Genomic DNA, 44,351 nt, shown 5'->3' with positions numbered 1-44,351 from the left:
ATGAGATTTCCCATCACGTATGTGAGTAAGATCCCTAGAAGATGACTAGGTAGATAGGTCAGAGATGGAAGCATGGCGACATGTGGAGTTGACTGATACTAATCGATCGAGGACTTAACCACAAAGAGTCATTTTTTAAATGAACAACGATTGGTCGATACTTGGCTTTCTTGACATCAATTCTTTATCTAGTTTTCAGGGAATGAATTTTATAAGAAAATATAAAAAAAAGCCTTGAAAAAATATATCTACACGATATAATAATACTTGTCCTTAAAAAAGAGACAAGAAAATGTCTGGTGACAATGGCGAAGAGGTCACACCCGTTCCCATGCCGAACACGGAAGTTAAGCTCTTCAGCGCCGATGGTAGTTGGGGGATCTCCCCCTGTGAGAGTAGGACGTCGCCAGGCTTTATATTTGGAGGATTAGCTCAGCTGGGAGAGCATCTGCCTTACAAGCAGAGGGTCGGCGGTTCGATCCCGTCATCCTCCACCATTTTTCATTAGTGGGTAATTAATATGCCGGTGTAGCTCAACTGGTAGAGCAACTGACTTGTAATCAGTAGGTTGGGGGTTCAAGTCCTCTTGCCGGCACCATGTTGGTTTTGAATTTCATCTTTTGAGATGAGCCATTAGCTCAGTTGGTAGAGCATCTGACTTTTAATCAGAGGGTCGAAGGTTCGAGTCCTTCATGGCTCACCATTGATTTTTGCATTAGCAAAATATCAATCATACATGCGGGTGTGGCGGAATTGGCAGACGCACCAGACTTAGGATCTGGCGCCGCAAGGCGTGGGGGTTCAAGTCCCTTCACCCGCACCATTATATTTCGCGGAAGTAGTTCAGTGGTAGAACACCACCTTGCCAAGGTGGGGGTCGCGGGTTCGAATCCCGTCTTCCGCTCCAGAAAATTTTGCCGGGGTGGCGGAACTGGCAGACGCACAGGACTTAAAATCCTGCGGTAGGTGACTACCGTACCGGTTCGATTCCGGTCCTCGGCACCATTGATTTTTCGGAAGGAAACGACATATTTTGCGCCCGTAGCTCAATTGGATAGAGCGTTTGACTACGGATCAAAAGGTTAGGGGTTCGACTCCTCTCGGGCGCGCCATATTATCGGGAAGTAGCTCAGCTTGGTAGAGCACTTGGTTTGGGACCAAGGGGTCGCAGGTTCGAATCCTGTCTTCCCGACCACTTCTTTGGGGCCTTAGCTCAGCTGGGAGAGCGCCTGCTTTGCACGCAGGAGGTCAGCGGTTCGATCCCGCTAGGCTCCACCATGTTTTTTTACGAAAGTAAGATAAACTTCATTGGTTTTATGAAAGTAAAAAAATATTTTTGATATTATGTTTCTTGGCGGTGTAGCTCAGCTGGCTAGAGCGTACGGTTCATACCCGTGAGGTCGGGGGTTCGATCCCCTCCGCCGCTACCAAAAGGGACCTTTAGCTCAGTTGGTTAGAGCAGACGGCTCATAACCGTCCGGTCGTAGGTTCGAGTCCTACAAGGTCCACCAAGTACCATTTTTATTACGGAGGAATACCCAAGTCCGGCTGAAGGGATCGGTCTTGAAAACCGACAGGGGTGTAACAGCCCGCGGGGGTTCGAATCCCCCTTCCTCCTCCATATTTACTTTTATGGTGAATTCCTTACTCATATCGTCGCGGGGTGGAGCAGTTCGGTAGCTCGTCGGGCTCATAACCCGAAGGTCGCAGGTTCAAATCCTGTCCCCGCAATACCATTTTTGACTTAGGATAGGGTAATCCTTGATGAGTCACGCATGGATAGTTATTTTCGCTATCGCGAGGTAATGAAACCTATTTTGCTTACGCAAAAAGCTTTGGTCCGGTAGTTCAGTTGGTTAGAATGCCTGCCTGTCACGCAGGAGGTCGCGGGTTCGAGTCCCGTCCGGACCGCCATTTTCTTTAAATAAGATTATGGTTCATAATTAAATATTTTACTCTAAGTAAGGCTCAGTAGCTCAGTTGGTAGAGCAATGGACTGAAAATCCATGTGTCGGCGGTTCGATTCCGTCCTGAGCCACCATTTTCTATTTGAAGACATTATGGCGATTGTGGCGAAGTGGTTAACGCACCTGATTGTGGTTCAGGCATTCGTGGGTTCGATTCCCATCAGTCGCCCCATACTTTCTTATTTAAATACCGCGGGTGTAGTTTAGTGGTAAAACCTCAGCCTTCCAAGCTGATGATGAGGGTTCGATTCCCTTCACCCGCTCCAATTATTTATGGGCCTATAGCTCAGCTGGTTAGAGCGCACGCCTGATAAGCGTGAGGTCGGTGGTTCGAGTCCACTTAGGCCCACCATTTCATTATTCCGCAGTAGCTCAGTGGTAGAGCTATCGGCTGTTAACCGATCGGTCGCAAGTTCGAATCTTGCCTGCGGAGCCAATATGGGGAAGTACTCAAGTGGCTGAAGAGGCGCCCCTGCTAAGGGTGTAGGTCGGGCAACCGGCGCGAGGGTTCAAATCCCTCCTTCTCCGCCATATTATGGCCCATTGGTCAAGCGGTTAAGACACCGCCCTTTCACGGCGGTAACACGGGTTCGAATCCCGTATGGGTCATCTGAAAAAAGACTATCATTTTTGATAGTCTTTTTTTTTGTACAAAGTAGTAGAATTAGTGGTTATTTTATTAATAATAGAAGAAAAAATGACTAAATGAAGAGAGTTAATTGAATATGGAGGCAGATCGGGACTAAAATAAGCGGTTTTACAAGAGAAACGCATGCTTCTATTTCTCTACGAAGGATATATTATCGACTTCTCCACATATATTATCGACTTTTCCCAATATATTATCAACTTCTGCACTTTTCTTTTCAGATCCAATTTTTCAATACAATAAACGGAGGATGGGAACATTCAGTCAGTGATCATCGAAAAGTAAATGGCATCAATCACCTCTTAATCTCTTCATTAAACTTCTCAAGCTCTTCAATAAACCCAACCTCCTTTAAAGACTAAACTATGAATGCTCCCTCCTTAATTACCCATCCGGGACCATTAGAACATGTTTCATTCACCCTACTAATCACCATAAGCATGCAGGCGCCTGATGCATTACGCCTTCTCAATCACTCCTTAATTCGACACCGCCATCCTTCTCACAATCAGCCAGAAACGATACAAAATACCGGAATCCTTCTGCATTTACTGCAAATTTCACATTTTTTAATTAAAAAACTTTCGACAAATTCCGCTATGAATTCAACATGATTCCCCTATGTTCTTCCAATGTAAACCTTATCATTTAGTAAGACTTTCCAATAGTGAACCATTTTATCAAATGTATGTAGGAAATTGTCGTAATTGAGCGACGATAATAAAGAGGATTTTGATGAACTTGAAAGAAAGTAGTAAGTAGATTGAAAAAATGTAGGTGAGATGATGAACGCAATGACCATATCAGATTATGATGTTTTTTTGTTTCATGAGGGAAATTTGCAGCAGGCCTATCAGTTTATGGGTTCACATGTGAGAAGAGACTCTACTGGAACCTATACAGAATTTTGCGTTTGGGCACCGAAAGCAAGACATGTTTCATTGGTTGGATCTTTTAATCATTGGAATGGAACAGGGTATGAACTTACGAGGCGGAATAACGAAGGTTTATGGACAATTCGCATTGATGAGAATCTATCGGGAGAAACGTATAAGTACGAGATTACGACTCCCTCAGGTTCAAAGAAGCTGAAGGCGGACCCCTATGGGTTTGCTTCTGAGAAGCGTCCAAATACTGCAAGCGTCGTGTATGAGCTGCAGGGGTTTTCATGGGAGGATGAGGAGTGGCTTGAGCATCGAGCCAGTTCGACGGTCTATGACAAGCCTATGGCAATTTACGAAGTGCATTTAGGCACATGGAAAAAGAAAGCAGGGAAATTTCTTTCCTATAAGGAATTAGCACAGCAATTAATTCCCCATGTGAAAGAACAAGGATTTACACATATTGAGTTGCTTCCTGTCACGGAGCATCCGTTTGATCGTTCTTGGGGGTATCAAGGTACTGGTTATTATTCTCCGACTAGTCGCTATGGCTCACCTCATGAATTGATGGCGTTCGTCAATGAATGTCATTTACATAATATTGGCGTGATATTGGATTGGGTCCCGGGTCATTTTTGTAAGGATGCTCACGGGTTATATGAATTCGATGGTTCGTTTGCTTATGAGTATGGAGAGGAAAGGGACCGTGAGAATTATACGTGGGGAACGGCGAATTTTGATTTAGGTAAGGGAGAAGTGAGAAGCTTCCTGATTTCGAATGCCCGTTTCTGGATGGACCTGTATCATATTGATGGATTCCGGATTGATGCAGTGGCCAATATTATTTACTGGGCTAACCAGGGAGAGCTTGCTCCCAATGAAGGAGCCATACAGTTTTTGAAAAACTTGAATATGGCAGTGTTCGAGTATGATTCTTCGATTTTGATGATTGCAGAGGATTCTACAGACTGGCCACAGGTGACGTCTCCTGTTCATTATGGAGGACTTGGCTTTAATTATAAGTGGAATATGGGATGGATGAATGACGTCCTTAAATATATGGAAACAGACACGTCTGAAAGAAGGCATGTGCATTCTCTTATAACATTTTCATTGTTATATGCGTACTCAGAGAATTATGTGCTTCCCTTTTCCCATGATGAGGTGGTACATGGGAAGAAGTCATTATTGAATAAAATGCCAGGTGATTACTGGCAGAAATTCGCTCAATATCGTCTGCTCCTGAGCTATATGATGGCTCATCCAGGGAAAAAGCTTCTGTTTATGGGAAGTGAACTTGCCCCGTTTTCAGAGTGGAAGGATTTAGAGGAAATAGATTGGCATTTATTGGATTACGAATTTCATCACAAATTCAACTCATATTTTAAAGAGCTTATGCATTTATATAAAGGTGCTGAACCATTATTTCAAATGGATCATCGTTCAGAGGGATTCGAATGGGTGGATGTGGATAATCGAGAGCAGCAGATTTTCTCTTTTATCAGAAATGGGAAAGAGAAGGGGGATCATCTTGTGGTGATCTGTAATTTCAGTCCTCGTGTGTATCATCAGTATAAGGTAGGAGTCAATAAGGTTTCTTCTTATGAAGAGATTTGGAATAGTGATGATGAACGATTTGGTGGTTCACATCAGGTGAATCCTATGCCTCTTACAGTGCACAACGAGTCCTACCATGGAAGAGAAGGATATGTGGAAATGACGATTCCACCATATGCAGCCGTTTATTTAAAACCAATAGATTGAAAGGGGAGAGAAAAAGATGGCAAAAGGTAGATGTGTGGCCATGTTATTAGCAGGTGGAAAAGGGAGCCGTTTAAGCTCATTGACGAAGAGTCTGGCGAAACCAGCCGTTCCGTTCGGAGGAAAATATCGTATTATTGATTTCACATTAAGCAATTGCACAAATTCAGGGATTGATACGGTGGGTGTCCTTACTCAGTACCAGCCGTTAGTATTAAATTCTTATATTGGAATCGGAAGTGCATGGGATCTTGACCGTAGAAATGGGGGAGTGACCGTACTGCCACCTTATGCTGAATCATCTGAAATGCGTTGGTATACAGGGACGGCGAGTGCCATTTATCAAAATATGAATTACCTTGAGCAATATGATCCCGAGTATGTGCTGATTCTATCAGGAGATCACATTTACAAAATGGATTATAGTAAAATGCTTGATTATCACATCGAGAAGAAAGCGGATGTCTCGATTTCCGTCATTGAAGTAGGCTGGGATGAGGCAAGCAGGTTCGGTCTTATGAACACCAATGAGGAAATGAGAATTACAGAGTTCGAAGAAAAGCCGGCTTTTCCTAAGAGTAATCTTGCTTCGATGGGAATCTATATTTTCAATTATTCCGTACTGAAGGATTATTTGGAGATGGATGAGCGTAATCCCGATTCAAGCCATGACTTTGGGAAGGATGTTATCCCTTTACTGCTTGATGAGAAGAAAAAGCTGATGGCCTATCCGTTTAAAGGGTACTGGAAGGATGTCGGAACAGTTAAGAGCCTGTGGGAAGCGAATATGGACTTGATTGATGAGGAAAATGAGCTGAATCTGTTCGATCATGACTGGAGAGTGTATTCAGTGAATCCGAATGAGCCGCCTCAATACATTTCTGAAGAAGCGCTTGTTGAGGGGTCTCTTGTGAATGAAGGATGTACGATTGAAGGGACGATTCGTAAGTCCGTCCTGTTCCAAGGAACAACGGTGAAAAAGGGAGCACATGTAAGCCGCTCAGTCGTTATGCCGGATGCGGTCATTGGGGAAAACGCCTATATTGAACAGGCGATCGTGCCGTCGAATGTCAAGGTTCCGAACGGCCTATGCATCATGCCGGAAGAAGGATCGGATGAAATTATCCTGGTTACGGAATCATTCATTGAAACACTACTGGAACAAGAAAAAGTGTAAAGGTTGAAGACCCACATTACAACTTAAGAGGAGGAAGTGTTTTGAAAAATACAATGCTTGGCGTTATTGATGCTACTAGTTATTATGATTCGTTGGAGGATTTACTGTTACATCGTTCATTAGCTGCTCTTCCAATTGCCGGGAGATACCGCTTGATCGACTTTGTACTCTCTAATATGGTGAACTCAGATATTGGTTCCGTTGCGATTTTTCCTAAGTTTCAATACCGTTCCCTTATGGACCATCTTGGATCTGGGAAGAACTGGGATCTGAATCGGAAGCGTGATGGGTTGTTTTTCTTCCCGGCACCAGGATTAGAGGCGAATGAAGAGGGTGTGGGTTCATTTAATCACTTCGCTCATCACTTAGACTACTTTTATCGCAGTACCCAGGAATACGCATTGATCAGCAATTGCTTTACATTATGCAATATTGCCTATCAACCGGTTCTTGAACGCCATATCCGTATCGGCTGTGATATAACGGAAATGCGTCATAACGGAAACTCTTTAGATATGTACCTGGTGAAAACTTCTACACTCATTGATTTGATTGAGAATCGAAGTGAAACAGGCTATACGTGTATGCAGGATGTTGTGGATGATATGGACAGCGGATTTAAGGTGTGCGGCTATGAGCATGAAGGATTTGTTCAAACGATTGATTGCATTGAAGAATACTATGATGCCAGCATGAAACTTTTGAATCTATCTTATTGGAAAGAATTGTTCAAAAAGGATTCACCTGTCTACACGAAGGTAAAAGATGAGCCGCCAACACGCTACACTTCAGCTGCAAGTGTGAAAAATAGTATCATCGCCAATGGATGCTTCATAGAAGGCCAAGTGAAGAATTCTACGATGTTCAGAGCGGTCAAGGTAGGGAAAAATACGATGATTTCGGGTAGCATCATTATGCAGAAGAGTCAAATTGGAGATAACTGTGTACTAGAGAATGTGATTTTAGATAAAGATGTGAGAATCGAAGATGGCGTCAAGCTTATCGGAGATCCAAACAATCCAATAGTCATTCGCAAAGGGATGATTCAAGGAGCGCTGATGAATTCGTGAAAGTGTTATTTGTAGTATCTGAGTGTGTCCCTTTTATTAAATCTGGGGGCTTGGCGGATGTTGCCGGCGCTTTGCCTAAGGAATTAAGAAGTTTAGGGACGGATGTCAGGGTGATCCTGCCTAAATACGGTGGGATCCCTCATGAGTTTCGTTCAAAAATGAAAAGGAAGAAAGAGTTCTTCGTGTCAGTCGGCTGGCGGAATCAGTATTGTGGAATTGAAGAGTACAGTGAAAATGGAGTAACGTATTATTTCGTCGATAATGAATACTATTTTAATCGGGATCGTTTATACGGATATTTTGATGACGGGGAGCGATTTGCGTATTTTACCAGAGCGGTGCTGGAAAGTATTGCTGTTCTTGATTTTTATCCAGATGTGATTCATTGTCATGACTGGCACACGGGAATGGTTCCATTTTTATTAAGAACCGAATACCAGGAGAGACCGGGTTATTCGTTTATCCGCAGTGTGTTCACCATTCACAATCTTCAATTTCAGGGGATTTATCCTAAACAGGTGATGACTGACTTATTAGGCATTCACGATAAGTATTTTCATCACGAATACCTTGAGTTCTATGGAAATATCAATTTTATGAAGGGTGCTCTGATTTCTGCGGATTTTGTTACCACGGTGAGTCCTACATACAAAGAGGAAATTCTGACGCCTTATTACGGGGAAAAGCTTCATACTATTTTAGGGCAGCGATACAACCAGTTATTAGGTATTTTAAACGGTATTGATGATGAAGTGTACAATCCTGATGATGGAGAGTTTCCTTACTTTAGCGGCAATCTCCATGGAAAGAAGAAAGCGAAACTTCACCTGCAAAAAAGCTTGGGGTTAGAAGAGAATGAAGGAATCCCTCTTGTTTCCATCATTTCAAGATTAACGAATCAAAAAGGGCTGGAACTAGTAAGGGGAGTATTTCATGAAATGCTCCAGGAAGAAGTTCAATTTGTCCTCCTGGGAACAGGCGATTGGGAGTTTGAGCAGTTCTTCAGGGAGATGGAATGGACCTATCCGGATAAGGTCAGAGTGCAAATCGGATTTAATGAGGAACTGGCAAAACAGATCTATTCTGCCAGTGATATATTCCTGATGCCTTCTAAGTTCGAGCCGTGCGGACTGGGTCAATTGATTGCCATGAGATATGGAGCCCTGCCGCTTGTCCGGGAGACCGGTGGATTGAACGATACGGTGGAATCCTATAATGAAGAAACGAAGACAGGGAACGGTTTTTCGTTTAAGAACTTTAATGCCCACGATATGCTCTACACTTATCGAAGAGCTCTATCGTATTTCTACGAAGATCCGGAAACATGGAATCATATTGTACGAACTGCAATGAATAAGGATTATAGCTGGGCGCAATCGGCCTTTAAGTATAATCAACTATATGCTGACCTGGTATCAAGGAGTGAAAGCCATGTTTTCTGATCCAATTGAATTTAAAGAAATGTTTCTGAAGAAGCTTGAAATGATGTATGGGAAGACGTTTCCTGAATCCACCAGTCAGGATCAGTTTTTCACATTAGGTCACCTTATACGGGAATACATCTCCATGAACTGGATTCATACGAATGAGCAGTACCGGTTCAGTAAACAAAAGCAGGTGTATTACTTATCGATTGAATTTCTTCTGGGGCGTTTGCTCCGCCAGAACCTGATGAATTTAGGAATCTACGATATTGTGGATAAGGGATTGAAGGACCTGGGAATAGACCTTGCTGAAATGGAAGAGGTGGAGCACGATGCAGGACTCGGAAACGGCGGTCTGGGTCGTTTGGCTGCATGTTTCCTCGACTCATTGGCTTCCCTTAATCTACCTGGACATGGCTATGGAATCCGTTACAAGCATGGTTTATTTGAACAAAAGATCGTCAACGGTTTTCAGATGGAGCTTCCGGAGCAGTGGCTGCGTCATGGACATGTATGGGAAGTTCGAAAGTCAGATCTTACCGTCGAAGTGCCTTTCTGGGGTAAGGTGGAATCTTATACGGATAATGATGTATTGAAGTTTCGTCATGTGGATGCAGAAGTAGTAGCGGCCGTTCCTTATGATATGCCTGTAGTAGGGTATGAAACGTCGACGGTTAATACCCTTCGATTATGGAGTGCTGAACCCGCTGCCTATAAAGCCGGGAAAGATATGATGAAATACAAGCGTGATACGGAAGCGATCACAGAATTCCTTTATCCTGACGATACCCATGAAGAAGGGAAAATCCTGCGATTGAAACAGCAGTATTTCCTTGTATCAGCAAGCATCCGTTCGATTCTTGATTCCTACCTTTATCGAAATGGGGACCTGAAGGAACTGCATGAGAATATATCGATCCATATCAATGATACTCATCCCGTTCTCGCGATTCCAGAACTGATGAGGGTCCTGCTTGACGAATATTCCTTCGAATGGGAGGAAGCGTGGGAAATCACGACGAATACATTTGCCTATACGAATCATACGACGCTTTCAGAAGCATTGGAGAGATGGCCGATCCGTATTTTCCAACCTCTGCTGCCCCGCATCCATATGATCGTGAATGAAATCAATGAGCGATTCTGTCAGGAATTGTGGAAGGAATATCCCGGTGAGTGGAAGCGGATAGAGGATATGGCGATCATCTCCCATGATGAAGTGAAAATGGCTCATCTGGCGATTGTAGGAAGCTTTAGTGTGAATGGCGTGGCAAAGATTCATACTGAAATCTTAAAGCTTAGAGAAATGAACTTATTCTATCAATATTATCCTGATAAATTTAATAGTAAGACAAATGGCATTACACATAGAAGATGGCTATTGAATAGCAACCCGTCTCTGTCGAATCTGATATCGTCTTCCATAGGAGATGGGTGGATTAAAGATCCAGGTAAGTTAGCGGACTTGAAAGAGTATCATCACGATACGGCGTTTCTTAAGGACCTGTATGATGTAAAACAGGAAAATAAACGGAAGCTTGCAGATCGAATTTTTGAAAGTAATGGAATCGTCGTGGATCCTACTTCGATTTTTGACATTCAAGTGAAGCGGCTCCATGCGTATAAACGCCAGCTGATGAATGTTTTACACATTCTTCATCTCTATAATCGCTGTGTGGAAGACCCAAGCTTTGATTTTCATCCGCGAACGTTCATTTTTGGTGCGAAAGCATCCCCGGGGTATTACTATGCGAAGAAAATCATAAAGTTGATTCATTCTGTAGCGGATCTGGTGAATGACCACCCGCTTGTAAAAGGGCGGATTAAAGTCGTATTCCTGGAAAATTACCGGGTTTCATTAGCTGAAGAAATCATTCCTGCAGCTGATCTGTCAGAACAGATTTCTACAGCCAGCAAGGAAGCATCCGGTACTGGAAATATGAAGTTCATGATGAACGGGGCTTTGACCCTTGGAACATTGGACGGGGCTAATATTGAGATTCTTGAGCAAGTAGGGAAAGAGAATATCTTTATATTTGGATTAACGGCGGATGAAGTAATGAAATATCAGCATCACGGTGGATACTATGCCATGGAGTATTTCCACTATGATACCCGCATTAAGAAGGTGTTGAATCAATTGATTGATGATACACTTCCAGACGCAGGTGACCATTTTGAAACCATCTATGACTCCTTACTGACCGAGAATGATCAATTCTTTGTTCTGAGGGATTTCGATTCCTATGTAAGGGCTCACGAGCAAGCAGGAAAAGCGTACGAAAATAAAGAGCATTGGTCACGAATGTGCTTGCAGAACATTGCAAACTCCGGCTATTTCTCAAGTGACCGGACGATTGAACAGTATGCGAAAGACATCTGGGGCATTTCACAGGGCAGTTTAATAAAGTAAAAGAAGGCTTGGGGAAAAGTTTCCCCAAGCCTTTTTAAATTATTTCTTCTTATCAGAAATATAACTGTCGCCATCTTTATACGGAATGTCACCCAATGTGGATTCCATATTATTTTCATCCAGCATATCCTCGTATTCTTCATGGGTTTTCGAAGGATATGCTTTACGATTGGAACCTTCCATATCGGTTCCGACAAAGGATTCGAAATCCTCGGTGAATCCTTCGGAAGTGTCCTCATCCTGATACAATTCCGAGTAGTCTTCATAATCACCTTCGAAGTCAGAAGGTGTTTCAGATGTCCCGAAGCGTCCTACTTCCTGAAAGCTGTCTTGATCATCACGGACATTACCATCTGTTTCATGTCTGAATTCGTTATCAACAGGCGGCTGCAGTACATCTTCCTCTACGGGTCTATCCTGAGGTGTCGATTGTTCCGGTGAATGATCTTTACAATAAAGTGTCGTTGGAATGACTTCCAAACGCTCAAAAGGAATATCCTGGCCACACTCTTTGCATTGACCGTATGTTCCTTGGCTTATCGCCTGCAAAGCGCGTTGAATTTTATTTAGTTCGAGCTTGGCGTGATCATCTATGGCGAAATCCTTCTCTCGTTCATATAACTCTGTTCCCATGTCGGCAGGATGGTTATCGTAAAGGGAGAGTTCACCTGAGTTATCCCGTTCATTTGTATGGTGAAGATTATCTAAATCCTGATGAAGATGTTCTTGCAACTGTTTTTCCTGCTGAACCAATTCTTGTTTTAATGTCTGTTTTTGGCTGTCTGTTAGCAATTTCTTCACATCCTTCATTATGTTCGCTTAAATAATGTACTAACCATACTTTATCCGAAAGTGGGGTTGTTAAAACATAAAAAAAAGAGTCGTCCCGAAATGAAGGGGCGACTCTTGATTTTTTTAAAGCATATATGCAAGTAATAGTCCAATGGATAATAGGAATCCAAAGATGGTGTTCGTTTGTGCGGTGGCTTTCATGGCGGGCATCATTTCGATCGGCTGTGATTTGCCGATGAATCCTGTCGTTGCCTTGAATGCTTTCGGAATACTTAGAAAGGCAACGAATAGCCAAGGTGATGAAACGCCGGCAAGGACCAGTCCGACAATCCAGCCATAGGATACGACAAACATGCCGCCCAAAAGGATGATCGCTCCTTTTCTTCCTAAAAGAATCGCGATGGTTTTACGGCCGTTTTCTTTATCACCGTCCAGGTCGCGGATGTTATTCGCTAATAGAATGGCGCCGACTAAAATGGATACGGGAACAGACAATAGGATGCTGTCACCATTGATATATCCAGTTTGAATGTAGAACGATATGAGTATGATCACAAGTCCCATAAAGAAACCGGCTACGATTTCTCCAAAAGGCGTGTAAGCAATTGGCATAGGTCCGCCAGTATAAAAGTACCCCGCTGCCATGCACACTATACCTATGAGTGCCAGCCACCATGTGCTATTAAGACAAATATAAATTCCTAATAAAAGGGCGATTCCGTACAGTGAAAAGGCGAGGTTTATGACCGTGGATGGTTTAACTCCGTTCCGGACGATTGCTCCACCGATACCGACCGAATGCTCTGTATCCAAACCTCTTTTATAGTCATAATACTCATTGAACATATTGGTAGCAGCCTGGATGAGCAAGCAGGCAATGAGCATGGCTGCAAACAGTGATAAACTGATCTTGGTAAATTGCAGAGCTAGTACAGTCCCCAGTAAGACAGGTACAAATGCTGCTGTAAGAGTGTGAGGCCTTGTAAGCTGCCACCAGATCTTCCACCCTTTATCTGATTCCAACACGTTGGATGCTTGTTGTTCCATCATATTCTCTCCCTTACGCAATAAGGAATTTTCAGAAAACATTACAATTCCTTTACAGATTAAAGTGTAGGTAAAGGGAAGAGGACTGTCAATCATTTTTTAAAAATCTGTGAAGGTGCTATTTTCCAGTAATTGAGGACTTTTACAACGCTTTTGGTTTCTCAAAAGGGGAAAAAGGGTTTATTATATATAATAAGGATAAATATTGTTAACATGTCTTAAACTCCGTTGACACACCTTAAAGACAGGTGTATCTTAAAATAAGTTTGAATATCGTACGTGATTTTGTTTGGGGGAATTCAATTGGTTACCATTCATAAAACCAATATTGAAAAAGCATATGATACAGCCAAAATGAAGGCTAAACAATTACATCACCCCGTCCTTCTCAGCATAGTGGAGGAAGTCGATGCAGTCGATCCTCTTTCTTTTTATTATGGAGGAAGCTCTTTTGTTGGTGAGCGTTTTCTATGGAAGGACCGTGATCATACCATCTCGCTAGTAGGGATTGGAGCGGCTCATATATTGTCTACAAATGAGATTGAAGAACGATTTTTTACGGTTGAGAATGAGTGGAAGCGCTTAATTGTAGAGTCTGTCGTTGTCACTGGGGAAGAAATTGCAGGCACAGGACCTTTGTTATTTGGCGGCTTTAGCTTTGATCCGCTTAAATCTATCGGAGAAGAGTGGAGGCAATTCTCGAACGGTACGTTTCAATTACCTATGTTTATGCTGACAAAGCCGGGAAAAACCAATTATTTAACGGTGAATTTCATTTGTCATCCGGATGAGGAAGAATCATTATTCTATGATTGCATAAGAATCAAGGATGAACTTCTTGCCAATGCAAGGATGCCTATTATTCCTGAACAGCCCCAATGGCTGCAAAATAGGGATATGAAGCCTGAAGAATGGAAGGATTCTGTTCAAAATGTGGTGAATCGTTTAAAGCAGGGTGAAATGGATAAGGTAGTGCTTGCCAGAAAATGTGAAGTGTCGTTTGATACCCAAGTGTCATCTGATTTTGTATTGGATAATTTGTGGAAGCAGCAGCCGGACAGCTTTGTCTTCAGCTTTGAGAGGGAAGATAGCTGCTTTATCGGAGCTACGCCCGAACGCCTCGTGAAGAAATCGGGAGAAGAAATTCTTTCCACCTGTTTAGCAGGATCGATTGCCCGCGGGGAATCGTTGGAAAGTGATGAGAAGCTGGGCGAAGAGCTCCTGCTGGATGAAAAGAACCGTTATGAGCACCAGCTCGTGGTGGAGAGCATTCAAGACGCTCTTACACCTTTTTGTGAAACATTGACGATTCCGTCTTCGCCTCAACTGATGAAGCTGAAAGACATTCAGCATTTATATACTCCTGTCATTGGACAGGCGTCTGAACATACATCTCTTATCAATCTGGTGGAAAAATTACATCCAACCCCTGCATTAGGCGGGGTACCAAGGGATAAGGCATTGCATGTGATCAGAGAAGAGGAAGCTATGGATCGTGGTTTGTATGCGGGTCCTGTCGGCTGGATCGATGCCTATGGAAATGGTGAGTATGCCGTTGCCCTTCGATCAGGTCTACTTCAGAAGGATAAGGCTTATTTATATGCAGGGTGCGGAATAGTGGCAGATTCTCAGCCGGAAAGTGAATTTAGAGAAACACAAATGAAATTTCGACCGATGCTAAGGGCATTAGGGGGAAACATAAATGATTGATGAACATCAGCAGCATTTAACACATTATTTAGCGGCATTTATTGAAGAATTAGTTGGAAATGGAGTAGACGAAGTAGTCATTAGCCCTGGCTCTCGATCTACTCCTTTGGCGTTATTATTCGCCCATCATCCAGAGGTAAAGACGTACATTAACGTAGATGAACGTTCTGCTGCGTTCTTTGCTTTAGGGGTTGCGAAGGCAAAGAAAAAGCCGGTAGCCATCCTCTGTACATCCGGAACGGCAGCAGCCAATTATTATCCAGCGATTATTGAAGCCCGCTACGCGAAAGTGCCGTTGATCGTGCTGACGGCTGATCGTCCCCATGAGCTGCGGGAGGTAGGTGCCCCGCAAGCGATTGATCAGCTGGATCTATATGGGAAACACGTAAAATGGACAGTGGATATGGCATTGCCGGAGAATAGTCCGTCCATGCTTGAATATGCAAGATCGTCAGCATCCAGAGGAATAGGACTTTCACTAGCAGAACCGAGAGGACCCGTTCACTTTAATTTTCCATTTAGAGAACCGTTAATTCCTGATTTAAAGGGCGTATCTTATTCAACAGGTTCACAGATGAAAAGGGTCCTCCACGGAGAAAGGAGCCTTTCCCACTCAATCTCTCAAGAGCTTCAAGGGATACTCAGAAATAAAGAGAGAGGTCTGATTGTATGCGGACCGGGCCTGAATAGTGATTCGATTGATTCCATCGTTGCCTTTAGTGAGAAACTCGGTTTTCCCATCGCAGCGGACCCCCTCTCCCAGATGAGAAGCGGTTCTCATTCGAAGGCACATATTATCGATACCTATGATACGTTCCTGAAGATTGATGAAGTGAAGAAGAGCCTGCACCCTGAAATCGTGATCCGTTTCGGTGCCATGCCTGTTTCAAAGCCTCTCATGTTGTTTTTGAAAGGTCTTTCTGAAATGCCATACTGGATCGTGAGTCCGGGGGAAGAATGGCAGGATCCCATTGCAAAAGGGACGGAATATATCTATTGTGATGAGAGCCAATTCTGTCAAAGCATGATCAATGAAGAAAGCCGTGTTTTTTCTAAAAAGTGGATCAATCACTGGAAGAATGTAAACCATTCTACAAAGGAACTCCTTCTAAAAGGTCATTTGTCATGGGATGAAGGAATGGCAGTAAGTGAACTTATTCAACACCTGCCTGAAAAATCAAATGTATTTGTAAGCAACAGCATGCCGATACGGGACATCGATACATTTTTCTTTAGTAATGATCGGTCAATCGGTATCTATGCCAATCGGGGAGCGAACGGAATTGACGGCGTGGTATCGACATCACTTGGGATGAGCACAAGCTCAGAATCCATGTATCTTTTGATAGGTGATCTTGCTTTCTTCCACGATTTAAACGGCCTCCTCGTCGGTAAGAAATACAAGCTTAATCTGACCGTTGTGGTCCTTAATAATAATGGTGGGGGAATCTTTTCTTATCTTCCGCAGGCGGGTGAAGGTGAATACTTTGAAGAGCTGTTCGGCACGCCAATGGATCTGGATTTTTCCCATGCGGCCAAGCTTTACGAAGCCGGTTATTTCCGAGTGGAATCAGAAGAAGAATTTGCTTTTGCTGTTGAGGAAGCAAAGCATAAAAACGGCTTGAAAATCATTGAAGTAATGACGAACCGTGAAGAAAATGTAGCAAATCATCGTAATTTGTGGAATTTTGTTTCCCGGGAAATGGTGAAGAAATGTAAGGGTGAAAATCATTGATCCTGCAAGTGAATGATATTCGCTATTTTGTAGAAGTTAAAGGAGAAGGAGAGCCTTTGGTTTTTCTTCATGGCTTTACCGGGGATACGACGACATGGTCAAAAATCACCGATCAATTATCTTCCACCTATAGGTGTGTAAGCATTGATTTGATTGGTCATGGCCGCACAGAAGCACCTGAGGATTTCTCAAGGTATACAATGGATCGTGTATCCAATGATCTTGATTCCATTTTGTCTGCACTTGAAATAGAGCAGGCGGTCTTGATCGGCTATTCAATGGGAGGCCGGACAGCCCTTCACTTCGCCATGAGCTACCCTCAAAAGGTGAAGTCCCTGATTCTTGAGAGTGCCTCTCCCGGATTGAAAACGGGTGAAGAAAGAGTGGAACGGCGGAAAAAAGACCACGCATTAGCCGAAAGGATCATGAGAGAAGGAATGGAAGACTTTGTCGACTTTTGGGAAGAGATCCCGTTGTTTGCTTCTCAAAAAAGACTTACTGATAATGAGCGTGCCGAGATTCGGCAGCAGCGCCTGGGTCAGTCCCCATTAGGCTTATCCAATAGCTTAAAAGGAATGGGGACAGGGGCTCAAGACTCATGGTGGGACAAGCTGGGCGAGCTTTCTATACCAGTCCATTTACTTGTCGGAGAGCTGGATCAGAAGTTTGTTCATATCGCAAAAGAAATGAAAAACCTCAATCCGGACTTTCAAATCATGACAATTTCTAACACAGGTCATGCAATTCATGTGGAAGAACCGCGAAAGTTTGGTACAATAATAGAGGATCTACTGTTAACTACATAAAGGAGGAACAAACCAATGGCTTTTGAATGGGTTTCAGAAAGAAACTACGAAGATATTTTGTACGAAACATATAATGGAATTGCAAAGATCACGATCAATCGACCAGAAGTTCGCAACGCTTTTCGTCCTAAAACTGTAATGGAATTAATCGATGCATTTGCTTATGCACGTGATGATTCTAAGGTTGGTGTCATCGTTTTAACAGGTGCCGGTGAGAAGGCATTCTGTTCGGGCGGAGACCAAAGAGTGCGCGGACATGGCGGTTACGTCGGGGAAGATGAAATTCCACGATTGAATGTATTGGATTTACAACGTCTGATCCGCGTGATCCCTAAGCCAGTCATTGCAATGGTAGCAGGTTATGCCATCGGAGGAGGACACGTCCTTCACGTAGTGTGTGATATTACAATTGCTGCTGACAACGCGATCTTCGGACAAACAGGTCCTAAAGTAGGAAGCTTTGATGCCGGATACGGTGCAGGATATCTTGCACGCATCGTCGGTCATAAGAAAGCGAAAGAAATCTGGTACCTATGCCGTCAGTACAACGCACAGGAAGCGCTTGAAATGGGACTTGTCAATACAGTTGTTCCATATGAGCAGCTTGAAGCGGAAACAGTTCAGTGGGCTTCAGAGATGCTTGAAAAAAGTCCGACTGCCCTTCGTTTCTTAAAGGCTTCATTCAACGCAGATACAGATGGATTGGCAGGTCTGCAGCAGCTTGCAGGTGACGCTACCCTTCTATACTACACAACGGAAGAAGCCAAAGAAGGTCGCGACGCATTCAAAGAAAAGCGTAAACCGGACTTTGGACAATTCCCTCGTTTCCCTTGATCTAAGGTGGCCTGATGAATCTTTGCTGATTCATCGGGCTTTTTTAAATGAAGATTTACTGAATACACATTATGTTCTTGGTTTTTCTTATTGTTCACAATTTGGCACAAGTTTTGTGGGAGTCGGCACAACAAAGGCCGGAAGCGGCACAACAAAAGCCAAAAGTGGCACAACAAAGTCCAGAAGTTACAGAACAAAGCTCAGAAGTGCCGTAACAATGAACAAAAGATCCAATAAAGCTCTGTAACGAAAGACGGTAAAGAGCACAAACAAGAAAGGAATGGAGAATGACAGGATGACTACACAGCAATTGCCTAACTGGCTAAAACAAAGAGCGTTCTTAACCCCTGATCGGATGGCACTAAGTAATGGTGATGTGGAATATACTTTCGGAGAGCTCTGGGATACAGCAATTCATATAGGCGAACAGCTTCATACAGTAGTGAAATCTTCCACCCATCCCTTTGTGGGACTCATGATTAAAAATAAAGTGGAATCTGTGTTGGTTATCCATGCCATTCAACAGCTGGGATTCACGACGGTTTTATTAAACAACAAACTGAGTTCGAATGAATTATCTTTTCAAATACAGGATATGGAGTTAACAACGGTCATTTATGAAGATGAGTTTGAGGATAAGTTGTCTTTTTTAGGGGATCACGTTGATGGGGTCCCATTCTCTCAGTTGTTTCAAACACCACCTACAAGCTTTAAAGTGAAGGATTATTTTCAGTTAGACCAAGCATGCTCGGTTATGTATACCTCTGGTACGACCGGAGCCCCAAAAGGAGTCCTTCAATCGTACGGAAACCATTGGTGGAGTGCCATTGGTTCTTCTTTGAACCTGGGAATAAGTGAAAATGATGCCTGGCTTTGCTCGGTTCCTCTCTTTCATATAAGCGGGTATTCGATCCTTATGAGAAGTGTCATTTATGGGATGAAGGTACGACTGTTTGAAACCTTCGACGTCGAGAGCATCAATCAGGAGCTTGAAAGTGGAAGGGTTACGATCATGTCGGTTGTAAGCAATATGCTTCAGCGTTTGATGAAAGATTCAGGGAGTCGAACGTATCACCCGAATTTCCGCTGCATGCTGTTAGGCGGCGGACCTGCACCACTTTCTTTACTTCAGGCTTGTAAGGATAAGGGAGTGCCCGTCTTTCAAACGTATGGAATGACTGAAACGGCTTCACAAATCGTGACATTATCACCTGAATATAGTATGAAGAAGCTGGGTTCCGCCGGGAAGCCCCTCTTTCCTTCAGAATTAAGAATCAAGAATAAAAAAGGTGCAGCTCGAGCAAATCAAGAGGGTGAAATCCTGGTAAAAGGCCCGAATGTAACGAACGGGTATTATCGAAGAGAGGAAGCCAATGCGAAAAGTTTTGAAGATGACTGGTTCCATACAGGGGATATCGGTTATGTAGATGAAGAGGGGTTCTTATTTGTACTGGACCGGCGATCAGACCTCATCATTTCCGGTGGGGAAAATGTGTATCCTGCGGAAATTGAAAGTGTGCTGTTGGGCTGTGACGGAGTAGAGGATGCCGGGGTGGCTGGAATTCCAAATGACACATGGGGACAAATTCCCTGTGCGTTTATCGTTAAAAAAGAGCATCTTACAAAAGAAGAGATCTTAAACTACTGCTCCGATCATTTGGCGTCATATAAACAGCCGAAAAAAATAATCTTTGTAGATGAGTTACCACGAAATGCCTCGAACAAACTGCTGAGAAGGGTGTTACGGGAGCAGTGGGAGAAGGGACTGTATGTCGATGAAGATTAAATCCATTACGCTTCACATCCTATCGATGCCATTGAAAAAGCCCTTTGTGACCCATCTGCAAACCGTTGAAAAACGGGAAGGGATCATCGTTGAGATTCAGGATGCCGACGGATTGATTGGACTGGGAGAGGGGGTTGCTTTTTCCACACCGTGGTATACAGAAGAAACTGTGAAAACATCCTATCATATGATCAAAGATGTATTAATTCCTTTAATGAACAGCGACCCGTTTGAACACCCTAAAGAAATCGGAAAGAGATTCGCAGCCGTTCGGGGAAATTCAATGGCGAAGGCTGCACTTGAAATGGCTTTATGGGATCTCTATGCAAGGCAGCAGAACGTTCCTCTCTGGGAGATGATCGGGGGGACACGTTCTGAAATTCTTGCCGGCGCCGTTGTGGGGTCCAACTCAGTGAAAGAAATGATCCATTCGGCTGAAGATCTTGTGCAGGAAGGGTATCAACGCATAAAGCTGAAAATCTCTCCTGGAGCGGATGTGGAGATTGTGAAAGAGTTGAGGGACCATTTTCCTTCCCTTTCTCTTCTGGCAGATGCGAACTCAGCTTATTCCCTTGAAGACAAAAGCCGGCTTCAAGCACTAGATGAGTTTGGTCTGGAGATGATCGAACAGCCTTTGGGAGTTAATGATTTAGTGGAGCACTCTCTTTTGCAAAAAGAGCTGTCGACTCCGATTTGTTTGGATGAAAGTATCGTAACCCCTCATGATATGAAAAGTGCCATCTATTTAAATAGTTGCGGAGTGGTCAATATCAAGCTTGGCAGAGTCGGAGGTTACACAAGTGCTTTGGAAATCTACCGGTTGTGCCAGGAGAATCACATCAATGTATGGTGCGGAGGCATGATCGAGTTTGGGGTTTCCCGGGCTCATAATCTGGCCCTTGCCACTCTCGAGGGATTCTCGATTCCGGGGGATATTTCTTCCTCCTCGAAATATTGGGAAGAAGATATCATTTCTTCTCCTATCGTCGTGAAAAATGGTAGGGCGGAACGTTTGGATGGTCCGGGGATAGGTGTGGAGTTGAATAAAAAACGGTTGAGTGAAGTGACCACGTATAGAGAAAAGTTTAACGCATAATTGTCTTTCCAATGGTAATTATTTATACTTGACCTATCACGAATATCTGAATTATCAATTTTCAGGAGGAGGAAATATGAAACTAGGTGCATTTTCTGTAAGCTTAAGTGTGAAAGACATTCATAAATCAAAAGCATTTTATGAAAAACTTGGATTTCAAACTTTGGGAGGGGAAATTGCCCAAAATTGGCTTATCATGAAGAATGGAAGTACTGTAATCGGTCTGTTCGAAGGTATGTTTGAGAAGAACCTCCTGACCTTTAATCCAGGATGGGATCAAAATGCTGAAAATCTCGAATCGTTTACGGACATTCGGGACCTTCAAAAACAGCTGAAAGAACAAGGTGTAAAAATGTTGACTGAAGCAGATGAATCAGGCGAAGGTCCTGCAAGTTTCACGATTGAAGATCCTGATGGCAATCCGATTCTTGTAGATCAACACAGATAAAAAGAAGGTTGAAAAGGAAAAGCTCAGAGCTGAATCTGAGCTTTTCTTGTTTCTTATGTTTATTAAAAAGGGTTCGTCGCCCACTGAAGAGACTGCTTGATAAAGATACGCGGGTGTAATTTCAGCTGAGAAACCATATGTTCCGCTAAATCCTCGGGCTGCATGTATTTCTCTTTGTCCGCTTCATCGAGCTTATCCCCAAAGGTAAGATCCGTTGCCACGAGGCTTGGGTTCAGAGTCATGACACGGATATTATGTGGACGGACTTCCTGCATCAACGCTTCTGTCATCCCTTGAACGGCAAATTTCGATCCACTGTAAGCCGTGCTTTTTGCCGTGCCTTTCAATCCGCTGCTGGAAGAAATATTGATGATGTCCCCGCGGTTTTTCTCGATAAGTTGAGGCAGGACGGCACGCGTCACATGATACGTTCCAAATACGTTGACTTCAAAGGTTTTCTTCCAATCTGCCGGATCGATTTCCAGAAAAGAGCCGTACGTTCCGATACCGGCATTGTTGATCAGGATATCGGTTGGACCGAGTTCATTTTTCAGTTTCGAAATGGCTTCATCCACTTGCTCCATATCTGAGATATCAGCTACTGCGACACTGGCTTTCACACCCAGTGATCTTGCTTCTTCCGCCACATTTTCCAGTGTACTTTCTGTCCGGGCGATCAAGCCGACATGAACACCTTCTCGGGCTAGCTCCAATGCTGTTGCCTTTCCGATTCCCCGGCCAGCACCCGTAATATAAGCGATTTTACCTTTAATTGATTGTGCCACTATGGATCATCCTTTCAAATCTAATTTCTACCGTTAGTGTAAGGCCAGGGGAATGGATAAGCAAATGATAAGAGAAATAGCTCCGAGAGTCTCGGAGCTATAGTGCAGTCATTCACTTTTTTGCCTCAAATATCGTTTATCATTCATAAACAAGCTCCAAAAGTAGACAAAACCAGGAAACAGGATGATGAATCCGACAATATAGGTGATGAACACAGCCTTAAACGAGTTGGGATCCGTGAATCCGGACTGGATCGTGACTTCCGGGTAGATGATATAGGGCAGGTGGGCTTTACCGTATACATAGCTTGCCAGAACATATTGAAATGTCACGGCGATGACTGCCACACGGGGCATTCCCTTCATGCCCTCTTTATTGGTGGGTAGAAATAATGCTCCCCCGGCAACCAGGAACCCGATTAAGGAGAGCCATAACAAATTCTGCTCTTCCATCATTCTATCATATATCCATGACGCTTCATTCTTCATGGTGAACATAATGAGGAACGCCATAATGACAGAGATTGGACCGATGATCATCGCATCCCGCCGATACACTTTAAAGGCTTCAAATTCCTTAGAAGCTTTTGAGTAGTCAGCAAGAAGCAAGGATGAAAGAAATAACGTACTGGCAACGGCAAATCCGAAGAAGGCATATTCATGTGGACTCGTAAACAGCTTCCCGAGAAGAAGCGTTTGTCCGTCTTCAAAATCGATGTAAGGTCCGTGAGAGATGGGAAGTACGCTGATGAGCAGACCTGGAATCAACAATCCTGTAATCCCTGTCACATAGGTCAATGGCTTTCTGTAATCATCTGCCACGTGAGAGAATACCAGAAATGCACTTCGAAGAGCCAGAAGCAGCAGGATTAAACTTCCAGGGACGAGCAGCACCGTTCCTAATGAATAGGCTGCACCTGGAAACATACTATACACTGCCACTACCAGGGCAACAATGAATGTATTCGTCACCTCCCAGGTTGGCGACAGATACCGGTTGGCGATATTGGTGGCTTTTGTCTTGTCATGATTAATGTAGATCATCGACCAAAAGCCGGCCCCGAAATCCATCGTTGCCATGACGGCATAAATAAAGACGAACCCCCATAGTATCGTGATGGCAATCAATGCTTGTGTCATAACTTCACCTCCCATTATTGCTGTTTATGTGGATAGAGGAATATCCTTATTTTTTCCTTCCGCTTTGTTGATGTCTTTTTCAGGCGGATTCCGTTTGAAGTAATACAAGAGAACAAGAACCACGGACACGGCTAAAATCGCATAAACCGAAACGAACAGAACGAACAGAACGGCTAAGTTTCCCGTCGTGGTAACCGAATCCTCTGTACTCAGGATGCGGTAAATCGTCCAAGGCTGACGGCCGGTACAAGCGAAAATCCATCCGAATTCGATAGCTAAGATCGATAGGGGGCCACCGGCTACAAACGACCACATCAACCACTTAGGGAACCGGTCTTTTTTCAATAATTTGTTCCATACGTAGGCAATGAGGGAAAGTAAAATGAGCAGGGAGCCGATTCCCACCATCGCGTTGAATAACGTATGAACGAAGAGAGGCGGCCAATATTCTTCAGGAAAGTCGTTTAAGCCGATGACCTCCGTATCGAAACTGTTTCCAGCAAGAAAACTAAGGGCCCAGGGGATCTCGATCCCCCATTTTACTTCCCTCTCTACAGGATCCGTGAAGCCTCCAATGGAAAGTGGTGCATGGGTTTGGGTTTCAAACAAGCCTTCAGCTGCAGCCAGTTTCTCAGGCTGATACTCATGAAGCATTTGAGCCGATTCATGTCCATTAATCGCTGTGAAGAAGGAGAAGACGCCCCCTACTAATAAACAAATCATGAGTGATTTTTGATGAAATTTATAAATCCTTGACCCAAATGAAGTTCGGAGCATCTTAAATGCAGAAACTGTAGCAATCGTGAACGATCCCACTACATAAGCAGATAAAGCAACATGCCCCGCCGTAACGAAAAAGCTTGGATTGAAGAAGGCTTTCCAAGGATCCACGTTGGTAATTTCTCCGTTCACCATTTCAAATCCGGCGGGTGTCCCTTCAAACGCATGCACATTCGTGATTAAAACAGCTGAAGCAAGTCCACCGATGGCGACCAGGACAAGACTCACGATTCTCATCCAGGGAGCGATCCGATTCGCCGCATATACATAAATAGACATAAATAACGCCTCAACAAAAAAGGCATAGATTTCGATTTGGAACGGCAGTGCCATCACCCGCCCGATAACCTCCATGAACCCGGGCCATAGGAGTGACAATTGAACACCTGCAATCGTCCCTGTCGGAATCCCTACCCCCAGCAGCACGGCGAAGGCCTTCGTCCAGCGTTTTGCCATCACGGAATAATCGAGATCGTTCGTCCGTTGATACATTATCTCTGCAACAAGAATCATTAACGGAATACCGACTCCAAGTGTGGCAAAAATGATATGAAAGGCCATTGTAGTACCAAACAAGGAACGAGCAATTACTAATTCATCCATTCTCATGTCTCCCTTACTAGTCTTTAACATTTCCTTATTGTCCACTTAATGGAAAATAATATTCATGATTTTTAGTAGGGGGAGAAAGTTTGATTGTTGATCTGGAATGCTGTTGGCGAATGTCGATTTTTTTAAGTTGATAATATAATAGGCCGAGTCGATAATATATGGGCCAGAGTAGATAATACAGCAGTAAATTTAATCGTATATTGGCATAGAGCTTTACGGGAATCGAAAATATATATGCAAAATGAAGCAGAGGGTTTGATTTGAAAATAAAATTGAAAATTTGAAAAGAAATGGCTCGATTTTGAAAATAAAACTGGAAAATTGAAAATAAGTCGACCGAATTTGAAAATAAAATTGATATCGGCCTACTCCCGGAGCTAAAAACCCGTCGATAATTGCTAATATACTTGCTAATTTAACGATTAATCTTGAAAAGTACCTTTTTATAAAGATTTTTAATCGCAAAAACTAAAAAAGAGCAGCTCGCCAGCTGCTCTTTCTCAAAATGTTCTATTGTAATGCCTGTTTTAAAGTCTCGATGTTCTTCTTCATGAGTGAAAAATAGTCTTCATCATTCTTTCTGTCTTCTTCCGTAAGTACAGAAAGGTTATGAAGGGTCAGGGCTTTTGCACCCAATTCGTTTTGTACGACTTCTGTGAGACGGGAAGAGACGTTTTGTTCAAAGAGGATGTATTGAACATTGTCTTCTTTTCCTTTTTCAATGATCTTCTTAAGTTCTTGCTGCGATGGCTCATCAGCCGTATTCAATCCGGCAATGGCTTCCTGGTGCAATCCGTATCGTTCTTCCCAATAGCTGTAAGCAGCATGAGAAACGTAGAAGGTTTTCTTTGGTGCATTTTCAGCCATGTCCTTAAATTCAGCGTCCAGCGCATCTAAATCTTTCGTTAAAGCATCGAGGTTTGCTTGAAAATCTTCCTTATGTTCCGGCATTTCTTCTGAAAGGGTATCTGCAATGGTTTTCGCCATTTCTTTAGAGTAGACCGGGTCTAACCATAGATGAGGATCAACGTCATGGTTGTGCTCATCCCCGTGATCGTCCCCGTGAGAGTCGCCATGTTCTTCGTGCTCTTCATGCTCTTCAGCACTTTCTTCACCATGATCTTCTTCATGTTTCAATTCAACATGTTCACTGGTCGGTACAACGACTACATCTTCGTTTTCCAGAATCGATTTCGATCCTTCAACGAATCCTTCAAGTCCCATTCCGATGTAGAAGAAAACATCTCCATCAGCCATTTTAATCATATCTTTTTGTGAAGGCTCAAACGTATGCTCATCGGCACCTGGAGGGTAAATGCTTTCCACATCCACATGTTCCCCACCGATTTTTTTCGTGAAATCCTCGAGTGGATACACAGTAGTGTAGACTTCCAATTTATCTTTCTTTCCAGCCTCTTCCTGCTCAGAAGTGGCTCCGCAAGCGGACAATACGAAAATCAATAATAAAAATAAACTCATACGAATATAGTTCAAGAGGAATCCTCCTTTAAATGAAATAATTTGATAACTGTAATGATTACGATTTAGCACAAAGGTTATTTTACTACCGTTATGGGGAATAAGCAAGATAAATGGATGAATTTTTATATTTTATCTTTTTAAAAAAAGAAAGACTACCTCCGGATAGGAGCTAGTCGGGATGATTCGTATTTTTAGATGGCCACTTTTCTGGCACGTAATCAATTCCACCAGGATGAAAGGGGTGGCATTTAAAAATCCGCTTTATTGTTAACCAGCCTCCGCGTATTGCACCGAACCGGCTCACTGCCTGCACGCCATAATGGGAACAGGTTGGATAGAACCGGCAAGTGGGAGGCTTGAGAGGAGAGATGACCCGCTGGTACACCTTGAATACAAGTAACAATAACCTTTTCATAACACGTCTCCTGATTGATTTTCTTTTACTATATCAGAACTGTGAAGAGGATAAAAATGTTTTTAACTGCTGTTCTTCCAATGTTCATCACAATCGGTTTTTCTTCCGTATATAAAAAATGTATCATTAAGAATTTCCAATTAGAAAATACAGGTATTTTTTTTAATTCGGATTAAGTTGATGAAATAACTATGAATTTACGTTATACTTATAACTAGAAACTAAATGGGAGTGATTTTAATGCCTTCAGTAGAAAGCTTTGAATTAGATCATAATGCAGTGAAAGCACCTTTTGTGAGACATTGCGGTGTCCATAAGGTAGGAAGCGACGGACTTATCAACAAGTTTGATATTCGTTTCTGCCAGCCGAACAAACAAGCGATGAAGCCTGATTCCATTCATACACTAGAGCATTTATTAGCCTTCACCATCCGTAAATACGCAGAGCCATATGCTCATTTCGATATTATTGATATTTCCCCGATGGGATGCCAGACTGGCTACTATCTGGTTGTTAGCGGAGAGCCGAAAGTGGAAGAAATCATCGGCCTTTTGAATGATACGATGAAAGAAGCGGTCGAGATAGAAGAAATTCCGGCAGCCAATGAAAAACAATGCGGCCAGGCGAAGCTCCATGATTTAGAAGGAGCAAAGAAATTGATGCGTTTCTGGCTTAGCCAAAGCAATGAAGAGCTAAAGCAGGTTTTTGCATAAGAACATTAAAAAAATCCACCGTTCAAATTAGAACGGTGGATTTTCTTTTATTTGTCTTGCTTTTCATCTTCTTGCTTCATCTTCTCCAAGTGAGGATTATCTTCAAGTGGATCTACTGTATGTTTAACCGCTGTATATGCTTTGGAAGTCGTAAGGGCACTTACGAATATCACTAAAATACATATAGCAACAGCAATGATCAGGACAAGAGTTACTGACATTACGCAACCCCCTTTTTTTCACTATTTTACCATAGAAGAATGGGATGGTCGTGGATAAATATCAACATTTTTATGACGGAAATACTCAAGGTTTCAATTTCCCTATAGAAAAATTTGGTATGCTGATTAGTGCGAATGACTTTTTATTAGTATGTACAAGCTTTGATAGTCGAAACGAGGGGGATGTTACCAAGGATGTTTCGTCAATGATGGGTAAGCAGGTCGCTGAGCTTCAACGAACACTCAGTATGAATTTATTGAAAAGTCAGATGGCGACTCAAACGGCTCAAGCGACCGTAATGATGAAAGAAATGCAGGTCAGTCAGCCTGCACCGCATCCCGATCAAGGACATGTCCTTGAAGTGAGGGGATGAAAAGGGAAGAAGCCTTGTTCCGGAAAAATTCGGATCAAGGCTTCTTCTTTCATTTGGAAAATGACTATACGATTGTCCAGCTCCGGCGGCTAGTCCCTCAAGGTCATTTCTGAAAAATCCCCAAAAGGCAAAGAACGCCTTCAGGGATTTCCCAGAAATGCTTGTCGGGCCTTAGCAAGCCGCCTCCGCTTTTCGATTAGTGAAGGCTCTTTTTCTCGAGTCTCACTCGTTCTTCGCTGTTGGACCATTTTTCTTTAAGTGTTTCGAATATGTATAAGCGGAAGAAGTATTGTAATTCTTCTGTTTCCATTTCTTGAATAAGTTCCAGGAGCTCGTTCCTGGAGGTATCTTCTAAGATTGTAAGGGCAATGAGGTCTAAGTCTTCGTCGGTACCTTTGATCCTTCCTCGGTACATTTCATAAATCTCTTCGATCAACTTCATGCGCTTCACCTCCCTTTCGTATCATTTTACCATGAACGTTTATGAATTTCTCTACATATTATGCTAGGACAACTCTTATTTGTCTTTACCCTTTATAAGACTAATTAACCACGAGATATAAATCGGTCTTTGCTCACTTTTGACATAAGCTGCTATAAAAGCCGGTGGAGTCCTGGCTTCACATTCACTTGTAACAAAGCCAACCATTAGGAAAAGGGGATGCTATATTTGGAAAAAAGTATGCTGTTCGTTGGATCGGGCCTGGGTGCAATGATTCTAAATTTATTTGGAGAATGGAATTCGCTGTTGACTATCTTGTTAATTGCCGTGATTCTGGATTATTTCACCGGGATGATTGCAAGTGGGATCGAAGGAGAGTTATCAAGCAAATCCGGTTTGAAAGGGATTGGCCGGAAAGTGCTGATTTTCGCTCTTGTCACGGTTGCCCACCTTATTGATACTATACTAACAAATCAACACTTTATTCGTAATGCGACGATTATTTTTTATTTATGTAATGAAATGATTTCAATCATTGAGAATGTAGGTAGAGCGGGAGTCCCCGTGCCGGAGTTTTTACGGAAAGCGGTAGAAGTGTTGAAGAAGAAATCGAAGTGAATAGAATTTCTTCAATTGAGGAAAATGAAGGATAAGTACAGTGAAGGAGTGGGAAGATGAACGAAGAACGACATGATTATTATATTGAAGTAGCCACTGGTGAAATTTCAAGAAGCTCGACAGATTCCGAATGGAACTTTAAGATATCTGCAACCGATGAAGAAATCACCCAGCTTCGGGAAGTGTTCGATTCCAATCACTCAGTCGATTGGCAGAATTTCTATCGGGCTCACGTACCCTATCTCCAGTATCATTTTGATCGCGAGAATGATGCGTATGATGAAAACTTGCATCTTGTGTATGAAATGATTCATAAATTGGGAGATGATGAAGCGAAGAAATTCATTGATAGTATAGGCATCCTGAATTCGCAACCTCATGAAAACCAGGAGTAATGACAAAAGTGTTGGTTCAGAAGTGAAATCTGTGGACCAATGCTTTTTATTTATGGTTAGATGAAAGAAAGTGTGTGCGGATGAGGTGAAGTCAGATGGAACAGTTTATCGATGAAAATGGGAAAAGAGTAGAAATATGCTTTGAAAAGGGAAGGTTTCAACAAGAATCATACCATGTGTTAGTTCTATGCCGTTACAAAGAGAAATGGTTGTTAACACGGCATAAAAAAAGAGGTCTGGAGTTTCCAGGGGGAAAGCAGGAAAAAGGAGAAACCCTTGAAGAAGCTGCGATCCGTGAAACGTATGAAGAGACAGGGGGAGTGATCAACCGGCCTTTATTTATAGGGGAATATAAGGTATATGATCACTCACCATTTATCAAAACCATTTTCTTTGCTCAAGCTGAGGAGCTCATAAACAAAGGTGATTATCTGGAAACAGAAGGAGCCGTCCTTTGGAACGGTGATTTCTCCAATATCCATGACGATCCTTCCTTTAGTTTTATCATGAAAGATCAAGTGGTGGACTTGGCTCTCAAGAGAATAAGGGACCTCGACCTTATGATTTGATCAACTTCTTTTCGAGCTGTTCAACCAGCTTATACATAATGGTAGCGAATATGGCAATGACAAGCAGGGATAGAAGGACAAGGGTAAAGTTAAAGACTTGGAAACCATAGATGATCATATATCCAAGCCCCTTGGCGGACACAAGGAATTCTCCTACGATGACCCCGACCCATGATAAGCCCACGTTTACTTTCAGTGTCGAAATGATGGTCGGGAATGAGGCAGGGAGAATGACCTCTTTAAACATTTGCCCTCTTCTTGCTCCGAAAGTCTGCATGACCTTTAAATAATTTGGATCTACTTCCCTGAAGGAAGTATACACAACAATCGTGGTGATAATGACGGAAATGACGGTACCCATGGCGATGATGGATGTGAAGCCGGGTCCCAACCCTACAATTAAAATCGGACCGAGGGCTACTTTTGGCATGGCATTAAGGATGACAAGATAAGGGTCCAATACTTTAGAAAGAAATGGTGACCACCATAATAAAGCAGCTAAAAGGGTTCCAAGTAAGGTGCCGAGAATGAATCCGATGATGGTTTCACCGAGTGTGACAGACAGGTTGGCTAATAGGCTTCCGTCTCCGAGTTTTATGAGAAACAGCTTCCAAATTTTCGAGGGTGAGCTGAAAATGAGGGGATCTACCCAGCTGTTCCGGCTCGCGAGCTCCCAAAGAGAGAAGAACACAAGGAAAATAAGAGCTTGATAAAACCAAACCCATCGCTGTTCTTTCTTCAATGATTGAATGTATTCCAAGTGTTTTTGTTTAATCGATTCGTGATTCAAGTTTTTCAAGCTCCTTCCAGATGGTTTGGAAAAATCCCGGGAATTCTTCGTGATTTCTGACTTCAAAGGGCATTAACCCTGTTAACGATGACGGGACCTCGAATGTGGTGTGAATCCGTCCTGGCTTTGCTCCGAATAGAATGATGCGGTCACTCATGGAGATGGCTTCCCCGATATCATGAGTGACAAGAATGGCTGTTTTTCCAAAAGACTTTAATGTGGAAAACACCAGGTCCTCAAGCTTCAATTTGGTTTGATAATCGAGGGCAGAGAAAGGCTCATCCAAAAGGAGCAATTGAGGTTCTGTGATCAATGTGCGAATCAGCGCTACCCTTTGTCGCATTCCTCCAGACAGTTCCCTCGGATACGACGTTTCTACACCCTCTAACCCCATCTCAGTCAATAAATCACGTGCTTCCTTCCTCTTTTCTTCTGTCAGGGTCCCCATAATGGTCAGACCTAAAAATATATTTTCTTCGATGGTTTTCCATGGAAACAGATAATCCTGTTGGAGCATGTAGCCGAGTTTCTTTTTCATTTTTCGGATAGGTTGGTTGTATAATGAAATCGTTCCTTCGGTCGGTTGGATGAGTCCTGCAATAATGGAGAGTAAAGTGGTTTTGCCGCATCCACTCGGACCGATAAACGAGACAAACTCACCTTCTTTTACAGAAAGCGTAATGTCTGAGAGGGCATGGGTGGCCGTTTTGGGTGAAAAGTAGGTATGATGGATCGATTCTAACGATAGAAAGTTCACTGTATTTCAGCCTCCATTTTCTTTTTTCTATAAGTAAATGAAGGGCTGACATGTGAAGTCAGCCCCAGGATTGTTGCTACTTTGCTGCTTTTTCAGCGATCGAAGTATTCACTAACGTTTCATGATCAACGGACTGCGGAAGCTCTCCTGCTTCATCCATGATGTTTTGGAGATTGTTCCACTCTTCTTCGTCAAGGATTGGATCGGTCGCAAAGGACCCTTGTGATTTATAGCGATCGACAACTGTTTCAATCAGTGCAAGCTCTGTGTCTTCAAAATAGGGCTCAATCACCTTAGCAATGTCTGCTGCACTGTTTTCCTCCACCCATGCTTGAGCTTTGTATAGAGCTTTCGTGAATTTTTCCACCGTTTCTTTGTTGTCTTTCATATAGCTGTCTTTGGCCATGAACGTTGTATATGGAACATGCCCTGATTCGGTTCCAAAGGAAGCCACGATATGCCCTTTTCCTTCCTGTTCAAAAATGGACGCCGTTGGTTCGAATAGCTGAACGTAGTCCCCTGTCCCCGAAGCAAAGGCGCTCGCAATATTAGCGAAATCAATGTTTTGGATCAGGTTTAAATCGTTCTGAGGATCGATGCCGTTCTGCTTCAGCACAAATTCCCCTACCATTTGCGGCATTCCGCCCTTACGCTGGCCAAGGAAGGTAGAATCTTTTAATTGATCCCAATCAAAGTTTTCCACTTTTTCACGGGAGACGAGAAACGTTCCGTCGGTTTGGGTTAATTGAGCAAAATTAATGACCGGATCATCCGAACCTTGTGCATGGACGTAGATGGAGGTTTCTGAACCGACCAGAGCGATATCGGCACCGCCCGATAGCAAGGTGGTCATCGTTTTATCTCCACCCCACGTAGTGGTCAATTCAATGTCCAGCCCTTCCTCTTTGAAGAATCCTTTTTCGATGGCTACATATTCAGGGGCATAGAAAATCGAGCGGGTAACCTCTGCTACACGAACCTTTTGTACGACTTCTTCTTTTTCTCCACATGCTGTCAAACCGATTGTTAACATGACGATGAGCAACATGGCAAAGCTACTTCTAAGCCATTTTTTCATTCAATATTCCTCCTTTAAGCTTTGTGAAACCGGTGTAACGATAGAATGGGATGAGTGCATCTCTCTTTGCCTTGTTTATCCTTATATATAAGAAGGGTAGGATGGTCATGAAGGCTGCGTCTCGGCATCTCCTGTTGATGATGAGATTTGCTAAAATAGTCTATGTAGAGTATAAAAAATGTGTGAATACCCAATGCACGTTTTGAAAGGAAGAGAATATGAAAAACGGAACGATTGTGAAGAAAACATTGTTTCCTTCACCTAATCCACATGTGGAACTATATGAAATTACCTATCTATCCGGAGGTCTCCGGGTGAGAGGCTTATTGGCTGAACCTGTCGGAGGTGGAAAGTATGATGGGTTCCTCTATCTGAGAGGGGGGATCAAAGGCGTCGGAATGGTCCGGCCGGCGAGAATCGCTCAATTTGCTTCTCACGGATTCATTGTTTTTGCTCCTTATTACAGAGGAAACCTTGGCGGAGAGGGAAAAGAAGATTTTGCTGGAGATGATCGTGAAGACGCCATTTCCGGTGTTGAATTGCTCAAACACTATCACAGGGTGGTCCATAACCGGATTCATGTGTTTGGCTTTTCCCGTGGAGGAGTAATGGCGTTACTGACAGGCGTGGAGCGCAGGGACGTTACCTCTGTTGTTACATGGGGAGGCGTTTCGGATATGTTCTTAACATATGACGAACGGAAGGATCTCAGGAGAATGATGAAAAGAGTCATAGGGGGAAGTCCCAATAAATTTCCGGAAAGATATGAATGGCGTACGCCCCTATATGAGTTAGAAAACCTGGAAGCTCCCGTTTTGATCATTCATGGTGAAAAGGATCAGAACGTTTCAGTTGAGCATGCATATAGATTAGAAAAACGACTGAATGAGCTGAATAAATCTGTGTCGTCCCAATACTTTAAAGAGTTTACACATTACTTCCCTCCACGAAAGAACCAACAAATCGTCTCCATGCTATGCACCTGGATGAAAAATCAAAAGACAGTGGTGTATGATTAAATACAAAAAGGATTGAGGTCAAGCGAAATGGGCATGGGCTTAGAGTTAAACACGATGATCGTGACAAAAGGAAAAGAAGTGAGGAAAGAAGAGAATCTGTTCGTACTGCAAAAGGACGGATATCGCCTTTACCCTATGCATATTCCGATAGAGGTAAGAAAAACGAAACACAGTGACCCGAGTGGTTACGGCAGTATCGAAAAGATGGAGTGGATGGATGAGAAAACGACGATCCTGTATCGGTTGATTTCCTTGAATTCCACGAACTAAATAAAGGAGGGCTGTAAACATCTGCTTACAGCCCTCCTTTTTAGTTGATTTCCTCATATAAAATATAACGATTATCCTCTGTCTGGGCGATTAGATAATTGCTGTGATCTTTCACGCTATAGATGGGTGTCCCTTTTTTTAGTATATTTGCCGAGAAATCATTCTCGGGGTGATATTGACTATCAATCTTTTCTTTAATAGATCCAAGCTTTTCATCCAGAACCAACTTCTTCTCCACAGGGACCTTCACATATTCCTTCTTGTTCACCACCATCATATCCCCGTATCCACATAATTCATGGGATGCAGGTTTTTTGTCTCCGCATGCACTTAACAAAAATACGCATAATAGCAAAACAATCAATCGCTTCATGTTTTTCCTCCTTATCATTTCTTCACATACTCAAAAGATATTCAAGCTTGTACGTCAACATGTTTGTTTTTTTATGCAAAACTTCATCATCTTTCATATGGATAAAGTGGTATAATGTTCCTTAAGTGAATAAACCCACGCAGAAATTAGGTGCTGATCTTTAGCATAAAGGGAATTCGGTGTGAATCCGAAGCTGTTTCCGCAACTGTAAGTGCTGACGAAATAAGAAGAAAACCACTATTTGATCATTCAGATGGGAAGGTTCTTAGAGTAGGCTGACGCACGAGCCAGGATACCTGCCTTTTTTCCATCGTATTATGCTCTTCGGAAGTTAAGGGTATGGTGCGGCTTTTTAGCATCTCTTTTTTCATATGGATGACAACTGCCGGCCAATATTCTTGGGTGGTTTTTTTGTGTTTATTTAAACCTCCCGGAAGATACGATAGGTGCTTCACAAACATCATTCAGAAAGGAGGAACTTACATATGGCAAAGGATTTCCGCTATTTATGTTATCCCTATATGCGTGAGTCTGTTTCAACCGTGGATTTTGAGATCCGGACCGATTCACTGTCGACTAAAATTGGACTCGCGTCATCAATGACGGAGCACTTACCGAAAGTTCAGGACGATTTACTATATTTAGCTGAGATGGCGTACCACCTCAATGGTTCGGTCCGGGGAATGACAGCCATCAAGGAAGACGACTTGAATAAATTGAGCCAAATGTACGATCGTTATGTGTCGGAAGTCGAGGAGCGTATCCAAACCTTTGTCCTTCCTCAAGGCTGTACAGCCGCATGTACGCTTCATACCTGTCGCAGTGAAGCAAAAAAGTCCGTCCGTGCCTTACATAAAGTCAGTACTGAGATGAAAGTGGAAAATATTCTATTTAAATACGCTCATTTACTGGCAAATGTCCTGTTTGTGATGGCCGTGTATGTGAATAAATGTGAAGGGATTGAAGAAATTCCTTTTGTGAGTAAATCGTATAAAGACAAAATATAGAGAAGCGGGGAAGATGAAATATGAAAAAGTCATGGTTAAATAGTTTACTATTATCATTCATCCTGGTTGTTTTCGCAGGGTGCAGCAATGGGGAAGAAGTAACATCCACAAAGGAAGTCAAGTCTGATAATGAGTCTTATTCTGTCATCGATGACAGGGGAGAAGAGATTAACTTTGAGAAAGTGCCGGAAACCGTTATTTCCTTACAGCCGAGTAACACAGAGATTCTCTTTGCCATAGGAGCAGGAGATAAGGTAATCGGGGCAACTGAATACGACAACTATCCAGAGGAAGCGAAAGAGATTAAAAGAGTGTCGGATTCCATGACAGTCAATGCGGAAGAGGTCATTGCACTAAAGCCGGAAGTTGTCATTGCTTATACCACTGGAGATGATGCAGGAGTGAAGCAGCTTGAGGAAGCGGGATTAAACGTATTCGTCATTCAATCTGCCCAAACCTTTGAAGATGTTTATGGGGATATAGAACAAATTGCAACGGTAATGGGAGTAGAGAACAAGGGGAACGAATTGGTAGACGGCATCAAGCAACAGATTTCAGATGTGAAAGAAAAAGTAAGCACGCTAAAGGAAAAAGAACAAGTATATTTTGAAATCAGTCCCTCCCCTGATATTTATACAGCAGGAGCAGAAACGTTTCAGCAGGAAATACTTGAAACGGCAGGGGTCGAGAATATTTTTGTAGATCAAAAAGGCTGGGTGAAAGTAGGCGAAGAAGAAATCATTAAACGGAACCCTAATATGATTTTAACGACAGTGGGTTATGTCGAAGAGCCGACAGCCGAAATCAAGTCCCGGGAAAGCTGGAAAGATGTAAATGCAGTGCAAAATGGCCAAGTCTATTTCTTGGATTCAGACATTATGTCAAGACCAGGACCACGTATTGGAGAAGCCGTTGAGCTAACAGCAAAAACGGTGTATCCGGATTTATTTTCTGAATAAGATTGAATGGGAGATGGGGAAGACAATGATTTGCAAGAGGAATCATTGTCTTTTTCTGATAGATTGTTACTTTTTATAGGATTTGTAATGCAAACGTATTAGTATTGTCTTTTTAAATAACAACATATTTTTGCGGGGAAATCCTTTTCATCACAAGTTCAACAATCTTCAACATTGTGATAAAGTTAACGTAACATCATCACGTTAGGAGAATTCAACATGAGCAAACTGGAAGTCATAGTCTTGAATGAGGAAGATGCCAAAGTTGCAGAAGCATCCGGAGCAGATCGACTTGAATTGGTGTCTGCCATACATGAGGGAGGATTAACTCCTGATTTTCATGTGATAGAAAAAGTATTAAGGACCGTTTCAATTCCTGTTCAGATTATGATCCGATTACATAGTAAATCTTTCTCGTATCAGTCTGATGAATTGCATACCATGGTGGAACAAGTTAGAACAATGGTTGAAATGGGAAGCCGTGGCATCGTCTTTGGCGCATTATCACATGAAGGTAAGCTTGATTCCCACGCTTTAATGGAGATCGTACAAAGTGCGAAGGGTCAATCGATTACTTTTCACCGCGCTATCGACCTGTCTGATGATCCAGTAGCCTTATGCAAAGGAATATTCCATTCAGGATTGAACGTTGATCGAATTCTCACATCAGGCGGAAAATCTGAAGTGAGTAAGGGACTGAAGGCGATTGGTACAATGAGGGAAATAGAGCAAATTGGTGGTCCCACTATCATGCCGGGTTCGGGTTTAACTGTGGAAAATATAGGCGAAATACACAGCAAGCTAAAAGCAAGAGAATATCATGTAGGATCAGGTGTCCGTCATAATGGGAGCTATGACTTCGGGATAGACCCTGAAAAGGTAATGGAAATCAAACGTGTGATTATGTCCTAATTTGATTTTGTTACTATACTACTATTGGAAAAAAGAATGAATCATGGTAAAAATAGTATGTAATACAATAGAATACTATCAATATTTCTACTAGGGGAGTCCGATAAATTGCTTGGACTGAGAGGAGAACGCATAAGTTCTTTGACCCTTTGAACCTGATCTGGATGATACCAGCGTAGGGAAGTAGTGCGGAAGCGTTTATTTGTGTTTTGAGGCGCTTACTACTTTTTGACATTTCGGGTTCTGATTATTCAGGACCCTTTTTTGTGTCTTCATGTCCTTTTGTTGAACAATGGGATGCCTGACGCAGTAACTTCTAAGATCCAATCAAAAGGAGGAGAAGTTAAGTGGCGATCGAGTTAAAAACGCAATTTAAAAACAGTAAAAAAGTATATGTCGGAGGATCAAGACCAGACATAAATGTACCGATGAGAGAAATAGAACTGAGTAGGACGAATGTTTCCTTGGGCGTTGAAGAGAATGAACCGGTTCGTGTATACGATACAAGCGGACCTTATACAGATGAGCGTTACCAAGTCGATATTCATAAAGGGTTACCTTCCGTTCGCACAGAGTGGATCCTGGAACGTCAGGATGTCGCCGCTTACCCGGGACGTGAAATCGAACCGGAAGATAACGGCTATAAAGGAGACGATCCTTATGCACACGTAGAGGCGTTCACTACTATCAAACGTACCCCAATACGGGCAAAAATGGGTCGTAATGTGACTCAAATGCACTATGCAAAAAAAGGAATCATTACACCGGAAATGGAGTTCATCGCTATCCGGGAAAATGTTGATCCTTCATTTGTAAGAGAAGAAGTAGCAAAGGGCAGGGCCATCATTCCTGCCAATATCAATCATCCTGAATGTGAACCGATGATCATCGGTCGTCACTTTCATGTGAAAATAAACGCGAATATCGGAAACTCTTCTGTATCATCTTCCGTTGAAGAAGAAGTGGAGAAAATGACGTGGGCAACTCGTTGGGGTGCCGATACCATAATGGACTTATCAACAGGTAAAAACATTCATACAACAAGGGAGTGGATCATTCGAAACTCCCCTGTCCCTGTTGGTACGGTACCGATCTATCAAGCACTAGAAAAAGTAAACGGAATTGCTGAGAATCTTACATGGGGTGTGTACAGGGATACATTGATCGAACAGGCGGAGCAGGGTGTTGACTATTTCACCATTCATGCAGGTGTTTTATTGAGGTATATTCATCTGACGGCTGATCGTACAACAGGCATTGTTTCCCGTGGAGGTTCAATCATGGCACAATGGTGTCTTGCCCATCATAAAGAGAACTTTCTTTATTCCCATTTTGAAGATATATGTAAGATTTTAAAAGCCTATGATATCTCCGTTTCCTTAGGAGATGGTTTAAGACCCGGATCAATTGCTGATGCGAATGATGAAGCACAGTTTGCCGAGCTTGAAACATTAGGCGAGCTAACCAAAATTGCTTGGAAGCATGATGTACAAGTCATGATTGAAGGCCCTGGTCATGTACCGATGCATATGATTAAAGAGAATGTGGATAAGCAAATGGAAATCTGTCATGAAGCTCCTTTTTATACCTTGGGGCCATTAACGACAGATATTGCACCGGGGTATGATCACATTACTTCCGCCATAGGGGCTACCATGATCGGTTGGTTTGGGACAGCCATGCTGTGCTATGTAACACCGAAAGAGCATCTGGGATTACCGAATAAAGATGATGTGAGAGAAGGTGTCATTGCTTATAAAATCGCAGCACATGCAGCGGATTTGGCGAAAGGCCATCCAGGGGCACAAGTCAGAGATAATGCCGTTTCTAAGGCTCGATTTGAATTTAGATGGAATGACCAATTTAATTTATCCCTGGACCCGGAGCGTGCAAGGGAGTATCATGATGAAACACTTCCTGCAGAAGGGGCAAAAACGGCCCATTTTTGTTCAATGTGTGGCCCGAAATTTTGTTCAATGAGAATATCACATGACATAAGGGGAATGAAGGAGACTAGCATGAATGATGCTCATAAGGAAATAGAAAAAGGATTGAAAGAAAAATCGAAGGAGTTTGTGGAAAATGGATCAAACATCTATCGATAAACCTTCTTGTCATGTACTGAAATTGAAGAATGAGATCGTAAAGCTCAATCAGAGAGTCATCCAACTCGAAAAAGAAGTGAAGAGCATTCAGGAAAACTGCAGACATGTCTTTTATGAAACGGATGTAACAAGATCTTGTATCAAATGTCATTATGTAGAAAGTACCTATTATTAGAAACGTGTAAGGTATGAATTAAATTTCTTTTGACAGCTTATATGTACCGTGCTACGATTATTACAAATTTCGGAATAGTAAATGAATATATTTGTAACTCTTATTGAGAGTGGTGGAGGGACTGGCCCTGTGAAACCCGGCAACCATTCAACCGATGTGTTGAAAAGGTGCTAATTCCTGCAAAGCACTTTGCTTTGGAAAATAAGAGAGGATTCTCATAAACATGAAGCCCTCTCTTTCGCAAGAGAGGGCTTTTCGTTTTTATGAAAGAAAAATTAAATAGACAAATGCAATAGGTGCTGAGTCATGCTCAGCTAAAAGGGAAGACCGGTGAAAATCCGGCACGGTCCCGCCACTGTAATGGGGAGCGACTTATCATTCAACCACTATTTCTGTTGAAATGGGAAGGGATAAGAAGCTGTGAACCTAAGTCAGGAGACCTGCCTGTTGTATGCGCTTATGCTCTACGTGGATATAGAGAGGGGTGAGGAATACGTGTTGAGAATACAAGATTGTCTCAACTCAAGTTAGTGATGCGTATGAATCTCTCTTTCATTTGAAAGGGAGATTTTTTTGTTGATGACAACCATATCAAGTATAAGGAGTGAGGATTGAATGAGTAAGGTGATCAGTTCAAATTTAGGATATCCAAGAATCGGTGAAAAGCGTGAATGGAAAAAGACGCTGGAACAATTTTGGGCAGGGAAGATTGAAAAGGATTCCTTCTTAGAACAAATGGAGGAAATACGAGTCAACCATTTGAAGAAGCAACTGGATCAGGGAATTGATTTGATTCCGGTTGGAGATTTCAGCTCATATGATCATGTGCTTGATACAGCCGTCATGTTCGGCTTGGTTCCTAAGAGGTTTCATTATGGTGGGGGTAAGGTCTCTCTTGAAACGTATTTTGAAATGGCCAGAGGATCAAAGGACGCGGTGGCACTGGAAATGACAAAATGGTTTAACACCAACTATCACTATCTCGTCCCTGAACTTGATGGGATCGTTCCCCGGTTGGTGGAAAATCGTCCCCTCCATTTTTTTAGGGAGGCAAAAGAAAAACTGGGTATAGAAGGAAAACCGGTTATCTTAGGTCCGTTCACATTTGTGAAATTGTCCAAAGGGTATGATAACGGGGACTATAAAACCATCGTTGATCAATTTGTCCCTCTTTATGCTGAAGTATTGCGTGATTTACAGGAAGAGGGTGTAGAGTGGGTACAAATGGATGAACCGATCTTGTGCACATCCATCGGGGATGAAGAGATGGATCAATTTAAAGAAGTCTATCAAACACTTAAAGAATCCTGCCCCGGGTTAAAGATCATCCTCCAAACCTATTATGATAGTTTGGAAAGGTACCAGCGGGTGTTAGCACTCCCAGTGGACGGCATAGGGATAGATTTTATGCATGATCGTGGTAAGAATTTGGCGGCGCTGAAAAGATTTGGTTTTCCTAAAGATAAATTCCTGGCTGCCGGCATTCTTGATGGCAGGAATATTTGGAGAAGTAATCTTGCTGATACCCATTCGCTTCTATCGTTCATTGCAGGGTATGTTCCGAGTGATCGCTTGATCATACAACCATCATGCAGTTTACTTCATGTACCTGTAACCTTGCAGAATGAAGAAGCAATTGATACACCTCTCATTGACGCTCTATCATTTGCTGATGAGAAATTACATGAAATCACAATTTTAACGAAGGGGATTCGTGAGGGAGTCGAGACAATAGAAGATGAGATTGCTCAAAGTGTAACGGCGATTAAGAATTTAAACGAATCACCCCTGCGCAATAATAGGGAGGTGCAGGAAGAGGTTGAGGAATTGCAACCCGATAATGTAGGGAGAAAGGATCCTTTCCATATTCGTAAACTGGAACAGGCGAAGTACTTTTCATTACCTTTTCTACCTACCACTACCATAGGAAGTTTTCCTCAAACCCAGGAAGTAAGAAGGCAAAGGTTGAAATGGAGGAAGGGAGAACTTTCTGATGGGGAGTATCAACAATATATTCATGCGGAAATAAAACGCTGGATTGAAATTCAGGAACAAATAGGTCTTGATGTGTTTGTACATGGGGAATTCGAGCGGACTGATATGGTTGAATTCTTTGGTGAGAAATTAGAAGGTTTTCAATTTACGAAGTTTGGATGGGTACAATCATACGGTTCCAGATGTGTGAAGCCACCACTCATTTACGGTGATGTGAATTTTAAAGAACCGATGACGGTTAAAGAAACCGTATATACCCAATCATTAACCGATAAACCGGTTAAAGGGATGTTAACGGGCCCGATCACGATTCTAAATTGGTCATTTATTCGGAATGATATATCACGATATGAAGTATCGAATCAAATCGCACTTTCTCTCCAAAAAGAGATAGAGGAATTAGAAGCCCATGGGATTCGCATGATACAAGTCGATGAGCCGGCACTTAGGGAAGGTCTGCCTTTAAAGAGTGAAAATTGGGAGGAATATCTAAAGGCTGCCGTTTATGCCTTCAGATTGGCCACTTCATCTGTACAGAAGCAAACCCAGGTCCACACACATATGTGCTATTCGGATTTTGAAGATATTATAGATGCCATCAGTGATCTGGATGCTGATGTCATCTCGATTGAAACATCAAGAAGTCATGGGGAGTTGATCCATGTTTTTGAAGATTATACGTATGACAAAGGGATTGGTCTCGGGGTATATGACATTCATAGTCCACGGGTGCCGAAACGTGAAGAATTAATCCGCAATATACATCGGGCTCTGGAAGTGCTGGATCCCCATTTATTCTGGGTCAACCCGGATTGTGGTTTGAAAACACGTGGGATCGATGAGACGGTCTTAGCTCTTAAAACCATGGTGGAAGCTGCGGAACAAGTGCGTGAAGAAGTGCTTCTTAAAAATGAAAGATAATAGACGGAGAACGAAGAGAAATATGATCGAGTGTAGCTGTACGCTCGTGTGATCCACCTTTACAAAACGCAGGGCGCAGGTGAAAGGAAGTGCGTCCTGCTCATAAGGAGAGAAAGAAAATGCCATACATAGCCATAGGAAGAATCATTCAAGTATTTAATGAACATCAGCCAAATCGCACTATCCTATATTTGGTGAGTGATAAGGGGATTGATGAGTTCCCAAAAGGGAGGGTTTCATTAAAAACCGCTTTAGAATGGCAGGCTAAAGAAATGATATGTAATGTTTATGCTCCCAGTTAAAAAACGAGAGGGAAGAAAAATAAGCTTCCCAAAATCCTTTCAATTGTGTTAACTTAATGTTATACATAGTTTACATACACAAGGGGGATTTGAAAGTGAACGGAGAAAAACTAAGGATGATCATTCACTGTGCCATCTTTGCTGCGATTACGGGGATTTTCGCTCAAATCGAGATTCCACTGCCACTCGTACCAATCAGCGGACAAACATTGGCAGTAGGAATTACCGCGACGATTCTTGGAAGCCGATATGGAGCGTTTGCCATGGTTTGCTATGCAGCCCTGGGAGCAGTGGGTGTTCCTGTATTTGCGGGCTTCAGTGGAGGGGCACAGGTACTGGTCGGTCCTACGGGAGGCTATATTTTCGGCTTTATCGTAGCGGCTTTCTTTACAGGCTTCATTCTTGAAAAAACCAAATTCACCATTCCGATGGCGATGATTGCCAATACAGTCGGAATGATCATTACGTTGATCCTGGGTACCATTCAACTTAAATTTGTAGCCGATCTTAGCTGGAATCAGGCAATGGCAGCAGGTGTATATCCATTTATCGTAGTTGGACTTATCAAAGCATTCCTGGCCAGTTGGATTGGAATCACTGTAAGACAACGACTGGTTCAGGCGAGGTTAATCGGGAATCGGAAAGCAGCTGCATAATGAAAAAAGTTGACTCTTTGTTGGGAGTCAACTTTTTTTATGACTAAAATTTATACATAGACCAATATCCTATATCCTTGAATCCGATTCGCTTATAAATTTTCCCTGCTTCAGGATTATCATAGAATAAGCACAATTCTTTTCCTTCTTCTAATACGTCACGACAGAGCTTCGTCATGCATTCCGTAGCGTATCCTTTTTTCTTGTACTCCGGATGGGTACAAACTGCCACAATCATCGCTGACATACTGTTTTCGGCGGTTGTAGAGGCGGAAGAAACAAACTTTCCGTCTTCCTCTACGTAATAGCTTCTGGAAACACCGGCTTCCATGCTGTGTTTTCTTTTTTCTACAGAAAAATCACCACCACTAAATTCAGGGATGCTGTTCAATAGGTCCACAAGTTGAGGTAGATCATTGAGGGTAGCCTGTTTAACATGAGGCAGGGCATGTCGGTTCATTGATTCCGTGTTGTCACATTTCGCATAATACATATGTCTTATTGATTTAGTTTCTCTGGATAAAAAGGGTTCAACCTGCGTCACGTTCCTTTTTAATCCGGAAACGATGCTGTAGTCTTCAGTCCCATTGATGATTCCGGCAAACCCTTCCGCATCAAATTCACCCATGGAAAAAGGGATGAAGTTTTCTCTGTACTTAAGGAGGATTCCCCTCAAATTCCCTTTCGCATCAAAGTCGCCCCAAATTTTCTGAAAATCCTGTTCATACCCAAAGGCTTCAATGTCCCCGATAATAAACAAATTTTCAGCCGGCTGCTGCTGAATGAGTTGCTGACAAATATCATGATCCTGTTCTGTAAGTTGTCTGATCATCTTGATTCCCCTCCGTGAATTTTAATCATTATCATACAAAATTAGAAATATTTAGTA

Annotated in this window: 41 protein-coding genes, 21 tRNA genes, 2 rRNA genes and 4 riboswitches; of the genes, 50 read left to right on the top strand and 14 right to left on the bottom strand. The window is 42.7% G+C overall.

Annotated features, from left to right (window positions below; all coding sequences use genetic code 11):
* From ACFQWC_RS21680 to ACFQWC_RS21545, 28 genes are all read left to right on the top strand, one after another.
* Positions 1 to 122 (top strand): 23S ribosomal RNA (locus tag ACFQWC_RS21680); the annotation flags it as partial.
* 173 nt (positions 123 to 295) lie between these two features.
* A 5S ribosomal RNA gene (rrf, locus tag ACFQWC_RS21675) occupies positions 296 to 412 on the top strand.
* Between the two features lie 9 nt (positions 413 to 421).
* A tRNA-Val gene (locus tag ACFQWC_RS21670) sits at positions 422 to 497 on the top strand.
* Positions 498 to 522: 25 nt separating this feature from the next.
* Positions 523 to 598 (top strand) — tRNA-Thr (locus ACFQWC_RS21665).
* 29 nt (positions 599 to 627) lie between these two features.
* Positions 628 to 703, top strand: a tRNA-Lys gene (locus tag ACFQWC_RS21660).
* A gap of 35 nt (positions 704 to 738) precedes the next feature.
* A tRNA-Leu gene (locus ACFQWC_RS21655) sits at positions 739 to 823 on the top strand.
* Positions 824 to 832: 9 nt separating this feature from the next.
* A tRNA-Gly gene (locus ACFQWC_RS21650) sits at positions 833 to 907 on the top strand.
* 9 nt (positions 908 to 916) lie between these two features.
* Positions 917 to 1,005 (top strand) — tRNA-Leu (locus tag ACFQWC_RS21645).
* Positions 1,006 to 1,035: 30 nt separating this feature from the next.
* Positions 1,036 to 1,112: transfer RNA gene (locus ACFQWC_RS21640), tRNA-Arg, on the top strand.
* Positions 1,113 to 1,118: 6 nt separating this feature from the next.
* Positions 1,119 to 1,195 (top strand) — tRNA-Pro (locus ACFQWC_RS21635).
* Between the two features lie 7 nt (positions 1,196 to 1,202).
* Positions 1,203 to 1,278: transfer RNA gene (locus ACFQWC_RS21630), tRNA-Ala, on the top strand.
* Positions 1,279 to 1,353: 75 nt separating this feature from the next.
* Positions 1,354 to 1,430 (top strand) — tRNA-Met (locus tag ACFQWC_RS21625).
* Between the two features lie 4 nt (positions 1,431 to 1,434).
* Positions 1,435 to 1,511 (top strand) — tRNA-Ile (locus ACFQWC_RS21620).
* 17 nt (positions 1,512 to 1,528) lie between these two features.
* Positions 1,529 to 1,621: transfer RNA gene (locus ACFQWC_RS21615), tRNA-Ser, on the top strand.
* 36 nt (positions 1,622 to 1,657) lie between these two features.
* Positions 1,658 to 1,731 (top strand) — tRNA-Met (locus ACFQWC_RS21610).
* A gap of 106 nt (positions 1,732 to 1,837) precedes the next feature.
* Positions 1,838 to 1,914, top strand: a tRNA-Asp gene (locus ACFQWC_RS21605).
* A gap of 51 nt (positions 1,915 to 1,965) precedes the next feature.
* Positions 1,966 to 2,041 (top strand) — tRNA-Phe (locus ACFQWC_RS21600).
* 22 nt (positions 2,042 to 2,063) lie between these two features.
* Positions 2,064 to 2,139 (top strand) — tRNA-His (locus tag ACFQWC_RS21595).
* Positions 2,140 to 2,159: 20 nt separating this feature from the next.
* A tRNA-Gly gene (locus ACFQWC_RS21590) sits at positions 2,160 to 2,233 on the top strand.
* Between the two features lie 9 nt (positions 2,234 to 2,242).
* A tRNA-Ile gene (locus tag ACFQWC_RS21585) sits at positions 2,243 to 2,319 on the top strand.
* A 9-nt stretch (positions 2,320 to 2,328) separates the two neighbouring features.
* A tRNA-Asn gene (locus ACFQWC_RS21580) sits at positions 2,329 to 2,403 on the top strand.
* Positions 2,404 to 2,407: 4 nt separating this feature from the next.
* Positions 2,408 to 2,498: transfer RNA gene (locus ACFQWC_RS21575), tRNA-Ser, on the top strand.
* A gap of 6 nt (positions 2,499 to 2,504) precedes the next feature.
* Positions 2,505 to 2,576 (top strand) — tRNA-Glu (locus ACFQWC_RS21570).
* A gap of 825 nt (positions 2,577 to 3,401) precedes the next feature.
* The gene (gene glgB / locus ACFQWC_RS21565) at positions 3,402 to 5,261 is read left to right on the top strand and encodes a 1,4-alpha-glucan branching enzyme (RefSeq protein ID WP_377109058.1); all 1,860 of its coding nucleotides are present in this window, start codon (positions 3,402 to 3,404) and stop codon (positions 5,259 to 5,261) included.
* 16 nt (positions 5,262 to 5,277) lie between these two features.
* Positions 5,278 to 6,435 carry a glucose-1-phosphate adenylyltransferase gene (locus tag ACFQWC_RS21560; RefSeq protein ID WP_299739524.1) on the top strand — a complete coding sequence of 386 codons (1,158 nt, stop codon included), beginning with the start codon at positions 5,278 to 5,280 and terminating at the stop codon, positions 6,433 to 6,435.
* 41 nt (positions 6,436 to 6,476) lie between these two features.
* Positions 6,477 to 7,505: a GlgC family sugar phosphate nucleotidyltransferase gene (locus tag ACFQWC_RS21555; RefSeq protein WP_299739522.1), complete on the top strand. Its 1,029-nt coding sequence runs from the start codon at positions 6,477 to 6,479 to the stop codon at positions 7,503 to 7,505.
* Entirely contained in the window at positions 7,502 to 8,947 is a 1,446-nt protein-coding gene (glgA, locus tag ACFQWC_RS21550) for a glycogen synthase GlgA (RefSeq protein ID WP_299739520.1), read from the top strand. The genes ACFQWC_RS21555 and glgA overlap by 4 nt, the downstream gene beginning before the upstream one ends.
* A complete protein-coding gene (locus tag ACFQWC_RS21545) occupies positions 8,937 to 11,342 on the top strand; it encodes a glycogen/starch/alpha-glucan phosphorylase (protein WP_341356860.1) in 2,406 nt (801 codons plus the stop codon). Before glgA ends, ACFQWC_RS21545 begins: the two co-directional genes overlap by 11 nt.
* A 39-nt stretch (positions 11,343 to 11,381) precedes the next feature.
* Here ACFQWC_RS21545 and ACFQWC_RS21540 read toward each other — a convergent pair whose 3' ends face one another.
* Positions 11,382 to 12,143: a TraR/DksA C4-type zinc finger protein gene (locus tag ACFQWC_RS21540; RefSeq protein ID WP_341358021.1), complete on the bottom strand. Its 762-nt coding sequence runs from the start codon at positions 12,141 to 12,143 to the stop codon at positions 11,382 to 11,384.
* A gap of 114 nt (positions 12,144 to 12,257) precedes the next feature.
* Entirely contained in the window at positions 12,258 to 13,181 is a 924-nt protein-coding gene (locus ACFQWC_RS21535; RefSeq protein WP_299739698.1) for a 1,4-dihydroxy-2-naphthoate polyprenyltransferase, read from the bottom strand.
* Positions 13,182 to 13,484: 303 nt separating this feature from the next.
* Here ACFQWC_RS21535 and ACFQWC_RS21530 point away from each other — a divergent pair, with 303 nt between their 5' ends.
* The 7 genes from ACFQWC_RS21530 to ACFQWC_RS21500 all read left to right on the top strand — a co-directional run bounded on the left by ACFQWC_RS21530 (position 13,485) and on the right by ACFQWC_RS21500 (position 21,596).
* Positions 13,485 to 14,891 carry an isochorismate synthase gene (locus ACFQWC_RS21530; protein ID WP_299739514.1) on the top strand — a complete coding sequence of 469 codons (1,407 nt, stop codon included), beginning with the start codon at positions 13,485 to 13,487 and terminating at the stop codon, positions 14,889 to 14,891.
* Complete coding sequence (menD, locus tag ACFQWC_RS21525; RefSeq protein WP_377109057.1) at positions 14,884 to 16,626, top strand: 2-succinyl-5-enolpyruvyl-6-hydroxy-3-cyclohexene-1-carboxylic-acid synthase; 1,743 nt, start codon at positions 14,884 to 14,886, stop codon at positions 16,624 to 16,626. The genes ACFQWC_RS21530 and menD overlap by 8 nt, the downstream gene beginning before the upstream one ends.
* A gap of 2 nt (positions 16,627 to 16,628) precedes the next feature.
* Positions 16,629 to 17,432 carry a 2-succinyl-6-hydroxy-2,4-cyclohexadiene-1-carboxylate synthase gene (gene menH / locus ACFQWC_RS21520; RefSeq protein WP_299739696.1) on the top strand — a complete coding sequence of 268 codons (804 nt, stop codon included), beginning with the start codon at positions 16,629 to 16,631 and terminating at the stop codon, positions 17,430 to 17,432.
* 15 nt (positions 17,433 to 17,447) lie between these two features.
* Positions 17,448 to 18,266 (top strand): 1,4-dihydroxy-2-naphthoyl-CoA synthase, encoded by an 819-nt coding sequence (gene menB, locus ACFQWC_RS21515; RefSeq protein ID WP_044340358.1) that lies wholly within the window; start codon positions 17,448 to 17,450, stop codon positions 18,264 to 18,266.
* Between the two features lie 295 nt (positions 18,267 to 18,561).
* Positions 18,562 to 20,052, top strand: coding sequence for an o-succinylbenzoate--CoA ligase (locus tag ACFQWC_RS21510; protein ID WP_377109056.1), 1,491 nt, complete (start codon positions 18,562 to 18,564; stop codon positions 20,050 to 20,052).
* A complete protein-coding gene (gene menC, locus ACFQWC_RS21505; RefSeq protein WP_341358020.1) occupies positions 20,042 to 21,148 on the top strand; it encodes an o-succinylbenzoate synthase in 1,107 nt (368 codons plus the stop codon). Before ACFQWC_RS21510 ends, menC begins: the two co-directional genes overlap by 11 nt.
* A 76-nt stretch (positions 21,149 to 21,224) precedes the next feature.
* A complete protein-coding gene (locus ACFQWC_RS21500; RefSeq protein ID WP_341356858.1) occupies positions 21,225 to 21,596 on the top strand; it encodes a VOC family protein in 372 nt (123 codons plus the stop codon).
* Between the two features lie 62 nt (positions 21,597 to 21,658).
* Here the strand turns inward: ACFQWC_RS21500 and ACFQWC_RS21495 are convergent, their stop codons facing one another.
* The 5 genes from ACFQWC_RS21495 to yidD all read right to left on the bottom strand — a co-directional run bounded on the left by ACFQWC_RS21495 (position 21,659) and on the right by yidD (position 26,810).
* Positions 21,659 to 22,381: a 3-ketoacyl-ACP reductase gene (locus tag ACFQWC_RS21495; RefSeq protein WP_377109055.1), complete on the bottom strand. Its 723-nt coding sequence runs from the start codon at positions 22,379 to 22,381 to the stop codon at positions 21,659 to 21,661.
* 108 nt (positions 22,382 to 22,489) lie between these two features.
* On the bottom strand, positions 22,490 to 23,521 hold the full coding sequence (locus ACFQWC_RS21490; RefSeq protein WP_377109053.1) for a cytochrome d ubiquinol oxidase subunit II: 1,032 nt from the start codon (positions 23,519 to 23,521) through the stop codon (positions 22,490 to 22,492).
* 24 nt (positions 23,522 to 23,545) lie between these two features.
* Complete coding sequence (locus ACFQWC_RS21485; RefSeq protein WP_282138950.1) at positions 23,546 to 24,904, bottom strand: cytochrome ubiquinol oxidase subunit I; 1,359 nt, start codon at positions 24,902 to 24,904, stop codon at positions 23,546 to 23,548.
* 519 nt (positions 24,905 to 25,423) lie between these two features.
* Positions 25,424 to 26,398 (bottom strand): metal ABC transporter substrate-binding protein, encoded by a 975-nt coding sequence (locus ACFQWC_RS21480; protein ID WP_377109066.1) that lies wholly within the window; start codon positions 26,396 to 26,398, stop codon positions 25,424 to 25,426.
* A 166-nt stretch (positions 26,399 to 26,564) separates the two neighbouring features.
* A complete protein-coding gene (gene yidD / locus ACFQWC_RS21475) occupies positions 26,565 to 26,810 on the bottom strand; it encodes a membrane protein insertion efficiency factor YidD (protein WP_299739497.1) in 246 nt (81 codons plus the stop codon).
* Between the two features lie 240 nt (positions 26,811 to 27,050).
* Here yidD and ACFQWC_RS21470 point away from each other — a divergent pair, with 240 nt between their 5' ends.
* On the top strand, positions 27,051 to 27,524 hold the full coding sequence (locus ACFQWC_RS21470) for an S-ribosylhomocysteine lyase (protein WP_299739495.1): 474 nt from the start codon (positions 27,051 to 27,053) through the stop codon (positions 27,522 to 27,524).
* A gap of 47 nt (positions 27,525 to 27,571) precedes the next feature.
* On the opposite strand, the gene ytzI is transcribed toward ACFQWC_RS21470, so the two are convergent.
* Complete coding sequence (gene ytzI / locus ACFQWC_RS21465; RefSeq protein ID WP_299739493.1) at positions 27,572 to 27,745, bottom strand: YtzI protein; 174 nt, start codon at positions 27,743 to 27,745, stop codon at positions 27,572 to 27,574.
* A gap of 50 nt (positions 27,746 to 27,795) precedes the next feature.
* On the opposite strand from ytzI, the gene ACFQWC_RS21460 reads away from it, so the two are divergent.
* Positions 27,796 to 28,119, top strand: coding sequence for a hypothetical protein (locus ACFQWC_RS21460; protein ID WP_377109052.1), 324 nt, complete (start codon positions 27,796 to 27,798; stop codon positions 28,117 to 28,119).
* A 196-nt stretch (positions 28,120 to 28,315) separates the two neighbouring features.
* Here ACFQWC_RS21460 and ACFQWC_RS21455 read toward each other — a convergent pair whose 3' ends face one another.
* Positions 28,316 to 28,561: a DUF6154 family protein gene (locus ACFQWC_RS21455; RefSeq protein ID WP_044340349.1), complete on the bottom strand. Its 246-nt coding sequence runs from the start codon at positions 28,559 to 28,561 to the stop codon at positions 28,316 to 28,318.
* A gap of 228 nt (positions 28,562 to 28,789) precedes the next feature.
* On the opposite strand from ACFQWC_RS21455, the gene ACFQWC_RS21450 reads away from it, so the two are divergent.
* The 3 genes from ACFQWC_RS21450 to ytkD all read left to right on the top strand — a co-directional run bounded on the left by ACFQWC_RS21450 (position 28,790) and on the right by ytkD (position 30,143).
* On the top strand, positions 28,790 to 29,179 hold the full coding sequence (locus ACFQWC_RS21450; protein WP_341356854.1) for a phage holin family protein: 390 nt from the start codon (positions 28,790 to 28,792) through the stop codon (positions 29,177 to 29,179).
* A 56-nt stretch (positions 29,180 to 29,235) separates the two neighbouring features.
* On the top strand, positions 29,236 to 29,574 hold the full coding sequence (locus ACFQWC_RS21445; protein ID WP_299739484.1) for a hydrolase: 339 nt from the start codon (positions 29,236 to 29,238) through the stop codon (positions 29,572 to 29,574).
* A 95-nt stretch (positions 29,575 to 29,669) separates the two neighbouring features.
* Entirely contained in the window at positions 29,670 to 30,143 is a 474-nt protein-coding gene (gene ytkD, locus ACFQWC_RS21440; RefSeq protein ID WP_377109050.1) for an RNA deprotection pyrophosphohydrolase, read from the top strand.
* Here ytkD and ACFQWC_RS21435 read toward each other — a convergent pair.
* The 3 genes from ACFQWC_RS21435 to ACFQWC_RS21425 form a co-directional block, all read right to left on the bottom strand.
* Entirely contained in the window at positions 30,133 to 30,933 is an 801-nt protein-coding gene (locus ACFQWC_RS21435; protein WP_341356852.1) for an ABC transporter permease, read from the bottom strand. The two genes, ytkD and ACFQWC_RS21435, sit on opposite strands and share 11 nt — an antisense overlap.
* Entirely contained in the window at positions 30,914 to 31,690 is a 777-nt protein-coding gene (locus ACFQWC_RS21430; RefSeq protein ID WP_299739478.1) for an ABC transporter ATP-binding protein, read from the bottom strand. The genes ACFQWC_RS21435 and ACFQWC_RS21430 overlap by 20 nt, the downstream gene beginning before the upstream one ends.
* A gap of 76 nt (positions 31,691 to 31,766) precedes the next feature.
* On the bottom strand, positions 31,767 to 32,768 hold the full coding sequence (locus ACFQWC_RS21425; protein ID WP_377109049.1) for an ABC transporter substrate-binding protein: 1,002 nt from the start codon (positions 32,766 to 32,768) through the stop codon (positions 31,767 to 31,769).
* Positions 32,769 to 32,986: 218 nt separating this feature from the next.
* On the opposite strand from ACFQWC_RS21425, the gene ACFQWC_RS21420 reads away from it, so the two are divergent.
* On the top strand, positions 32,987 to 33,787 hold the full coding sequence (locus ACFQWC_RS21420; protein ID WP_341356850.1) for an alpha/beta hydrolase family protein: 801 nt from the start codon (positions 32,987 to 32,989) through the stop codon (positions 33,785 to 33,787).
* A gap of 27 nt (positions 33,788 to 33,814) precedes the next feature.
* Positions 33,815 to 34,057 carry a DUF2584 domain-containing protein gene (locus tag ACFQWC_RS21415; protein WP_299739472.1) on the top strand — a complete coding sequence of 81 codons (243 nt, stop codon included), beginning with the start codon at positions 33,815 to 33,817 and terminating at the stop codon, positions 34,055 to 34,057.
* A gap of 40 nt (positions 34,058 to 34,097) precedes the next feature.
* Here ACFQWC_RS21415 and ACFQWC_RS21410 read toward each other — a convergent pair whose 3' ends face one another.
* Positions 34,098 to 34,430 carry a hypothetical protein gene (locus tag ACFQWC_RS21410; protein ID WP_299739470.1) on the bottom strand — a complete coding sequence of 111 codons (333 nt, stop codon included), beginning with the start codon at positions 34,428 to 34,430 and terminating at the stop codon, positions 34,098 to 34,100.
* 131 nt (positions 34,431 to 34,561) lie between these two features.
* Positions 34,562 to 34,748, top strand: a riboswitch (cobalamin riboswitch).
* 167 nt (positions 34,749 to 34,915) lie between these two features.
* Between ACFQWC_RS21410 and ACFQWC_RS21405 the strand changes: the two genes are divergently transcribed.
* From ACFQWC_RS21405 to ACFQWC_RS21370, 8 genes are all read left to right on the top strand, one after another.
* Positions 34,916 to 35,437 carry a hypothetical protein gene (locus tag ACFQWC_RS21405; RefSeq protein ID WP_299739468.1) on the top strand — a complete coding sequence of 174 codons (522 nt, stop codon included), beginning with the start codon at positions 34,916 to 34,918 and terminating at the stop codon, positions 35,435 to 35,437.
* 20 nt (positions 35,438 to 35,457) lie between these two features.
* The gene (locus ACFQWC_RS21400) at positions 35,458 to 36,396 is read left to right on the top strand and encodes an ABC transporter substrate-binding protein (RefSeq protein WP_377109048.1); all 939 of its coding nucleotides are present in this window, start codon (positions 35,458 to 35,460) and stop codon (positions 36,394 to 36,396) included.
* A gap of 219 nt (positions 36,397 to 36,615) precedes the next feature.
* On the top strand, positions 36,616 to 37,308 hold the full coding sequence (locus ACFQWC_RS21395; protein WP_377109047.1) for a copper homeostasis protein CutC: 693 nt from the start codon (positions 36,616 to 36,618) through the stop codon (positions 37,306 to 37,308).
* Positions 37,309 to 37,390: 82 nt separating this feature from the next.
* Positions 37,391 to 37,507, top strand: a riboswitch (TPP riboswitch).
* Positions 37,508 to 37,655: 148 nt separating this feature from the next.
* Positions 37,656 to 39,413: a phosphomethylpyrimidine synthase ThiC gene (thiC, locus tag ACFQWC_RS21390; protein WP_377109046.1), complete on the top strand. Its 1,758-nt coding sequence runs from the start codon at positions 37,656 to 37,658 to the stop codon at positions 39,411 to 39,413.
* Positions 39,391 to 39,588 carry a hypothetical protein gene (locus tag ACFQWC_RS21385; RefSeq protein ID WP_299739460.1) on the top strand — a complete coding sequence of 66 codons (198 nt, stop codon included), beginning with the start codon at positions 39,391 to 39,393 and terminating at the stop codon, positions 39,586 to 39,588. The genes thiC and ACFQWC_RS21385 overlap by 23 nt, the downstream gene beginning before the upstream one ends.
* A gap of 97 nt (positions 39,589 to 39,685) precedes the next feature.
* Positions 39,686 to 39,796, top strand: a riboswitch (SAM riboswitch).
* Positions 39,797 to 39,865: 69 nt separating this feature from the next.
* Positions 39,866 to 40,050: riboswitch (cobalamin riboswitch) on the top strand.
* A 153-nt stretch (positions 40,051 to 40,203) separates the two neighbouring features.
* Positions 40,204 to 42,504: a 5-methyltetrahydropteroyltriglutamate--homocysteine S-methyltransferase gene (gene metE / locus ACFQWC_RS21380; protein WP_377109045.1), complete on the top strand. Its 2,301-nt coding sequence runs from the start codon at positions 40,204 to 40,206 to the stop codon at positions 42,502 to 42,504.
* Positions 42,505 to 42,623: 119 nt separating this feature from the next.
* Positions 42,624 to 42,806: a hypothetical protein gene (locus ACFQWC_RS21375; RefSeq protein ID WP_377109044.1), complete on the top strand. Its 183-nt coding sequence runs from the start codon at positions 42,624 to 42,626 to the stop codon at positions 42,804 to 42,806.
* 89 nt (positions 42,807 to 42,895) lie between these two features.
* Positions 42,896 to 43,462: a biotin transporter BioY gene (locus ACFQWC_RS21370; RefSeq protein WP_377109043.1), complete on the top strand. Its 567-nt coding sequence runs from the start codon at positions 42,896 to 42,898 to the stop codon at positions 43,460 to 43,462.
* 43 nt (positions 43,463 to 43,505) lie between these two features.
* On the opposite strand, the gene ACFQWC_RS21365 is transcribed toward ACFQWC_RS21370, so the two are convergent.
* Positions 43,506 to 44,294 (bottom strand): GNAT family N-acetyltransferase, encoded by a 789-nt coding sequence (locus ACFQWC_RS21365; protein ID WP_377109042.1) that lies wholly within the window; start codon positions 44,292 to 44,294, stop codon positions 43,506 to 43,508.
* Between the last annotated feature and the right edge of the window lie 57 nt (positions 44,295 to 44,351).

It is taken from the genome of Rossellomorea sp. GCM10028870 (assembly GCF_042666755.1).
GTDB lineage: Bacteria > Bacillota > Bacilli > Bacillales > Bacillaceae_B > Rossellomorea.
This window is presented reverse-complemented; position numbering and strand designations above follow the sequence as displayed.

Coding starts and splice junctions, on each gene's coding strand:
- glgB (WP_377109058.1), top strand. CDS start 3,402: ATGAACGCAATGACCATATCAGATTATGATGTTTTTTTGTTTCATGAG.
- ACFQWC_RS21560 (WP_299739524.1), top strand. CDS start 5,278: ATGGCAAAAGGTAGATGTGTGGCCATGTTATTAGCAGGTGGAAAAGGG.
- ACFQWC_RS21545 (WP_341356860.1), top strand. CDS start 8,937: ATGTTTTCTGATCCAATTGAATTTAAAGAAATGTTTCTGAAGAAGCTT.
- ACFQWC_RS21535 (WP_299739698.1), bottom strand. CDS start 13,181: ATGGAACAACAAGCATCCAACGTGTTGGAATCAGATAAAGGGTGGAAG.
- menD (WP_377109057.1), top strand. CDS start 14,884: ATGATTGATGAACATCAGCAGCATTTAACACATTATTTAGCGGCATTT.
- menB (WP_044340358.1), top strand. CDS start 17,448: ATGGCTTTTGAATGGGTTTCAGAAAGAAACTACGAAGATATTTTGTAC.
- ACFQWC_RS21510 (WP_377109056.1), top strand. CDS start 18,562: ATGACTACACAGCAATTGCCTAACTGGCTAAAACAAAGAGCGTTCTTA.
- menC (WP_341358020.1), top strand. CDS start 20,042: ATGAAGATTAAATCCATTACGCTTCACATCCTATCGATGCCATTGAAA.
- ACFQWC_RS21500 (WP_341356858.1), top strand. CDS start 21,225: ATGAAACTAGGTGCATTTTCTGTAAGCTTAAGTGTGAAAGACATTCAT.
- ACFQWC_RS21490 (WP_377109053.1), bottom strand. CDS start 23,521: ATGACACAAGCATTGATTGCCATCACGATACTATGGGGGTTCGTCTTT.
- ACFQWC_RS21485 (WP_282138950.1), bottom strand. CDS start 24,904: ATGGATGAATTAGTAATTGCTCGTTCCTTGTTTGGTACTACAATGGCC.
- yidD (WP_299739497.1), bottom strand. CDS start 26,810: ATGAAAAGGTTATTGTTACTTGTATTCAAGGTGTACCAGCGGGTCATC.
- ACFQWC_RS21470 (WP_299739495.1), top strand. CDS start 27,051: ATGCCTTCAGTAGAAAGCTTTGAATTAGATCATAATGCAGTGAAAGCA.
- ytzI (WP_299739493.1), bottom strand. CDS start 27,745: ATGTCAGTAACTCTTGTCCTGATCATTGCTGTTGCTATATGTATTTTA.
- ACFQWC_RS21455 (WP_044340349.1), bottom strand. CDS start 28,561: ATGAAGTTGATCGAAGAGATTTATGAAATGTACCGAGGAAGGATCAAA.
- ACFQWC_RS21445 (WP_299739484.1), top strand. CDS start 29,236: ATGAACGAAGAACGACATGATTATTATATTGAAGTAGCCACTGGTGAA.
- ytkD (WP_377109050.1), top strand. CDS start 29,670: ATGGAACAGTTTATCGATGAAAATGGGAAAAGAGTAGAAATATGCTTT.
- ACFQWC_RS21425 (WP_377109049.1), bottom strand. CDS start 32,768: ATGAAAAAATGGCTTAGAAGTAGCTTTGCCATGTTGCTCATCGTCATG.
- ACFQWC_RS21420 (WP_341356850.1), top strand. CDS start 32,987: ATGAAAAACGGAACGATTGTGAAGAAAACATTGTTTCCTTCACCTAAT.
- ACFQWC_RS21415 (WP_299739472.1), top strand. CDS start 33,815: ATGGGCATGGGCTTAGAGTTAAACACGATGATCGTGACAAAAGGAAAA.
- ACFQWC_RS21410 (WP_299739470.1), bottom strand. CDS start 34,430: ATGAAGCGATTGATTGTTTTGCTATTATGCGTATTTTTGTTAAGTGCA.
- ACFQWC_RS21405 (WP_299739468.1), top strand. CDS start 34,916: ATGGCAAAGGATTTCCGCTATTTATGTTATCCCTATATGCGTGAGTCT.
- ACFQWC_RS21400 (WP_377109048.1), top strand. CDS start 35,458: ATGAAAAAGTCATGGTTAAATAGTTTACTATTATCATTCATCCTGGTT.
- ACFQWC_RS21395 (WP_377109047.1), top strand. CDS start 36,616: ATGAGCAAACTGGAAGTCATAGTCTTGAATGAGGAAGATGCCAAAGTT.
- ACFQWC_RS21385 (WP_299739460.1), top strand. CDS start 39,391: ATGGATCAAACATCTATCGATAAACCTTCTTGTCATGTACTGAAATTG.
- metE (WP_377109045.1), top strand. CDS start 40,204: ATGAGTAAGGTGATCAGTTCAAATTTAGGATATCCAAGAATCGGTGAA.
- ACFQWC_RS21375 (WP_377109044.1), top strand. CDS start 42,624: ATGCCATACATAGCCATAGGAAGAATCATTCAAGTATTTAATGAACAT.
- ACFQWC_RS21365 (WP_377109042.1), bottom strand. CDS start 44,294: ATGATCAGACAACTTACAGAACAGGATCATGATATTTGTCAGCAACTC.